The organism is Algivirga pacifica, from assembly GCF_039543525.1.
GTDB classification, from domain to species: domain Bacteria; phylum Bacteroidota; class Bacteroidia; order Cytophagales; family Flammeovirgaceae; genus Algivirga; species Algivirga pacifica.
Genome location: NZ_BAABJX010000065.1, coordinates 1 through 57,671, shown reverse-complemented (window position 1 = coordinate 57,671; position 57,671 = coordinate 1). Strand labels below are relative to the sequence as shown.

At 41.0% G+C, this 57,671-nt stretch carries 47 protein-coding genes (1 of these 47 running past the window's edge); 28 read left to right on the top strand and 19 right to left on the bottom strand.

The window, feature by feature from the left end; genetic code table 11:
* The 6 genes from thiM to ABD985_RS20145 form a co-directional block, all read left to right on the top strand.
* Positions 1–251: the 3' portion of a hydroxyethylthiazole kinase gene (gene thiM / locus ABD985_RS20170; protein WP_345374968.1), read on the top strand. Its footprint begins 511 nt before the window's first position; 251 of the gene's 762 nt are visible here — the last part of the coding sequence; its start codon lies beyond the left edge, outside the window; it ends in the stop codon at positions 249–251.
* Positions 248–877 (top strand): thiamine phosphate synthase, encoded by a 630-nt coding sequence (gene thiE, locus ABD985_RS20165; RefSeq protein WP_345374966.1) that lies wholly within the window; start codon positions 248–250, stop codon positions 875–877. The genes thiM and thiE overlap by 4 nt, the downstream gene beginning before the upstream one ends.
* Before the next feature lie 180 nt (positions 878–1,057).
* Positions 1,058–1,633, top strand: coding sequence for a Crp/Fnr family transcriptional regulator (locus ABD985_RS20160; RefSeq protein WP_345374964.1), 576 nt, complete (start codon positions 1,058–1,060; stop codon positions 1,631–1,633).
* A 67-nt stretch (positions 1,634–1,700) separates the two neighbouring features.
* Complete coding sequence (locus ABD985_RS20155; RefSeq protein WP_345374962.1) at positions 1,701–2,273, top strand: NAD(P)H-dependent oxidoreductase; 573 nt, start codon at positions 1,701–1,703, stop codon at positions 2,271–2,273.
* Positions 2,274–2,518: 245 nt separating this feature from the next.
* Positions 2,519–4,510 (top strand): TonB-dependent receptor, encoded by a 1,992-nt coding sequence (locus ABD985_RS20150; protein ID WP_345374960.1) that lies wholly within the window; start codon positions 2,519–2,521, stop codon positions 4,508–4,510.
* 304 nt (positions 4,511–4,814) lie between these two features.
* Complete coding sequence (locus tag ABD985_RS20145; protein ID WP_345374958.1) at positions 4,815–6,047, top strand: type 2 periplasmic-binding domain-containing protein; 1,233 nt, start codon at positions 4,815–4,817, stop codon at positions 6,045–6,047.
* 86 nt (positions 6,048–6,133) lie between these two features.
* On the opposite strand, the gene ABD985_RS20140 is transcribed toward ABD985_RS20145, so the two are convergent.
* The gene (locus tag ABD985_RS20140) at positions 6,134–7,396 is read right to left on the bottom strand and encodes a uracil-xanthine permease family protein (RefSeq protein ID WP_345374956.1); all 1,263 of its coding nucleotides are present in this window, start codon (positions 7,394–7,396) and stop codon (positions 6,134–6,136) included.
* A gap of 239 nt (positions 7,397–7,635) precedes the next feature.
* Between ABD985_RS20140 and trhA the strand changes: the two genes are divergently transcribed.
* From trhA to ABD985_RS20120, 4 genes are all read left to right on the top strand, one after another.
* Positions 7,636–8,286, top strand: a complete 651-nt coding sequence (gene trhA, locus ABD985_RS20135) for a PAQR family membrane homeostasis protein TrhA (protein ID WP_345374954.1) — start codon at positions 7,636–7,638, stop codon at positions 8,284–8,286.
* A gap of 249 nt (positions 8,287–8,535) precedes the next feature.
* Positions 8,536–9,528 (top strand): S41 family peptidase, encoded by a 993-nt coding sequence (locus ABD985_RS20130; RefSeq protein WP_345374952.1) that lies wholly within the window; start codon positions 8,536–8,538, stop codon positions 9,526–9,528.
* A 246-nt stretch (positions 9,529–9,774) separates the two neighbouring features.
* Positions 9,775–10,533, top strand: coding sequence for an alpha/beta hydrolase (locus ABD985_RS20125; protein WP_345374950.1), 759 nt, complete (start codon positions 9,775–9,777; stop codon positions 10,531–10,533).
* On the top strand, positions 10,520–11,029 hold the full coding sequence (locus ABD985_RS20120) for a hypothetical protein (RefSeq protein ID WP_345374948.1): 510 nt from the start codon (positions 10,520–10,522) through the stop codon (positions 11,027–11,029). Before ABD985_RS20125 ends, ABD985_RS20120 begins: the two co-directional genes overlap by 14 nt.
* A 228-nt stretch (positions 11,030–11,257) precedes the next feature.
* Here ABD985_RS20120 and ABD985_RS20115 read toward each other — a convergent pair whose 3' ends face one another.
* Together ABD985_RS20115 and ABD985_RS20110 are read right to left on the bottom strand one after the other, a co-directional pair.
* Positions 11,258–11,959, bottom strand: a complete 702-nt coding sequence (locus ABD985_RS20115) for a hypothetical protein (protein ID WP_345374946.1) — start codon at positions 11,957–11,959, stop codon at positions 11,258–11,260.
* A 51-nt stretch (positions 11,960–12,010) separates the two neighbouring features.
* Positions 12,011–13,279, bottom strand: coding sequence for a thioredoxin family protein (locus tag ABD985_RS20110; RefSeq protein ID WP_345374944.1), 1,269 nt, complete (start codon positions 13,277–13,279; stop codon positions 12,011–12,013).
* Positions 13,280–13,493: 214 nt separating this feature from the next.
* Here ABD985_RS20110 and ABD985_RS20105 point away from each other — a divergent pair, with 214 nt between their 5' ends.
* From ABD985_RS20105 to ABD985_RS20085, 5 genes are read left to right on the top strand one after another with little or no spacing between them, the layout of a single operon-like run.
* Positions 13,494–14,504 carry an NAD-dependent epimerase/dehydratase family protein gene (locus ABD985_RS20105; protein WP_345374942.1) on the top strand — a complete coding sequence of 337 codons (1,011 nt, stop codon included), beginning with the start codon at positions 13,494–13,496 and terminating at the stop codon, positions 14,502–14,504.
* Complete coding sequence (locus tag ABD985_RS20100; protein WP_345374939.1) at positions 14,485–15,330, top strand: MBL fold metallo-hydrolase; 846 nt, start codon at positions 14,485–14,487, stop codon at positions 15,328–15,330. Before ABD985_RS20105 ends, ABD985_RS20100 begins: the two co-directional genes overlap by 20 nt.
* 4 nt (positions 15,331–15,334) lie before the next feature.
* Complete coding sequence (locus ABD985_RS20095; protein WP_345374937.1) at positions 15,335–16,618, top strand: F390 synthetase-related protein; 1,284 nt, start codon at positions 15,335–15,337, stop codon at positions 16,616–16,618.
* Positions 16,602–17,597: a 3-oxoacyl-[acyl-carrier-protein] synthase III C-terminal domain-containing protein gene (locus ABD985_RS20090; protein ID WP_345374935.1), complete on the top strand. Its 996-nt coding sequence runs from the start codon at positions 16,602–16,604 to the stop codon at positions 17,595–17,597. Before ABD985_RS20095 ends, ABD985_RS20090 begins: the two co-directional genes overlap by 17 nt.
* The gene (locus ABD985_RS20085; RefSeq protein ID WP_345374933.1) at positions 17,594–18,700 is read left to right on the top strand and encodes a sterol desaturase family protein; all 1,107 of its coding nucleotides are present in this window, start codon (positions 17,594–17,596) and stop codon (positions 18,698–18,700) included. Before ABD985_RS20090 ends, ABD985_RS20085 begins: the two co-directional genes overlap by 4 nt.
* Before the next feature lie 100 nt (positions 18,701–18,800).
* Here the strand turns inward: ABD985_RS20085 and ABD985_RS20080 are convergent, their stop codons facing one another.
* The 4 genes from ABD985_RS20080 to ABD985_RS20065 all read right to left on the bottom strand — a co-directional run bounded on the left by ABD985_RS20080 (position 18,801) and on the right by ABD985_RS20065 (position 24,755).
* Positions 18,801–19,997 carry a glutamate-5-semialdehyde dehydrogenase gene (locus ABD985_RS20080; RefSeq protein WP_345374931.1) on the bottom strand — a complete coding sequence of 399 codons (1,197 nt, stop codon included), beginning with the start codon at positions 19,995–19,997 and terminating at the stop codon, positions 18,801–18,803.
* Positions 19,998–20,357: 360 nt separating this feature from the next.
* Positions 20,358–21,170: a glutamate 5-kinase gene (gene proB, locus ABD985_RS20075; RefSeq protein ID WP_345374928.1), complete on the bottom strand. Its 813-nt coding sequence runs from the start codon at positions 21,168–21,170 to the stop codon at positions 20,358–20,360.
* Entirely contained in the window at positions 21,154–21,960 is an 807-nt protein-coding gene (gene proC, locus ABD985_RS20070) for a pyrroline-5-carboxylate reductase (RefSeq protein ID WP_345374926.1), read from the bottom strand. The genes proB and proC overlap by 17 nt, the downstream gene beginning before the upstream one ends.
* A gap of 1,196 nt (positions 21,961–23,156) precedes the next feature.
* Complete coding sequence (locus ABD985_RS20065) at positions 23,157–24,755, bottom strand: YecA family protein (RefSeq protein WP_345374924.1); 1,599 nt, start codon at positions 24,753–24,755, stop codon at positions 23,157–23,159.
* 115 nt (positions 24,756–24,870) lie between these two features.
* Here ABD985_RS20065 and ABD985_RS20060 point away from each other — a divergent pair, with 115 nt between their 5' ends.
* From ABD985_RS20060 to ABD985_RS20040, 5 genes are all read left to right on the top strand, one after another.
* Positions 24,871–25,254: a tellurite resistance TerB family protein gene (locus tag ABD985_RS20060; RefSeq protein ID WP_345374922.1), complete on the top strand. Its 384-nt coding sequence runs from the start codon at positions 24,871–24,873 to the stop codon at positions 25,252–25,254.
* 81 nt (positions 25,255–25,335) lie between these two features.
* The gene (locus ABD985_RS20055) at positions 25,336–27,657 is read left to right on the top strand and encodes a glycoside hydrolase family 20 protein (protein ID WP_345374920.1); all 2,322 of its coding nucleotides are present in this window, start codon (positions 25,336–25,338) and stop codon (positions 27,655–27,657) included.
* Positions 27,658–27,933: 276 nt separating this feature from the next.
* Positions 27,934–28,617 carry a sulfotransferase family protein gene (locus ABD985_RS20050; RefSeq protein ID WP_345374918.1) on the top strand — a complete coding sequence of 228 codons (684 nt, stop codon included), beginning with the start codon at positions 27,934–27,936 and terminating at the stop codon, positions 28,615–28,617.
* Positions 28,618–28,859: 242 nt separating this feature from the next.
* Positions 28,860–29,264 (top strand): ribosomal maturation YjgA family protein, encoded by a 405-nt coding sequence (locus tag ABD985_RS20045; protein ID WP_345374916.1) that lies wholly within the window; start codon positions 28,860–28,862, stop codon positions 29,262–29,264.
* 111 nt (positions 29,265–29,375) lie between these two features.
* Entirely contained in the window at positions 29,376–31,238 is a 1,863-nt protein-coding gene (locus ABD985_RS20040; protein WP_345374914.1) for a hypothetical protein, read from the top strand.
* A gap of 476 nt (positions 31,239–31,714) precedes the next feature.
* Here ABD985_RS20040 and ABD985_RS20035 read toward each other — a convergent pair whose 3' ends face one another.
* From ABD985_RS20035 to ABD985_RS20025, 3 genes are all read right to left on the bottom strand, one after another.
* Positions 31,715–33,889, bottom strand: coding sequence for a TonB-dependent receptor (locus tag ABD985_RS20035; protein WP_345374912.1), 2,175 nt, complete (start codon positions 33,887–33,889; stop codon positions 31,715–31,717).
* Between the two features lie 932 nt (positions 33,890–34,821).
* A complete protein-coding gene (locus ABD985_RS20030) occupies positions 34,822–36,996 on the bottom strand; it encodes a TonB-dependent receptor (protein ID WP_345374910.1) in 2,175 nt (724 codons plus the stop codon).
* Positions 36,997–37,230: 234 nt separating this feature from the next.
* Entirely contained in the window at positions 37,231–37,584 is a 354-nt protein-coding gene (locus ABD985_RS20025) for a hypothetical protein (RefSeq protein ID WP_345374909.1), read from the bottom strand.
* A 217-nt stretch (positions 37,585–37,801) separates the two neighbouring features.
* Between ABD985_RS20025 and ABD985_RS20020 the strand changes: the two genes are divergently transcribed.
* The 7 genes from ABD985_RS20020 (at position 37,802) to ABD985_RS19990 (ending at position 46,520) form a co-directional block, all read left to right on the top strand.
* Entirely contained in the window at positions 37,802–39,055 is a 1,254-nt protein-coding gene (locus tag ABD985_RS20020; RefSeq protein ID WP_345374907.1) for an efflux RND transporter periplasmic adaptor subunit, read from the top strand.
* A 177-nt stretch (positions 39,056–39,232) separates the two neighbouring features.
* The gene (locus ABD985_RS20015; RefSeq protein ID WP_345374905.1) at positions 39,233–40,687 is read left to right on the top strand and encodes a TolC family protein; all 1,455 of its coding nucleotides are present in this window, start codon (positions 39,233–39,235) and stop codon (positions 40,685–40,687) included.
* Between the two features lie 8 nt (positions 40,688–40,695).
* A complete protein-coding gene (locus ABD985_RS20010; RefSeq protein ID WP_345374904.1) occupies positions 40,696–41,382 on the top strand; it encodes an ABC transporter ATP-binding protein in 687 nt (228 codons plus the stop codon).
* Positions 41,383–41,386: 4 nt separating this feature from the next.
* On the top strand, positions 41,387–42,625 hold the full coding sequence (locus tag ABD985_RS20005; RefSeq protein WP_345374902.1) for an ABC transporter permease: 1,239 nt from the start codon (positions 41,387–41,389) through the stop codon (positions 42,623–42,625).
* Entirely contained in the window at positions 42,622–43,806 is a 1,185-nt protein-coding gene (locus ABD985_RS20000) for an ABC transporter permease (RefSeq protein ID WP_345374900.1), read from the top strand. Before ABD985_RS20005 ends, ABD985_RS20000 begins: the two co-directional genes overlap by 4 nt.
* Before the next feature lie 10 nt (positions 43,807–43,816).
* A complete protein-coding gene (locus ABD985_RS19995) occupies positions 43,817–45,220 on the top strand; it encodes a sigma-54-dependent transcriptional regulator (RefSeq protein ID WP_345374898.1) in 1,404 nt (467 codons plus the stop codon).
* Positions 45,221–45,248: 28 nt separating this feature from the next.
* Positions 45,249–46,520: a sensor histidine kinase gene (locus tag ABD985_RS19990; RefSeq protein ID WP_345374897.1), complete on the top strand. Its 1,272-nt coding sequence runs from the start codon at positions 45,249–45,251 to the stop codon at positions 46,518–46,520.
* 195 nt (positions 46,521–46,715) lie between these two features.
* On the opposite strand, the gene leuB is transcribed toward ABD985_RS19990, so the two are convergent.
* From leuB to leuC, 4 genes are all read right to left on the bottom strand, one after another.
* Complete coding sequence (gene leuB / locus ABD985_RS19985) at positions 46,716–47,771, bottom strand: 3-isopropylmalate dehydrogenase (RefSeq protein ID WP_345374895.1); 1,056 nt, start codon at positions 47,769–47,771, stop codon at positions 46,716–46,718.
* Positions 47,772–47,776: 5 nt separating this feature from the next.
* Positions 47,777–49,297: an alpha-isopropylmalate synthase regulatory domain-containing protein gene (locus ABD985_RS19980; protein ID WP_345374893.1), complete on the bottom strand. Its 1,521-nt coding sequence runs from the start codon at positions 49,295–49,297 to the stop codon at positions 47,777–47,779.
* Between the two features lie 70 nt (positions 49,298–49,367).
* Complete coding sequence (leuD, locus tag ABD985_RS19975) at positions 49,368–49,964, bottom strand: 3-isopropylmalate dehydratase small subunit (RefSeq protein WP_345374892.1); 597 nt, start codon at positions 49,962–49,964, stop codon at positions 49,368–49,370.
* 106 nt (positions 49,965–50,070) lie between these two features.
* Positions 50,071–51,468, bottom strand: a complete 1,398-nt coding sequence (gene leuC, locus ABD985_RS19970) for a 3-isopropylmalate dehydratase large subunit (RefSeq protein WP_345374890.1) — start codon at positions 51,466–51,468, stop codon at positions 50,071–50,073.
* A 153-nt stretch (positions 51,469–51,621) separates the two neighbouring features.
* Between leuC and ABD985_RS19965 the strand changes: the two genes are divergently transcribed.
* Positions 51,622–52,518: a LysR family transcriptional regulator gene (locus tag ABD985_RS19965; protein ID WP_345374888.1), complete on the top strand. Its 897-nt coding sequence runs from the start codon at positions 51,622–51,624 to the stop codon at positions 52,516–52,518.
* A 93-nt stretch (positions 52,519–52,611) separates the two neighbouring features.
* Here ABD985_RS19965 and chrA read toward each other — a convergent pair whose 3' ends face one another.
* The 5 genes from chrA to ABD985_RS19940 form a co-directional block, all read right to left on the bottom strand.
* Entirely contained in the window at positions 52,612–53,751 is a 1,140-nt protein-coding gene (chrA, locus tag ABD985_RS19960) for a chromate efflux transporter (RefSeq protein WP_345374886.1), read from the bottom strand.
* A gap of 321 nt (positions 53,752–54,072) precedes the next feature.
* Entirely contained in the window at positions 54,073–54,900 is an 828-nt protein-coding gene (locus ABD985_RS19955; protein ID WP_345374885.1) for an AraC family transcriptional regulator, read from the bottom strand.
* A gap of 202 nt (positions 54,901–55,102) precedes the next feature.
* Complete coding sequence (locus ABD985_RS19950; RefSeq protein ID WP_345374884.1) at positions 55,103–55,552, bottom strand: DoxX family protein; 450 nt, start codon at positions 55,550–55,552, stop codon at positions 55,103–55,105.
* Positions 55,553–55,594: 42 nt separating this feature from the next.
* Positions 55,595–56,008, bottom strand: coding sequence for an organic hydroperoxide resistance protein (locus ABD985_RS19945; protein WP_345374882.1), 414 nt, complete (start codon positions 56,006–56,008; stop codon positions 55,595–55,597).
* A gap of 172 nt (positions 56,009–56,180) precedes the next feature.
* Positions 56,181–57,551: an HTTM domain-containing protein gene (locus ABD985_RS19940; protein ID WP_345374880.1), complete on the bottom strand. Its 1,371-nt coding sequence runs from the start codon at positions 57,549–57,551 to the stop codon at positions 56,181–56,183.
* Between the last annotated feature and the right edge of the window lie 120 nt (positions 57,552–57,671).

The window sequence follows — 57,671 nt, the reverse complement described above, 5'->3', positions numbered from 1 at the left end:
TCACACAAGATAAGGTGAGTGAGGTAGAAGGAGGAAGTCCAATGATGACGAGAGTGACCGGTATGGGGTGTACCTCTACGAGTATTGTGGGGGCTTGCATTGCCGTGGAAGAGGATAGGCATCAAGCAGCCGTCGCGGCCATGGAACTGATGAGTGAGGCAGGAAGCAGAACAGCAGCAATTGCGAAAGGTCCTGGAAGTTTCCAAATGAACTTTTTAGATAGTTTATACCAAATCCTTCAGGAAGCATGAGTATAATAGACTACTCTTTAATGTATGTCACGGATGATAGAATCACGGATGATAATGCGTTTTTTGAGATTTTGGAAGCAACCTTAAAAGGAGGTACGACGATTGTTCAGCTCAGGGAAAAGCAGTTGCATACCAGGGCTTTTTACCATCGAGCAGTAGAGTCGAAAAGGCTATGTGATTTGTACGGTATTCCATTAATTGTCAACGATAGAATAGATATTGCGCTGGCAGTGGATGCCCATGGGGTGCATATTGGTCAAAAGGATTTGCCCGTTGCCATGGCCAGAGAGTTACTGCAGGCGAACAAGATTATAGGCCTGTCAGTGAGTAATGTACAGCAAGCGCATGAAGCCAATGCTTTAGCAGTAGACTATATAGGGCTATCTCCTATTTTTGGGACGTTTACCAAAACGGCAGACTTGGACCCTCCTTTAGGAATCGAAGGGTTGAAAGTGATCCGGGAAGTATCTTCAAAACCTATTGTAAGCATAGGTGGTGTCGATAAAGGGAATGCTGCAGAAGTGATGACCAATGGCTCTGACGGTATTGCGGTTGTATCGGCCATTTCTAAAGCGGATAATCCGGAAAATGCTACCCGGGAATTAAGGAAAGTGCTATCCATTTAGGTTGAAAGGCTGATTATATACCAGAAAACTAGTCGTAGGATTTTCCTACGATCCATCAGCCCAACAACTGGTCGTAGGATTTTCCTACGACCAACCAGCGTTTTTATCGAGGCTCCTGCTTACGACTAGTGAAGAGTGGAGGGAAAAACACCCATTCAAATTCTACCTGAATATATACCCATGAATAAACAACTGGAAGCATATCTAAGAGGTGTCAATATTTTTTCAGAAGAGGAAATTAAAGCGATGCCTAATTACTTTAAACCTCTTAAACTTCAGAAAGGTGATTACTTTATTCGTGAAGGACAGGTGTGTAAGAAGGTAGGGTTTATTGTATCCGGTATATTAAGACATTATTATGTCTCCAGTAAGGAGGAAGAGGTCACCTATTGCTTGGCTTTTCCGGGAACTCTATCAGCAGCTTACTCTTCCTGGCTTACCCAACAGAAAACCTTTGAGAGTATTCAGGCCATTACAGAGGTAACATTATGGGTGATCAATAAGGATGATTTTATCCGTTTGGAGGAATCCAGCGAAAATTGGTTGCGTTTTTCTAAAGTATTGGCAGAGGGTTCTTATCTGGAGATGGAGAAGCGTATGTTGCTGTTGCAGAAAGAAACGGCAGAGAAAAGGTATGAGGATCTGATCAATAATTATCCGGACTATTTACAGCATATCCCCTTGAAGTACCTGGCGTCTTATTTAGGTATAACCCAACGTCATCTTAGTAGACTGAGATCAAAAAAATCCTTTTAGACATTTGTCCTATAAGCTCTTAGGGGAATACTATAATTTTGCTTCATAATAATGAAATAAAATAGTTATGAAAACGACGATAGTATTTGCACACCCTTGGCATGGTAGTTTTAACAAAGCGATTCTAGATACGATTACGAATAAATTGGAAGCTAACTCCAAAGAATACCAAGTAATTGATTTGAATAAGGATAACTTTGACCCTGTGTTAAGAGAGAAAGATCTTGCGTTATACGCTAAAGGGCAAACGACGGATGAATTGGTGATCAAGTATCAGGAGATGTTGAAAAATACGGAAGAGTTGATTTTTGTCTTTCCAATCTGGTGGTATGATATTCCAGCTATTCTTAAGGGTTTTATTGATAAAGTAATGTTGAAGGATTTCTCTTATGTGGAAACAAAGACAGGACTTAAAGGACTTTTGACACATATCAAGAAAACCAAAGTGATTACGACCTCAGAGGTGCCAACATGGTACTTAACACTATTAGGAGGAAATACCATTAAGAAAACGTTTATAAAAGCTTCCCTAAAAGGGATTGGATTAAAAAAAGTACAGTGGTTGAACCACGGGCAAACCTCTTCAGGAAAGGATGAAAAGAGATCAGGATTTTTGAAAAAGGTGGAAAAGCTTTTCTAGTATACATATTAATTCTATAACTGGTCGTAGGATTTTCCTATGACCCATCAGCGTTTTTATTGAGGCTCTAGCCTCGAGTACTATACGTGATACGAGGCTGGAGCCTTGATAAAAGCGCTTTTAAGTCGTAAGCAGGAGCTTACGACTAGTGGAGGAATCAAGAGGTGTTTAGTGTTTTTTATAAAATTCTGATATTTTTGCGGCAAACAAACACTTTCAATCCGTAATTGTCAGAACTAACAGTAATGAAAAACTTTATAGCTGTACTGTTTACAGTACTTATGAGTACCCAAATGTTTGCACAAGAGATCGCTCTTGATACCGCGAAACAATTGGAGGAAGTAATCATCAATTATCAGGCAGATCAAAAAACGCCGGTCACTTACCAGAATATAAAATCAGCAGAACTGAAGCTAAAATCGGTAGGGCAGGAACCATCCTTTTTACTGGCCGAAACACCTTCTGTTACCAACTATTCTGATGGAGGTGGCTCTCAGGGATATTCGTACTTTAGATTAAGGGGAATTGATCAGGTAAGAATCAATATGACGTTTGACGGTGTTCCGTTGAATGATCCCCAAGATCAAGGAACTTATCTATCCAATTACCCTGATTTACTTAATTCAGTCAGTAAGATTCAAATCCAAAGAGGCGTTGGACTATCCCAAAATGGCGTGGCAAGTTATGGAGGTAGTGTACAGCTGTACTCGCCTAATCTACGCGACCCCAAAAAAGCTACAGTAGGATTAGGCTATGGTTCTTTCAATAGCTTAAGAGCTTTTGGAGAGTACAACAGTGGAGTGAAAAATAACAAAGCCTTTTATGTGAGAGCGTCTCAAGTTTATTCGGATGGGTATAAATATCACGCTTCCAACAATTCGAGCTCCATTTTTATGAAGGGAGGGATTTTTAAGGAAAAGTCGACCTGGAAAATGAGTGTGTTGGCAGGACAGCAACGAAACGGTATGGCTTGGTTAGGAGTGAGCGACTCCCTGATCAATATCGATAGAAGAACCAATGCGAATGCAGAGCAGGAAACAGACCGAGTTTTCCAAGGCCTTGCGCAAGTGCAAAACACTTGGCAAATCAGCCCTTCTTCTTTTCTGGAGTCCAGTGTATACTATACTTATCTGAAAGGGGATTATGACTTTGATTTTAATAATTTCCTAGGATTTCCATCTACAGAGGAGCTGTACAATTATGCCTTTGAGTCAGATCTTGTAGGGGCTTTTAGTAATTATACGTACACAAGAGATCGCCTTTCCTGGACAACAGGATTTCACGGAAACCTATATAATAAAAGACATATAGGAAGTGAAAAAGAACTAGGTCAGCTGTACAAGAATACCGGCTTCAAAAATGAAGTGAGCGTCTTCACCAAAGCAGAATATAAGGTCAATTGGTTGACATTTTTTGCCGATATCCAATACCGTTATGTAACCTTTGATTACGAAGGAGCGATTCCTTTTGAAAAATTGGATTGGGATTTTATCAGTCCAAAAGCGGGTATTAGTGCTACTTTGAACAGCAATTCAACCTTGTACTACAGTGTCGGAGGCACAGGAAGAGAGCCTACACGAAATGATATGTTCGGAGGAAATGACGATTTACTGGCTGACGAGTCAGGAAATCCACTGCTATTTAATACGGAGGCAGAGTATGTGATTGATCAGGAACTAGGATTCAGGTATCAGGCTCAAAAGTTGAATGTTAACTTCAATCTTTACTACATGGATTTCCAAAATGAAATCGTGTTGGATGGTAAATTTGGCCCTAACGGATTGGCGTTGACCAATAATGTGGAGAAAAGTATTCGAACAGGAGCAGAACTAACGGCTGCCTATAAGATCAATGAAAACTTTTCATTAATCAATAACTCTTCGTTCAACTATAGTAGAATAAAAGAACAATCGGAGACCTTCAGTCCAATATTGACACCAGCAGTGATTGTCAATCAGGAAGTCGTATACCATAACAACAACTTCACCTTAGGGGTATCGGCCAGATATCAGGATGCTTCTTATATTGATTTTGCCAATAGCGAAAAGGTAGAGGGATATGTTTTGGTGAATAGTAGAGCAAGTTACAACTTCAATAAATTACAGGTTTCCCTATTCTTGAATAATATCACCAATACGGAATATTTCAATCAGGGATATGTAGACTATGATGGCAGTACAAAATACTTTGTACAGGCACCAATGAACTTTTATACGTCCGTGCAGTATAGTTTTTAATTTGTGTAGAAACTGGTCGTAGCTATTAAGTTTGAATAAATAATCGTCATACTACTAAATAGCTTTGTTGAGGGCACTGCGTGCCGTTGAGTGGAGCTTCGCTCCGTTGAGTAGTGCTTTGCACTGTTGAGTTTTTAACGTGTGCTATATCTCAACGTGCGGAGCACATCTCAACGGCACGCAGTGCTACTCAACCAGCGACGCAAGTCGCCTCAACTGTCGGTTATTTATTCAAACTTAATTAATCACTAAAGATTGGTGTATTAAATACAGGTCTATGTAGCTTCTAAAGACGATAAATACGATGAAAAATTTGATCAAAGGCACCTTCCTTATTGTCACCTTCCTTAGTTTTTTTATTGGAGAAGCTGTCGCTCAGGACACACTAATGCAGCGAAGAAGGGACTTAGTAGTTTCCTTATATCCTTATTTGCCGAATGCCAGTGATCTGTATTGGAAGATAGAAAGAGCTTTTGAAGAAAAGCATCCGGAAATCAACCTGCAGATTCAACTGAATACGGTCGATTATTACTCACAGGATAGTGTCAACAGAAAGGGGATCAGCTTTGACGAAGCGGATGTGTATGAGCTGGACTGTGTTTTTCTGGAAGAGTTTATCCAAAGTGGCAAAATCCAAAAGATTCCTGCTACGTATCAGCAACGTATGGAAGACTATCTTCCGATGGCTAGTATCGCCGTAAAGGACAGTAGCTGGTATGGGGTCCCTCATTGGGTTTGTGGAAACTTTATGTATTACAAAAAGGGCGACCAGGAAGTTGATAACGTTTCTAACTTGGATGAGTTAGAAAAAGTATTGGAAAATAGCTCATCCAAAGACGGTTTATTGATCGACCTAAAGGGGAGTTCTACCATTGGAGAACTCTACCTGGATGCGCTTTTTGACGAACTGGAGGATTATGAATCGGCAAAGTCTTACTTATCGTCTGATCATATCAATACCACAGCCGTAAACAACTTGAATAGATTGCTTGCATTAACAGCAGATAGCTTGGGTAGAATAGATAATTACCACAATCGCTTGGGATATTATGCAAGGGAGTTTACAAAGAAGGAAGGGCGTGTGTATGTGGGGTATGCGGAAGCAAGTTATTATATGGTGACAGAGCAGTTGCAATCTTGCTCTCTGGAAGATAGCTGTCTGCAAACCGAGGAGGTTAAAGTAGGGGAGTGGTCAATTTCTAATAATGGCTCAACACCTATCGGATGGGTAGACCTGTTGGTGATTGATGCTAAGGTAAAGGACCAAAAGCTGGAGGATGCCCAAACCTTTATACAGTTTATGATGGAAGATGAGACCTATAAGTCCATCTTGATGCCCGGGTGGAATGAGGCACCCCGTTATATTCTACCTGCTAAAGAGCACCTCTATTCAGACCATGAGTTACTGGAGAGTGCCCCGCTTTACAAACAGTTTTATCCGATTATTAAGAAGGCGATTCCTGTTTCTGATATGGGATTAAATCATGCTTTGAGGACAATAGGAGAAAAGCTGGATAAGGAGTTGTTGACGCAGTAAAGAGGGGAAGCGATCTGAACGACATCCATAAAAAAAAGGCTAGCCGATCAACGGCTAGCCTTTTTTTAAAAGATTATTCTGCTTTATTATTGCTCAATCCCTTCTTCTTCCAAAGCATCGATTTTCTCTAGCTCCTCTTTTTCTGGTAGAGGCTCAGAGTGTTTCGGTAGGATTAAGTTAAGAACAATACCTACCAGTGAAGCCAAACCAATACCGGAAAGTGAGAAGTTGCCGAATGAGATGGCAGCCCCTCCAATACCTATGGTAAGGATTACTGAGATAATTACCTGATTTCTGGTCTTGTTAAAGTCTGTATGTGACTCTACCAATGTTTTGATCCCTACACTCGTAATCATACCGAAAAGGAGGATCATAATACCGCCCAATACTGAGGTTGGAATGGTTTTTAGCAAACCACTCACTTTTCCGATCAGGGAGAACAGGACGGCCACAATCGCCGAGATTCTTAGAATACGTGGATTGGTGATTTTCGTAAGAGAGATCGCTCCGGTAACTTCTGAGTAAGTTGTGTTCGGAGGTCCACCAAGGAATCCGGCAACAGCAGTGGCTACCCCATCCCCAAGCATGGTGCGGTGTAGTCCTGGCTCTTTAACAAAGTCTTTCTTGGCTACAGCACTGATCGCATACATGTCACCGATATGCTCAATTAGGGGAGCAAAGGCTACCGGAATCATATACAAGATGGCATGGTAATTAAACTCAGGAGCAGTCAGGGCAGGGAAGGAGAACCATGCGGCCTCTTTAAGAGGAGTGAAGTCTACGATGCCAAGGCCAAAAGCCGTGAAGTACCCGACAATGATCCCGACGAAAATAGGAATCAGTTTTAGGATGCCTTTGCCGTAAACGACTGCAAAGATCGCAGTGGCTAATGAGGCAATTGCTACAATCCAGTTGGATTTGGCCATGTCGATAGCAACAGGTGCCAGAGAAAGACCGATAACCATAATTACTGGTCCCACAACGACAGCAGGGAAGAAGCGCTCGATGATCTTTTGTCCATATCCTTTGACAAGGGCAGAAGCGATCCCATAAACGAGTCCGACCGCTATCAACCCTGACAATGTACCGGCATAGCCGTATAACTTAGTGCTTTCTACAATTGGCGCAATAAAAGCAAAGCTACTGCCAATAAATACAGGGACTTTGCCTTTGGTAATCAAGTGAAATATGAGTGTTCCGACCCCTGCGGTAAAAAGTGCGACGGCAGGGTCTATGCCAATGAGTAAGGGAACAAGTACGGTTGCCCCAAAGGCAACAAACAAGAACTGCGTACCCAACAGGGTATCTTTCAGTAGATTGCTATTTGTATTGGTGAAGTTGTTTTGCATACGCTCCATAGTTATTTGGATCACAAAATTAAGGGTATGGTGAAAGATTAGGAAGCGCCGTTAGTATGCACTAACATATATTAGATTATATTGAGAGTAGGTAGGATTTTTTTGATGAAGGATGAAGTGCAGAAAAAAATTGAGCAGTGAAGACCGAGGTCACCATATCCGTTTTGGTTTATGCATAACTTGTCATTATGAATATTTTTTAGAGGGTATAGCCTATAAATAACATTAGTATGACACAGACAACCATTACATCACAAACCAAAACAGAGGAGATTTTTAATGCAATTTCCCATGGGATTACAGCTGTGGCTTCCATCTCAGCCTTGACGATACTCATTATTTTTGGGGCCATGAGTGACAAGGACTGGAGCTTATTCAGTGCTTTGTTCTATGGCATCAGCTTGGTGTTGCTGTATACTTTTTCAACACTCTATCACGGGATACAGCATAGCAAAACGAAAAGGGTTTTTAATATCTTGGACCATTGTGGAATATTCCTTCTTATTGCTGGAACGTATACACCTGTATTACTGGTAAGTATAGGCGGCGCTACAGGGTGGACATTCTTTGGGATACAATGGGGACTGGCAGTCATTGGGATTATCCTGAAAACCTTCTATACCGGAAAGTACAACCTCATTTCAACATTGATGTATGCGGTGATGGGATGGTTGATTGTTCTCAAGATAGATTTGCTAAAAGAGCTACTGCCGATACCTGCCTTTTGGCTATTGACAGCGGGGGGATTAGCTTATACAGTGGGCATTGTTTTTTACTTGTTGGATAAAAAAATTAAGCTAGGACATTTTATTTGGCACCTATTTGTGATGGCCGGAAGTATTCTTCACTTTTTGATGATTGCATTGTATGTGATTAATTAGCAAATACTATTTTTAGGAGTGACTTCCCCTTTTCTATGAGAGTTGTTTTACTACTAAAAGCTTGCATGAAATCATATCTTTTGGAATAAAATTAGAGAAGTTTTATTCTTAAAATCTAGACTTCAAACAAGCTTTTACTGATTTTGATCGTAAATGTTTATTTTGTGAAAATCATATTCAAATTTAATATGAACTGAATGTAGCTATTTATCAAATCCAAACGAACTCTTAATGAAAACCAAAACTATAATGAAAACACTTTTTAGCACGCTACTTATTTTCACTTCACTGACGTTATTAGCCAAAGACCCTGTAAATGATCGTCAATTATTTTTGGACAAGGTTTTTAAAACACTAGAAGAGAATGTTGCTAATCCGATATGGTTAGAGGGGGAAGACTATCAAACCTTCAAAGCAAAAATGTATGCAGAAGAGACTCTATCATTGGAAGAAGGTGATTTCTATAAGGCATTCAATAAAGGCTGTAACAACCTTTCTTTTACGCATTTCTATTTAATATCTAAAAATTCGTCAGCTGCGGAAAATTCCGAAGCGATAAAAGAAGAACCAAAATTATTATCATGGAAGCCTTTAGGTGAAAGTATAGCCTATTTGGATGTTCGATCATTTGCGGGAGGTGCCCAGCAGATGATGACGGCATTGCAAGAGATTGGAACCGACACTTACAAAAACTTGATTATTGACCTGAGGTATAATGGAGGAGGCTCTTTGGATGCCCCCGTTATTCTGGGACAGTTTCTGACCAATAAGCCGATAGATGCAGGCGTATATCTTACCCGTAAGTGGTTTACCAAAAACAATGCATCAGCTACTGTAGAGGACATTGGGACATTTCCGTACTTAACGGATTTTACCTATCAAGGGATTATGAAGATGTTTGCAGAGGAAGCGGCTTTTCGTATGGTGGTACCAGGGCATGAACGTCCTGTTTTTAAAGGAAAAGTATTTGTCTTGGTAAATCAGTATACGGCCAGTGCTTGCGAACCGCTGATCTATCTTTTAAAGAAGGAAAAGATCGCAACGTTGGTGGGGAGTGCATCTGCTGGTGCGATGCTGAGTGCTAACGCATTTACCATTAATGAGGATTACGATGTTTTTGTCCCCGTATCAGATTACCAAACCTATGATGGAATTCGCTTGGATAAGGTAGGGGTACAACCCAATATCGCAATCGAAGCGGATAAAGCATTGGAACTTGTTTTAGAACAGTTACAGCAATAAGCTGTGTATAATATATTAGCTATGATAAGGCATTCCATTTTCTTTTAGAAGAAAACGGAATGCCTTATTAATTTGGGTAGTATTGTCCTTTATTTTTAAAAAAACACACATTTAAAGCGACTGTATAGTTAGCAATCAATACATTTATTACGTAATTGTAATAAGTTAGTACAATAGTGAAACAATATTTTCATTAACCGAGTTAATAGTTGAATTCTTTATGTTTTAACGATTCAACAGCAGTTCATGAAAAAACTTTTTCCTATCCTATTTTTATTAGTATTCACGGCGAGTTCCTGTTCTTATTTGCCGGAAAAGGTGAATTATTCTCCTACGGGAATTTCTATCTCTGAAAATACAGAGTATATCCAAATGACTTCTGAGGATATAGTCTCAGATCGTGCCTTGATCTATGTCCCAGGCTCTGGGGTAGATCCCCACGCTTATATGTCTTTGATGGAGAATGTGGTAAGGGCTGGTAATACGGTATTGATTCTGAAAATGCCTGCCAACCTGGCCATCTTGGAGTGGAAAAAGCCTTTGGAGATCGTAGAGGAGATGAAGGAGTTTAAGACCTGGTATATTGCAGGACATTCTTTGGGAGGAGTGACGTCTCAAATCTTAATTCATTCCTATCCGGATGTTTTCAATGGATTAATCGTACTAGGGGTATACCCTTCAGATGGACATTCCTTGGCAGATTGGGATCGCAATGTACTTTCCATTTATGCAGATAACGATGAGTTGGCTTCCGTAGAAGAGGTAGAGGAAAATAAACCTTACTTACCTACCCCTATAACGCTTGAAAGTATTGAGGACATGGATGCTCTTGAGGTAAGTCAGCCCTCTACGATTTACTATATGATTGAGGGAGGAAACCACGCTTTATTCGGAAACTATGGAGCACAAACCGGAGATGGAGTCGCAACCATTTCATTGGAAGAACAGCAGCGTCAGACAAGTACATTGATCAACAAATTTATCGATTGGAATGAGAACCGTTAAGCAATTTGGATTTATCCTGGGAGTATTGATGACAATATTTGCAGGTGCAGGGCAATTGCATGCCCAACATATAGAAGTAAAGGCAAGTTATATGCAAGGAGTAGCTTACAATGATGCCGCAGGCTTTTTTGGTGGGGGTAGTGAACTGTCCATAGATTATCTATTGAAAAGAAACGGCTATCAGTTCAATGCCGGAGTCGATGGTCGTATCGTGCAATGGGGACGACAAGTCAATCTCGCTTTTGGAGCGATCAAGGAAGTAGGAAAGAATATTGAAGTAGGGGCAGAGCTGCAAAGTGGTCTGGCGCTATTCCGCCCTTCAAGCCTTGGCGTATACGGAGGAAGTATCAAGGCGAATTACCTTTTCTTAAATAAAGAAAGCTGGAAGGCAGGAGTGGGCGTAGAAGCTCGATTGACCTCTAGTCCGGGGTATAAAGAATACAGTCAGGTACATACGTTAGTAGAGGTGCCAATAGGGTTGTTTATTCGTTTGTAGAGGAAATGATTAGCTGTGAATAATTAACCGACAGTTGAGGCGGCTTACGCCGCTGGTTGAGTGACACTGCGTGTCGTTGAGAAGTCCTTCGGACTGTTGAGAAAGATCAGTACTACAAAATCTCAACGGAGCGGAGCTCCACTCAACGGCACGCAGTGCCACTCAACCAGCGGCGTAAGCCGCCTCAACTGTCGGTGATTTATTAAACCGTAATTACCATCTTATTTTCTATAACCTATAATTCACCCCCAGTCCAAGGTTAAAAGGAGTATAAGGTAAGGCCTTATCCTTATTCGTAAATTGGTGCATCCAAGTGGCTCCTACTTTCAAGCTGAACTTTAGTTTATCTCCACCGGTTCTGATAAATCCAACAGGTTCCAGGACAAAACTATTGTCTTCATAGGTATCAAAAGTGGATTTAGGAGTCTCTGACTCATAATAGTATTCATCTGTCATAGAGGAGTGCATGAGCCCTGTTTTTAAACCAAATCCCGTTTCAAAATTAGATTTGGGACTGGAGATTTTTCCAAAATTCACTTGAGTAAAATACAGTTGGTAATCACCCTTTAAGTGGCCTCCGGTAGCACTGTTGAAAGCACTGGAGTACCCATATCCCAAGCCTCCATACAGCTCCATCACAGAGTGATTTTTTAAATTTTTGTAATAACCAGTGGCAGCCTGAAAATAATAGCCATCAGAGACGGCACTTCCATAGCCTTGTACCGCTATTTTGTCGGTAACCCCATAGGAAACAGTTGCATGGGCACTAGGAACCAAGGATACACCGGCATCTATTCTCATGTCACCCTTTTTGCTGATTAAGGGAATGTCAGTGGTCATCGGATGATAGACACAGCTACTGACTATAAATGGAACAGCAAAAGCAAAAGTCAGTAGATTTCGGTAAATAGTTGTTGGGATAGTCATCATTGAAATAAAATATAATTGAATAGAAATGTTTATTAAGAAATAGAGTATATACTATTGAGGTGGCAATGTAAAGTATACCCCCAAATGAATACCATTCTGATCAGGAAGAGAGGTGTTTAAATAATGTTGATAGGAGAGGGTGATTCCGAGCGTAGCGTCTCCTCCAAACTGATAGTCGATACCATAACGCATCCCATAATTGTGAGACGCTATACCGGCTAGGTTACCCGAAAAGTTGTATTGATAGAAGGGCGTAAGCAGTACATTAAATTCTGAAGGAATAACAAATGTGCTATTTTTATAAAAGGCATAGCCGAGACCTACAGGGAGGATAAGGGAAGAAAGCGTTTCTTCATTGATACCAGTACTAAAGTAACTCACCCCCGGACGGAACATAAATCGCTTTTTATTAAAGTGTGCGAAGCCTCCCACTTCAAACCCTGTTCCGCGTTGTACTTGCTCCTCACGAGAGGCATTAAAATGAGAAGCTAGCTTTACGCCAAACCTTACGCTTTCATAATCCTCTTTCGCTAGTTGGATATGGATTAACTCTTCTTCCGAGACTTGAATACTTTCCCCTTGGTAGGCGTATCCCTCATCGATAAACTGAAAAAGTCCTGCGGGGTCATCACGGTCTTTTCGATAGAAAATAATACCTACATTTCGGTTACTTACGTTCCTATCCGGCCTGATCATCAAAAAGGTAGGATAGCCAGCGATATTAAATTTTTTATTGAGTTTAGCTCCTTTATAGCTATCTACATCTACTTTTACAGGGATCACATCATTTCGAAGTCGGTGGATTACGGTATCCTGTTGAAAAAGTGTTTTATCCAGCAAACGACACATCCCACACCAACTGGCGTTCACATAGAGTAGGACTTGCTTTTCTTCTTTCTCGGCCAAGGCCAATGCACTATCCAGAGAAATATGTAAAAAAGGATCAATCAGCTTTTTTCTATGACCTTTGATTAAAACCGTTTCCAGCTCTTTGGCTTCTTCGTTCATATCACTGACACTTCGGTCCATATACACCATATATTGGTTTCTCTTCTTAAGCGGTAGGATATAAGTTTGATTTCCCTGATGTTGGATGATCAGCGTATCCCTTCCTTGTCCTTCTTGCAGGGTGATAGAGAAAAATCCCTTTTCGTTGGAGGTAACACTGGAGGTGGCATGATTGGAAGAGATTTGGGCTCCTACGATTATCTGCCTGTTTTTTTCATCAATTACGTACCCCGATATCGTACGGGTATTTTGGGCAAAAAGATGAAGTGAGGTAAATATGAAAAATAAAATTGTACTGAAAAAATGTTTCATTGTCATTTTGGGGTTATTGATTGTCTGATAATGTAGACAACTAGATTAAAGGTGATGGCAAATATTATTTTGAAATAATTCTATTAATCGATAGTTGTGTGACGATAATATGAATAAGTTGGAATTAACTTGAGGTGGAGTTCTAATTTGCTTACCTTTTCCTTCCTGTTTATTTTTTCAGTGTATTTTGCTGCTTTTTTGAACCCTATAACAAATGAATATTTTAATTACTGGAGCCACTGGTTTTTTAGGGAGTCGGTTAGTGGAAGATTTTTTTCAAAGAGATACCATTCATCATATTGTCGCTACCGGAAGAAAACCTGTAGCGGAAAGAATGATCGATTCGCCTAAGGTCAGTTATGTTTTTGGGGATCTGACCGATGAGTATTTTTTCTCAACACTGTTTGATCAAAATAGTATTGATATGGTGATCAACTGTGCTTCCCTTTCTTCTCCTTGGGGACGATATGAGCAGTTCTATCAGGCCAATTGCGTTACTCAAAAGCATATGATTCAGTATAGTAAGCAGTATGGCATCCTTCGATTTATATATATATCCAGTCCTACTATTTACTTCAACTATCAGCATGCCATTGACCTCAAGGAGGAAGCACCCTTGCCTAAAAAGTTTGTCAATCATTATGCGACAACGAAGAAAAGGGCAGAGGACATGCTGTGTGCCTCAGGATTGGAATATATAATTATCCGACCTCGAGCGATCATAGGAAGAGGAGATTCGGTGATTATGCCCAGGTTACTAAGGTCTTATCAGGAAGGTAGGTTGAAAATACTGGGAGATGGGAAAAATGTGGTGGATATGACTCCTGTCTCAAACCTGACGGAGGCTATACATTGTGCGGTGATGGCCGATAAGACAGCCTGCAATACTGATTACAATATCTCCAATGGAGAAGGAGTCGTATTATGGGATATGATTAATCTGGTTCTGAGATTGATGGGGTTAAAAGCTATCTCGAAAAAAGTCCCACTGGGCATTCTGATGATAGTAGCCTCCATGATGGAATGGAAAAGTCGATGGTTTTCACCAGATCAAGAGCCCACACTTACCCGATATACTGTAGGCGTATTGGCCATGCATTGTACTTTTTCTATCGATAAAGCCAAAAAGCTATTGGGCTATCAGCCTAAACAAAGTATTCCCGAGGCCATTCACGAATTTGCAGAATGGTATAAACAAAAAGAGCATGATGTTACTAAGGTATGAGATTATGGCAGCAGGGCACTGTACTGCTTATCATGGATTAGCGGTCGCTGGAGCACCTTTCAAACCCATTAAGTTTAGAGCAACCTTTGTCCATATAGAACATCCGGTACATGGACATATGCTATTTGATACGGGCTATACGCTGGATTTTTATAAGGTAACCAAACAGTTTCCGAATAAGATTTATGCCCAAATCACTAAAGTATTTATACAGAAGGAGGAGGAAGCAGTGGCCCAGCTCAGGGAAAAAGGGATTACTCCAGAGGAAATCAAGTACATCATCATCTCGCATTTTCATGCAGATCATATAGGCGGTTTACGGGATTTTCCGAATGCAACCCTTATTGCCAGTGCCAAAGCGGATGCTGCTATTCAAGGAAAAAAGGGATTCAAGGCCGTAAAGCACGGCTATATTCCAGCTTTGATGCCCGAGGATTATGAGGAGAGAAAGCAGTTGATTCAGGTGGAAGAAGGCAGTAAGTCAGATCCTGACCTGGGGGTACTTTACGACTTATTTAATGATGGGAGTATCTTAATCTGTCAATTGGAAGGGCATGCAAGGGGACAAATAGGTGCTTTACTACAAACAGAGGAAGGGCAAGTATTCATAGCCGCTGATGGTGCATGGCACAAGGAAAACTTTGAACAGTTACACTATCCCTCACGAATGGCTAGTATACTATTTGATTCTTGGAAAGAAGCGAAGAATACCCTGAGAAAAATACATCGTTTCCAACAGAACAACCCAGATACATTCATTTTTCCATGTCATTGTGAGACTTCTTACACGACTTATTTACAGAATAAATCGAAAACGATTCTTTAGGCTTATGAAACCATCGAAACGGGCCATTATATACCATTTTCTTCTCTTGCGATTCAGAAGAGTTTTTTTTGATCATCAGATCAGTCCTTTTTTAAAAAGACAATGGAAGAAAAACTTAAGAAAATCAACATTCTATCGACAGTACCTCGACCGTGACACACCTTTTCCGGTGATCAACAAAACAGTATTTATGGAATCATTTGATGAGATAAATACGGTAGGTATACGGAAAGAGGAAGCGATGCATTTGGCGCTTCAAAGTGAGGTGAGTCGTGATTTTAGCCCCATGATCAATGGTATTAGTATAGGCTTGTCTTCAGGAACCAGTGGGAGCAGGGGGATGTTTCTCACTTCTAAAAAAGAGCAGGAAAGATGGGTGGCGGCTATTTTAGATCGGGTGATTGGTTTTTCATTCAAAAAACGGAGTGTTGCTTTTTTTCTGAGGGCAAATAATAATTTGTATGAGGCAGTAGGCTCCAGGTTATTGCAATTTCATTTTTATGATATAAAAACCAGTGTAGACACTTATATACCCTTACTACTCGAGCGTCAACATGACCTTTTGGTTGCCCAGCCTTCTGTCTTGCAAGTGATTGCGGCACATTACGAACAGCATGGTCTTGTCTCTTCTTTTACAAAGGTGATTTCTGTAGCTGAGGTATTGGAAGAAGATATGAAAGCTCGTTTTGAAGCTGTTTTTAATTGCCCCGTGCATCAGGTATACCAATGTACAGAAGGCTTTTTGGCTTATACGTGTTCCAAGGGAAACTTACACTTCAATGAGGATTTCCTCAAAATAGAAAAGAAATACCTGGATGATGAGAAAGTACGCTTCCATCCGATTATCACAGACTATCAAAGAACTTCACAACCGGTAGTGCGCTATGAGCTAAACGATATCCTCCATGAAGGAGGCCCTTGTACTTGTGGGAGCAAGACCACGGTTATTAAAAAAATTGAGGGTAGGGCTGATGACGTTTTTACGTTCCATCGGGAAGGAGAAACCATACGGATATATCCTGATTTTATTCGACGGGCAATTATTCAGGTTACGGATGATCTGGAGAATTATCAGGTCAGTCGTGTAGGAGCCTATGCACTTGAGCTTGTGCTATATCCAAAATCTGAAAAAGATCTAGTGTCCTTATTTGAAAAGGTCAAAGGGAGCTTACAACAACTATTTCAGTCATACGGTATAGCGGAAATATCCATCACATTACATTCCAGGGACCATAACCCTATTAACAAGTTCAAAAGAATCAATAATGAATATGCCAAAAAACTTTAGCATCAAGGGAGTCGGTAAGTACTTGCCAAAAAACTGTCTTGAAAGCCATGAAATTGAAGCAGAACTTGGTTTGCCTTCCCAATGGTATGCGCAAAGGGTAGGCGTAGAAACCCGTTATAGGGTAACGGATGAGACCTGCACACAAATGGGAGTGGAAGCACTGAGGGAGGCCTTGAGCGATGCCCAGATGGAGATCTCGGATTTGGATGGTATTATTGCTGCCTCAGCCACTTTTGACTATGTGATCCCTAACCGCTCTACCCTCATAAAAGAAGCGTTTTTTGAGGCTGAAACGCTAGATTTTCCTTGTTTTGATATCAATACCGTATGTACGAGTTTTATCACTGCTCTGGACTATGCCTCTACACTCTTGCAGGGAGAGGAATATCAGAATATTGCTATCGTCAGCTCAGAAATAGCTTCTCACGGACTTTCTTCCAATCGCCCAGAAACATATGGACTTTTTGGAGATGCCGCCGCCGCTGTGATCGTTTCTAAATCCAGTACGGGAGAAAATTTACGCTATATGCAGAAAACCTATTCGGAAGGAGTGAGAAGTACCATAATTCGAGGGGGAGGAAATGCTTACCACCCTAAAAACAACCCCTACGAGATGGACCTCTACTCTTTTGATATGGCGGGAACCCATTTGCTCCGCATTGTCAATAAGTATATTTACGATTATATGGATCGTTTTTTTGAAAAAACCTCCACCCACCTTTCGGAAGTGGATTGGATTGTCCCTCATCAGACAAGTCTGTTTGGTATGAACTTACTTACCAAGATTAATCGGGGGAAATCTGATAATATTATCAACCAACTGTCAGTTTATGGTAATTGTGTAGCGGCTTCTATTCCATTAACCTTAGTGAACAGTATTAAAGAAGGAGTCATCAAAGAGGGTGATCGCTGCTTATTGTTGGGGACCGCTGCTGGCGTTTCTATTTGTGGACTATTATTAAACTATTCAAAATCATGAGTTTTGTTTTAGCAAATGGGATGTTGCTATTGCTGGTATTACTAGAGGCGTGTTTTGTACAATGGGTGAAAAAAGAGCAAATTCCATGGAAAGAAGTCATCTTCAACCTTAACTCCGGACACATCCTGATGTGGGTATTGAGAGGTGTTGAAATTAGTGTTTACCATATGGTGACGGATTACGCTTCGCTGCAAATGACCGCAGATTGGCCTTATTGGGCGACCTTCCTTCTTTGTTTTGTCGCTTGGGATTTTGGATTTTATTGGCTCCATCGTTTTCATCATAAGATTAAACTGCTTTGGGCAATACATGTAGTACACCATGAGGGAGAACACTTTAGCTTGTCATTGGGGATAAGAAACTCATGGTACTCTTCTCTATCCTCCATCCCTTTTTTTCTGCTGCTTGCTGTGATCGGTATACCTACTGAGGTCTTTCTATTGGTTTCCAGTATCCATTACTCGGTTCAATTCTATAATCATAATAGTATTGTTAGAAACAGTGGGGTATTGGATACGTTTTTGGTGACCCCAAAACACCATAAGGTTCATCATGGGAAAAATCCTCAGTATATCGACAAGAACTTTGGAGGTACACTGCTATTATGGGATAAGCTTTTTGGTACTTTTCAGAAGGAAGACGAAGAAGTACAGTGTGGAGTAAAGGATTATAAACCTTCCTATGATGTACTCTGGGCCAATAATCTTCCCTTCTTAAGGTTACTTTCATTATCCTGGAAAAAAGTGATGCCCCCTAGAGGAAGGGATCATTTTCCAGATAGCCTTATTGCCTTGGGAGGCGTCCTGCTCTTCTTATTGCTGTTGGCTTATATCCATATAGAAAATGTATGGATGCCTTTACCTAAATTTATTTTCTTCCTGATTATATTCTTGAGCACCTTGAGTTGTGGATTTTTATCGGAGGGGCGTAGGGTAGGTGTTGGGATATGGAGTTTATGTATGTTTGTGCTATGGCCTATTACGTTATTCTATTTTGATATACACGATTGGTGGATGTGGGTACTTTTGTTGCTATCTATGACTTACGGGGTGTTTTTATTCATTTTTAAATCAAAGGTATCTAAGCAAAATGTCAACGTCTAGCACTATTTGTATAGATTGTATGACTTTTATAAAAAAGAAGACCAAAGCATACGCTCTAGTCTTCTCCTAACATGTGTCATTAAAGCTGAACCATCTTTAATTAATCTCTAATATGTCCATCGCCGAAGACATAATATTTATTGGTTACAAGCTGTTTAAGTCCCAAAGGACCTCTGTGGTGTAGTTTATCGGTACTGATGGCCAGTTCGGCACCTACGCCCATCTGTCCACCGTCAGTAAATCGGGTAGAAGCGTTATGGTAAACGGCCGCACTATCTACTTGCTCCATAAACAGGTTGGCTTGTTCTTTATTCTCGGTAAGAATAGCGGCAGAGTGCCCTCCAGAGTACTTATTGATCCATTGGATCGCTTCTGTGGTAGAATCTACTTCTGCCAAAGCAATTTTCATTGCCAAAAACTCTTCATACCAAGTGGCTTCATCCTCAATTACTTCTTCTTGGATGATGTTGGCTAGTTTAGTATCGGTCAGGATACTCACCTTGGAAGCGGTCAGCACTTGCTGCAAGTCTTTGACCTTACTTTCGTAATTCGGAATATTCTTGTTAATCAAGACCTTATCCAAGGCGTTACATCCTGAAATCTTATTGGTTTTAGCATTGATAATGACCTTGATAGTTTTCTCCCAATCGGCATCTTCCGATACGTATAGGAAGTTATTCCCACGACCACTGATCAATACAGCACATGATGCGTTGTCTTTTACAAACTTGATCAATCGCTCTCCACCTCTAGGAACGATTAAATCTAGTTTTTCGGTTGGGTTTTTCAGGAACTCCTGAGTTTCTTCTCTTTGTAGGTGTAGTAGACGAATCCACTCCTTGTCCAATCCGTTTTCAGCCAGGGCTTCATGCCAGCATTTTTCAAGGATCAGGTTACTGTGAATGGCCTCTTTACCTCCTTTCAGTAAGATTTTGTTGTTAGCTTTAAAAGCGAGTACTGCCGCTTCGATCGTTACGTCGGGTCTTGATTCATAGATGATTAGAATCGTCCCGAAGGGTGCTGTTTTATTGGTGACTTGTAGCCCGCTGTCAAGCGTAAGGTTAGAGATCATTTGACCTACCGGATCTTCCTGTTCCATGACTTCTTTAACGGCTTGAATCATGCCGTCCACTTTGGCGTCATTGACAACCAGACGATCATAAAGAGCTTGGTCATTTTGACTAAACGCATCTAGGTCTTTTTGATTTTCATTGATAATATTTTGGCGTTCCCTATCCAGGATATTGATCATAGATTGAAGAACGTTATTTTTATTTTCAGTACTTAAGAGTTTCATAATGGTTTGTTTGTTATTAAAAGGGTAGTGGTTTAAACACTAAGTTTTCTGATAGAAATAAAGGAGCTACTTCCATATGGATAAAGGATAAAGGATAAAGGATGAAGGAATAGAAACCCCTGAATAGCAATCCTTCATCTTTCATCCTTAAACCCCTTGACAGTAGCACTTAACTATAAGTTTACTTGTCGTTTAGTCCAGTAGTGGTTTATTGGTTAAGGTGTAACTAATTCACTTTGTATAATTGAATCGATCAATACACAGTGTTTGATTGTTGCTAGAATGCAATAAACAATTCAACTCGAATCAACTTACCGAAGGTAAAATTCAACGAGCGAAGCTCAATTCAACGATTCAACCTTACTGATGGATAAACTTGGTACCCACTTCCTTGTCATCAATAATATCCACAATCACGTTTTCTCGCTTCCCGTTGGCGATATAGGTTGGGATATCTTTTTTGGCAGTATGTTTGGCAATTCTCAGTTTAGAAGCCATTCCTCCACGACCTTCTCCTTCTTTTTTGTCAGAAGCCTGGATGTATTGTTCTACTCTTTGGTCGGTGGTTACCTCCGTTAGTTTCTCAGAGTCTTCGTCATCGGGGTGACCAGTATACAAACCGTCTGTATCGGAAAGAATAATCAAGCGATCTGCATCCAGTAACTCTGCCACCAAGCTGGCTAGCTCATCATTATCCGTAAACATGGACATGGTTAAAGAAACAGCGTCGTCCTCATTAGCGATTGGAATGACTCCTTCTGAAAGTAATCCTTCGTAACAGTTGATCATATTTTCCCGGTGCACGCCAGGGTCAAAGTCACGTTTGGTCGCCAATACCTGTGCACAACGCATTCCATAATCGTGGAAAAGGTTGTAATAATAACGCATCATACGGGGCTGTCCTATAGAGGAATACACCTGACGACGGATGGATTTATCATTGATGTTTGTTTCTCCCAGAATCTCCTTTCCAGCGATGGCTGAGCCAGAAGAAACCAGTACCACCATAATATCTCTCTCGTACAGTACGGAGATTTGTCGAACCAGTTCTCTTAAGACTGGCCCGAGGATTCTATTATCTTTATTGGTGAGCACATTGGTACCCACTTTCACTACTACTCGTTTTATATCACTACTACTACTACTACACATATTCTTAATTTTCTTTTCCAAGTTCTACCGCACGATCGAAGGCTGCATAGGCTGCATCCTGAATTAACTGTCTAACGTTATTATCTTCCAGGGAGTCAATCGCTGCCTGAGTGGTTCCTCCTTTAGAGGCTACACGGTTAATCCATGATTCTGGAGAAATATCCGATTGATTAAACAGCTCAATGGCGCCTTCAAACGTATTGCTCACCAAAATACGAGAGTCGTGAGCCGAGAATCCCATTTTCTGAGCTGCCTCCAACATGGACTGCATAAAGTAAAATACATAAGCAGGACCACTTCCAGAGATACCCGTAGAGGCATCAATATATTCCTCCGTTGCTACGTGAATGGAAGTACCTGTCGTATCCAGTAGATGTTTTACCATGATGAGCTCTACGTTGGAAATTTCCTGAGCTTCAGTATACGAAGTCACACCTTTTCCAACTTTGGCAGGAAGGTTTGGCATCGAACGGATTACCTTTTTGACCTGTAGACACTCTTGGATAAATTCAATCGTCACACCAGCCATTAGGGATACAAATAATTGCTCCTTGTTGACCATGGGCTTCATCTGCTCGAATAACTCCTCACAGTGATAAGGTTTTACAGCGATAAAAACGATATCGGCAGAAGGCAAGCAATCTTTTAGTTTATCGTAAACTTCGAAGGTCCCCTCTTTTCTTAACTCTGCTTTTTTAGCGGTATCTGTATCGTAAATTTTTAATTTATGGTTCCCTAACAAGGAAGAAGAGGCCATTCCTTCTGAATAGGTTAATCCCATATTTCCGGCTCCGATGACTAAGACTTTCATGGTATTTTTTAAGATTTTTTGGTTGAATTGTTATAATGCTTTTGGACATTGTAGGTATAGCTGTTAGGCAGCATACGTAGAATGCCGATATATATGATACTATGATGCCTTATTCTTTACTGTTCACTGTTTAAATGATACGTAAAGGATTTTTATAGCATATAGTTGAATATCAATCAAATAGGAAGTTTGAGGCAGTGATCTGTTATAACTTTTTGATCATAAGGAGGTATAGCAAATACCATTAAGGTATTAGCGAAATCAGTTGACGTCCTTAAGAGTTGTATATAATAAACAGATTGTACGATTCGAACGATCACAAATGATACACCTATCGTGAGGTACGTTTGACAGTATACTTCTAGCGGTGATATGTTATGAAGATTGGTCCTATACCAAAAAAAGGATATGATTATTCAATAGATAACTTTATTATAAAAGCTATTTCCTTCTGTATAGTCTTATTTGTGAGATCTTACCAAAGAATTATATTCATCATGATCGATGACATAAACACAAAAAATAGCGTGTTCTACCTGGTAAATGAATCGTTCAGGAATGCCTGAGGAGGATAGATATTTTAATAAAAAATATCTGTAAAATAATCTCAGTAAACCCCTTTTCTAAGGATTAAAAAGAGAGGTTTGAACTCAATATCTTGTGCTAAAGGGAGACGTTTTGAATGTCTTTCTTGCTTTTCCATTGTATGTTTTGATTGCCTTGATTGCGATGCAAAGATAAAGAACTATTCTGGTGTTTGTCAAATTTCTATACAGCGAAAGAGCTCTTTAACCCTATTTTTGAATGAATTTTGTATAAAAATTTGACATAATTTAGATGGATTTTTACTGGTGCTATCTTTTTGTTTTTCAGTATTTTACCTGTCTCCCTATCGCGAAACCCCTTGGTTGGTTTATATTTCGTCTAAAAAAAATTCTAATTAAATGTAAATGCTTATTTGTTTGGTTTATAAACAAATACCTTTTGCTCTTTTATTCAGGTGGAGTGAATAACAGTCATACTACTCTCCTTTGTTGAATCGTTGATTCGTTGAATTTCACCTTTGGTGAGTTGATTCGAGTTGAGTTGTTGGTTGAGGTGTGTACTGATACTCATACAACATATCAACTCGAATCAACGATTCAACGAGCGAAGCTCAATTCAACGATTCAACAAAGAAGGACAGTATACTATTCTTACGCCATACAACACTTCTTAAACTTCTTGCCACTTCCACATGGACAAGGATCATTCCTCCCAATCTTCTTGATCTTAGGTTGACGGGTATTGCCCACTTTGTTTAGAGGAACGGTAATTAGTCGTTCCTGACCTTTTTCAGAGGAAGTCTTCTCTATTTCCAAATCATCTACGTCCATATAAAGCGTTCTTTCTTCTTCGTAGATCTGGTAGATACTCAGGTCTTCCTGAAGCTCCGTTTCGATTTCCTGATTCAAAAAAGATTGCTTAAAGGCTTCATAATCTCCACAGATGATCTCATCCACATACCCTGTATTGTAAACCTCTTCGGTGAGTGGCAATAGGTGCTCAAATCCTCCGTCGATCACATGACTCATGATCGTACCTAACAAGGCACTGTCAATGACATTGTCTTCTGGTTGAGCATTTTTGAAGAATTCTAAGATTTCCTCAAACCATTCTTCCACTTCTTGCTTTCTCTCCGGGTCATGTAAAGCCACTTGTAAAGTGGCTTCCACAACGGCCAACTTGGCAAATAAATTGATCCCTTTTTCCTTCATAAACTGCTTGAGCATACCCAGTTCATTCTTTCCGATACGTAAGATCACATGGGACATGTACTCATGTAGGAAGTGTTCCAGGTAGAGGTTAAGGACCTTGCCATTTTGACGCAATACTTCCAAGGTTTCAGGAAGAGCTTCTGAGGCTTTTAACTCTGCTAAAATTAGGAAGGCATGCTGTAGGAATGCTACCTGTGACTCCTCTTCTCCATTTTCCTTGATGGATTTATTGAAGTGATTGAAACGGTTGATACTATCTTCCAGTATGATTTTTAGATCTTCGATCAGGGATGCTTTTGGTAATGCCATGACCTGTTCGATGTCCTTGTCGGAAGTTTCCTCTAAGGTCTTTTCGTAAACAAAGTTGAGTGCTTCATTTTGCAATTGAGGTTGTTTCTTTTTCTTGCTTTTAGGATTGTTACGCTCCTTGACGTGCATAAGGTGGTCATCCTCACGACCGATCAGGTGTCCCATGGTTTCCATCGCCAATAGTTCGGTCGCTTTTTGTACTTGCGGGCTATTGGGATCGAGTTGATTCATGAGGTCGAATTTCTCTAATGCCAAATCTATTTTACCGGCTGCTATAGCATAGTTGACAACCGTTAGGTAATAAGCGAGAAACTCATCGATATGAAAGGCTTTTCGCTCAGGATAAAGGGCCGGAAGCTCAAATTCATTCCCCAATAGTTTCTCTACCTCAACAAAGTCTTTCTTATCCACGTATACCCCAACTGTATTGATACGGGCATATAGATAATCAGGGTGCTCCTCAAACGTTTGTTGATTAACTTCCAGGGCCTTTTCCATGTTGCCAACGGTCTTGTAGTACCCTGTGAGCATGTTTTTGAGTACAGGAATATCCGGGTAGGTTTTGATCAACGCTTGAAGTTTCTTTTCTACCGCTGCCGTTCCGCTTTTAGCTTCTTTCATCAGCGCTGGCATTTGACTTTTCAATTCCTCTGGAATAGGAGTTTTCTTGTTATCTGCCTTTGCGGGATCTTTGGTAATAATATACTTGGAGTGGGATGATTTTTTCATAGTACTGGTCGATGACTCAAATTATTTTAGAGGCAAATATCCAGAATTTTTTAATAACTTGACGGTAACGAAAGCTGCATTCAAATTGTTTTTTAATATTTTTTTATAATAACCAATGATGAGAGATCAAGAAAAACTATACGAAACACTAGGGGAATTACTTTATGTGGTTGCCAAGGTGGATGGCGTGATTCAGGACGAGGAAGTAGCCTCTCTAAATAAATTATTGGAGAAACATCCTTGGGGAAAGGAAGTGCAATGGTCCTTCAATTATGAGGTAGCAAAGAACTCCTCCATGGAAGAAATTTACCATAAGGTGGTTAGCTATTGCCATAGCCATGGACCTTCTCCTATTTATCAGGAGTTTATTGATGCCATGAATACGATTGCAGAAGCGGCCAATGGCGTAGAAGACAGCGAAACCGAGATCATTGAGTCCTTTTCAGCAGATTTGATGGAGCGCTTTAGAAAGGATATCGAAAAAAGGTATGAGGTATAAGGTAAAGGGTAAAAGGTGGTTCAAAATTACCTTTTACCTTTTTATTTATTAGAAGACCTCTAGACAATGACATAATAAACGATGATTAACCAACTGATGAAAAACAATCTATTTTTCCTACTCTTAGGGATAACCGTATCCATGATAGGGTGTAATACCCTTTCAACATCCTCACCGGAATCTTCCATATCAATCGTACCCAAACCAAAAGAAATACGTTTAGAGGAAGGAAACTTTTCCATTACTTCCCAAACGCCGATTATAGTGCCTGAAAACGATTTGACCTTGCAACAAACAGCAACCTTGCTGCAAGGGTATATTAAAATCATTACAGGAAAAGAGTTGCCTGTAAAACATGACACTTCCTCTAAAGGGATTATGCTTGTTGTACAAGAAGATACGACGGCATTGGCAGAGGCATACCATTTGAATGTTTCTCCTACAGGAATACAGATTCAAGGAAGTGATGCTAAAGGAGTATTTTATGGTATTCAAACCCTTCGTCAGTTATTGGTTCAGAATACAACGACTTTACCGGCACTCTCGATTCAAGATGCCCCAAGGTTTTCCTACAGAGGCATGCATCTGGATGTAGGCAGACATATGTACCCGGTTGAATTTATCAAACGCTATATTGATCTGATTGCGCTGCATAAGATGAACACTTTTCATTGGCATTTGACGGAAGATCAAGGATGGCGTATAGAGATCAAGAAGTACCCTAAGTTGACCACAGTGGGCGCTTATAGAAAAGAAACCGTTGTGGGGCATGCGGGTAGCAGTAAGGAGTATGACGGACAGGAGTATGGCGGTTTTTATACCCAAGAAGAGGTGAAAGAGATCGTACAGTATGCTAAGGATCGTCATATTACTGTGATTCCGGAAATAGAGTTGCCCGGGCATTCTAGAGCTGCTTTGGCAGCCTACCCGGAGTTGGGTTGTACTGGGGGACCCTATACCGTAGCGACTACTTTTGGGATTTTTGAGGACGTATATTGTGCCGGAAATGAGCAGACGTTTCAGTTTATGACGGATGTGCTGGATGAGGTGATGGCATTATTCCCTTCTACGTATATCCATATTGGTGGAGATGAATGCCCTAAGGAATCCTGGGAGAAATGTCCAAAGTGTCAAAAAAGAATTAAAGCTGAAGGATTGGAGGACGAGCATGCCTTACAAAGCTATTTTATCACGAGAATAGAACAATACCTGAATAGTAAAGGACGAAATATCATTGGTTGGGATGAGATCCTGGAAGGAGGGTTGGCGCCTAATGCGACGGTAATGTCCTGGAGAGGGATAAAAGGAGGGATTGCCGCAGCACAGCAAGGACATGATGTAGTCATGACTCCTGGAGGGTACCTTTACTTTGATCATTATCAAACACAAGATCGCGCTTCAGAACCTATTAGAATAGGAGGGTATACTTCTGTAGAGAGGGTATATAATTATGAGCCTATTCCAGAAGTATTATCCAAAGAAGAAAGTCGTCATATTCTCGGAGCACAGGCCAATGTATGGACGGAGTATCTAAAAACCTCCAAGGAGGTAGAGTATATGGTACTGCCTCGTATGGCAGCACTTTCTGAGGTACTTTGGACTGCTGTGGAGGGTCGTCAATACGAATCTTTTAAGCAGCGTTTAGGAAACCTGCTTCAGCTTTATAAATTACATGATTATCATTTTGCAAAGCATATCTTTGAGGTAGACATTAAAACGATTCCGATTGTTGAAAAAGGACACTATAAGGTGGTACTCTCTACCATGAAAGGTGGAAATATCTACTATACCACCGATGGAAGTGTTCCTAATGAGCAAAGTATAAAGTACCAAGGAGATACCTTAATCTTTGAGGAGGCGACACAGTTAAAGGTAGTGGCCTATTACGAGGATACTCCTACAAAAGTAAAAACAGTGGCTTTGGAGAAATCATTGACCACGTTTAAGCCCCTAAAAATTAAAAGCACCCTATCTCCAGGCTACCAGAAGGACCTAAGTTGCCTAAATGATGGTCTAAGAGGGACCTCCAATTTCAAGTCAGATGCCTGGATAGGTACACAACAAGAAGATTTACAAGTGGTGATTGATTTGAAAGAAGTAAAAGACATTCAAGAAGTTCAGGTAGGAAACTACGTAGGCGTAAACAACTGGATTTTTGGTGCAAGGGGTGTGAAAGTAGAGACTTCAGAGGATAGTCTTCAATGGGCACAAGTAGCTCGTCAATCATACCCTATATCAGAGGAAAAAGAAACAAATACGCTAAAAACCCTTCAGGTAACATGGCCTGCCGTCAAGGCACGTTTTGTGAAAGTGACTGTAGAGAAGCAAGAGCATTTACCGGAATGGCACAAAGGTAAAGGAGCAAAAGCCTTCTTGTTTGTGGATGAGATCAGAGTACTATAATCTTATGTTCATGTTGTTTAATTGAGCTTCGCTCGTTGATGATGTTTAGTTGTTGAATCGTTGAGGCAGCTTTCGCTGCTTGTTGAATTGTTTATTAACCTCAATAAACGATTCAACTCGAATCAACTTCCCGAAGGAAAAATTCGAGACGCCGTGTAACGGATTCAACGATTCAACAACTAAGAACATGTTTGGAACCGTATCTTTTGGTATTACACATATGTTCTTAAACAATAAGCGATAACCAATAAACGATCTATAACCCAATAATAAACTATGAGTACCTTAAAAGTAATAGGCGCAGGCTACGGCAGAACAGGAACCAAGTCCTTAAAAACAGCTTTGGAAAAGTTAGGCTATGGCAAGTGCTACCACATGGAAGAATTGCTGTCCACTCCTGAACATGTCAAATATTGGAAAGCAGCCATGGAGGGAAAGCCTGTAAATTGGGAAGAGCTGTTTGGGCAATATGGCTATCAGTCTGCAGTGGATTTTCCTACCTCTCTTTACTATAAAGAATTGGCAGCCTATTACCCCGAGGCTAAAGTGATCTTGTCAATTCGAGATGCTGAGAAATGGTATAAAAGTGTTTATCAGACCATCTATACTTTTGAACCAGAGACAAAAGTGAAATTAAAGATGTTGTTGAAAATGCCATTTTCCGCTACCGCCAGAAACTTTTTTCAGGTAATTATGATGAATAAAAAATCTATTTGGAAAAAGCATTTTGAAGGAAAATTTGAAGACAAGGAGTACGTCATTCAGCGTTTCCATCAGCATATAGAAGAGGTCAAACAAGCGATCCCCGCAGATAGATTATTAATCTTTGAAGCAAAAGAAGGATGGGAGCCATTATGCGACTTTTTAGGAAAAGAAATTCCCAATGAACCTTACCCTTATTCCAATAAGAAAGAGGACTTCAAGACGTATGCCCGAAATATCATCAAGGATGTGATTTGATACGTGGTAGGGGCAATGTTTATCGGTTATTGCTTATCGCTTATCGTTTAAAAAAGATTGAAAAAATGTCCATAGGATATTGTATGTCGTTGAGGGTTAAAATAATTTTCTTAACCGATAACCGATAACCGATAACCGATAACCGATAACCGATAACCGATAACCGATAACCGATAACCGATAACCGATAACCGATAACCGATAACCGATAACCGATAACCGATAACCGATAACTGATACCTATGAGAAGAACCTATACCACACAAGCCACCGCTATAATGATCACCATAGCCTTAGGGCTACCGAGTCGCTTATTTCAAGAGACGTTGCCGCATTGGTATGTAACCTATGCAGGTGATTTTTGCTGGGCCATGTTAGTCTTCTTTTTAATAGGGAGCCTATTTCCTAAGGCATCAACTCTAAGGGGCATGGGGTATGCTTTAGTTTTTGCGTATAGTATCGAGTTTTCTCAACTATGGAAGCCGGAATGGTTACAAACACTAAGAAGCTATAAGTTGATTGCCTTGGTGATTGGTAGAGGCTTTTTGTGGTCGGATTTGATTGCTTATACCTTGGGGATTTTATTGGCAGGCCTGATTGATTGGGGGTGGTATCGAAAGCGAAAAAGAATATTGTTACCTTCATAGGGTAGTCAAGCAGTAGGGATGGTTAATGTAGAACTGTATGAAGTTATCGTATTGCGTTATTATTCGTAATGTTTATATTGCTTGTTTTTAATAACTATCAAACTTTTTATCATGATCAATTGGAGAAAAATAGCCATTATACTATTTCTATTTTTTCACACCCTTCCCTCATTTTCACAGAAAAATATAGCTGCTTTTTACGACGAAAATTGGCTGTTAACCGATAGGGAACATGCCGTGTATTTCCGAAGCGGTATTATTGATACTTTGGCCTTCGGTTTTCAGGGAAAAGTTAGAGACTATTCGGCAAAAGGACAGCTACTGATGGAAGGAAGCTATGTCGAAGGAAAAAAAGAGGGGCTTTTCCGCTTCTTTTCTGAAGAAGGAAAGCTGTGGAAAGAGGGAAACTATGTCGATAATAAGCGTTCAGGTAGATGGCTTTACTATCACCCTAATGGGCAGATAAAAGAAGAAATCTATTTTGAAGATGTATTTGTCATTGCTTTGAATGCAAGTACGGAGGAAGGAGAGTCGACTTTAGAAAATGGAACTGGAGATTGGGTTACACAATTTGTGGGAACAGATCAGCAGTTATATGAACTACACGCAAAGTATAAGGATAGAGTACGGGTAGGGCGTTGGAAATATTTTCTGATAGATACCGTAAATCAAGAAGTCCGAAAGACAAAAGTGGTAGTCGATGATTGGGGAAAAAAGAATGACTTAAACCCTTTTATGAGAGCCTCTATGGTGATACATCCTGATCAGGAAGAAAGTCGCTTTCAAAAGATGGAAGCTTGGGAGCATAGCTATGCCGTAGAAAAGGATACATATCCTATGTTACCATTTTTTTCACAAATAAATAGCGAAAATAAGGGAAGAGTAAGTCTGCCCTCCTACACGGGAGGGATAGAAGCATTGAATACATTCTTTCAGGAACGGGTTAATCTAAAAGGACAAAAGTGTCTCAAGGATAAGGTTTATAGTACCTCGGTAGAGGTGCAAGTAGATTACATGGGAAGGATTCAAGCATTGGAAGCGATTAAGCAGGTGGATACTTATGATTATGAAGGCTTTCTTAAAAATGAGTTGATACGAATCATTTCTCAAATGCCGAACTGGGTGCCGGCCATGGAACGAGGCGCATTGCGAACGAAAGTTTTCCCAATGACGATAAATGCCGTAAACCATAGGATCTCCTTGGATTACCCTATCGCAGAACAGGTGGTTAATAATAGTTTGGACACCTTGTTGGACAAGCATTACCTTGGAGGAAAGAATCGTTTTTATAAGACCATAGCACAATCCATTAAGTACCCTGCTACAGCGAGAAGGTATGGTGTAGAAGGGCTTGCGCAGGTGTCCTTTAAATTATCTTGCACACAAGGCGTTGATCAAATAGTCTTTTTAAAGAGTTTAAAGGGAGGGATTGAAGAAGAGTTAAAAAGAGTACTGGAAAGTCTAAAGGGGAGTTGGGTAAATTGTGAATCATTGGACACTTCGCAGGAACATCACTTGAGCGTCGCTTTCATTTTGGGACAAAGTAATAAAAAGATGATATCAGAGGCTGATGTTGCCGTACGTGCATACGGTATCCGTAGGACTTCTGATATCCAAAGGAATACAGAGAGTACTGTAGATTATACGCGTGTTTATTTGGATAGCGAAGGCGTTGAACTGGTAGAAGTAGAAGCTCATCCAAAGAGAGGGATTACAGATTTTTATGAAACGATATCCCGCCGATTGAGATGCCCTGAGGGAATGGAAAATTTTCGAGGAAAAGTATACATTTCTTTTGAAGTGGCAGAGGATGGAAGCCTTGACAATCTAAAAATGGTTAATGCAACAGACCCTAGGCTGGAGCAGGAGATCAGAAGGGTAATGAGCAAGGTAAAACCATGGATTCCTGGTATGGTTAATGGGACAGTTGTTCGTTCAAGTAAAGTAATGCCTGTAGCATTTGGAAGAAGATAGCCTTGAAGGACGGGGTATGTTTAAAATGTTTAATTGAGCTTCGCTCGTTCATATTGTTTAGTTGTTGAATCGCTGAGCTAGCTTATTAAGGTTGAAAAAACAACCGTCATGTTCCGTATAGTGACGGATTAAAATCCGCCCCTATGTGATGTCACCCCTTCGGGGTTTTGATAAATAACCCCGAAGGGGTGACATCACATAGGGGTGGGATTTATCCCATCTCTTCACGTAAGAAGTGTGTCGATTATTTATTCAACCTTAATTAACCCTAGGCGAGGGTGGAGATAACTACTGTGTCGGTTAATTATTCAAACCTAATGAGCTACCTATTGAGTTGATTTTTTTATTAACCTCAATAAACGATTTAACTCGAATCAACTCACCAAAGGTGAAATTCGAGACGCCGTGTAACGGATTCAACGGTTCAACAACTAAACATCATGAACGAGCGAAGCTCAACTAAACAATATGAACAGTTACAGTGCCCACTTCAGCCCTCCATTCATCACAAAACCATCTACAGGAGCGTAAATGTCCCTAAACTGTGGATCGCTCAAGGAACCCGTATAAATCGTATCAAAGGCCGTTTGACGGGTATCCAGGAAGTTTTCAAAGTTTAGGAATACAGAGAAGTGTTCGCCTATTTTCTTTTCAGTCATCAGTCCCACAATCCAATACGACTGTCCTATGGTTCCGTCACTCAGTTCCTGAGGACTATAGTAATACCCTTCTAGTCCTACCCAAAAATTTCCATGTCGTTCATACATCAAAACGTTGTTCAATCGGTGTTTGGCAACCAAAGGCATGGTGGTTGTCGTCCCCTCATAGTGTTGATGTACATCGGCAAAAGTATACCCCATAAACAACTTGAAATGATGGTAGCTCCACTTCATGTTCATTTCCATTCCCTGGGTGTCTATATACCCTTGGGGTTGTTGAAACGTATAGGCATTGCCTACAGATCGCAGCAGTAATGGATTGTTGATTTGTGTATAGAAGAATAAAGCATTGGTGGACAGGGTCAACTCATCTGTAATGCTTACCTTATAATTGATATCCAAATTTGATCCTGCAGATCGCTCAGCTTCCATTTGGGTGGGATCGATAGGCAGGATATTACGGAAGTGTAATCGCTCGGCATCTTCGGAAAAGACCGTTGGTATTTTGTATCCTAAGCCACCTCCTACGCGAAGGGTTACTGCTTCTGTAGGTTCGAATAATAGGGACATCCTAGGCAAGGGAAATACACCATATTCGTTTTGATAATCCAATCGGAAGCCTGTTTCCACGGTCCATTTGGGAGCGACATTCCAAGTATTTTGTATAAAAGTACTCAAGGTATGTTGCTCAAAATCCAAAGGGTCACCATCGCTTCCCAGTGTTTGTTCAAACTGATCCGTCCAAAGGTTGGCCCCCAAGACCCATTCTGAAGAAGAGGACAAATGTAGATAGCTTAATTCACTAAAAGAGGAAGTTTGTTGTCCTCCAAAAGAGAAGTCAGGAATATTAATACGACGCTCGAAGAAATTAAAGCTGTTCTTGATCAAAAGCTTTCCATGTTCCATGTTATGGGTTAACTGGAACTGCGTTGACATTCTATCCGTTAGGTTCTGTTCAAAATAAGGGTCAGTTACTTCATTCCCTTTGATATATTCCAGATTACCTCCCAATCGATCTTCAGCAACAATATTGACTCCAGCATTCACAGTGGTTTGCTCGTTTAAATAAAAGAACAAACGAGGATTTAAGGTGAATCGATTGAATTTTGGAATAGCCGTAAGTCCTGTATCAGAGGGGTCGTAAGGGCTTCCAATATTATAGGAAGAAAATAGGGTGACTCCTATTTTTCCAAACTTTTCTGCGTAGAACCCACTAGCATCTAACCCCAAAGCAGAAGTCCCATTCAACATAAAGTTTAAGGTACGTTCCTCTTCAGGTATTTTGGTAATTAGATTGACCAGTCCGGCAATGGCTCCACCTCCATACAAGGTAGAGGAAGCGCCCTTGATTACTTCCACTTGTTTTAAGTCTAGGGGAGCAACTTGCATTAAGCTTAAGCCTCCTGAATACCCAGCATATAGCGGAAGACCGTCCCGTAGCAATTGAGTATACTTTCCATCCAACCCTTGGATACGGATACTGGAGTTATAGCTAGTGGCAGAGGTTTGTTGGGCCTGTATACCGGTACTTTCATTGAGGAGCGTACGGATATCCCCTGGCTTCATGTTCTCTTTTTCGGTGAGCTCTTCTCCCGCAATAAACTCAACCCGTGTGGGGATGTCCTCTATGGTACGGCTACTTCTTGTGGAAGAGATCACGATTTCTTCCATATGTTCGTGCTCGTGTTCATGCTCCAGATGATAAACAGGAGGTTCTATTCCTTCTGGAGAAGGGAACTGAACCTTCACAACCAATTCTTCATAGCCTATAAATCGTAGGACTATTTTATAGTTTCCTTCTGGAATGTTAGCAATAGAGAGCTGGCCATTTTCATCACTCACAGCTCCCTTGTTCAGGGATTTGATATAGGCCGTAGCACCTATCAAAGGAGTATTGGCATCGTGATCTTGTATGGTGGCTTGAAAAGTGTGTTGCGCAAACAATAGTGGTGCCCAGCATAGCAATAGGGCACTTAATAGATGTTTTTTCATAGTATATAATCAGAAAAAAAAGTCTACTGAAATAGTTTATGGGAGGGTGATGGTGACTAACTGGAGGCAGGAGCCTCCAAATTGCTTTTGGGTCGTAAGCTGGAGCTTACGACCAGTGGTTTAGGGGTTAGTAATTGTAGACCCTTATCCTACAGACCGTGCTAAGGCAAGGGTTCACGAACCAACAGTTCAACTAAACACCATGAACGAGCAAAGCTCAACTAAACAATATAAACAATAGATCACCCTGTAAATTATAGAAGATTATTCTGAATAGGAGGCCTGAATATGTGGGAGAAGTAGCCCCAAGAGAAGCTGAATAAATAGTGAAAATTCTCCAAAGACGAGGGAGATTTAAAAAATAAAGGCACCCACTGAAAGGAAGGTGTAATAAAACCAACACAGCAAGTGCAGCAAGAAAAAAATGGAGAACAAACACCTTCCATGCAATGGGGGATTGATGTTTCCTCCTCCTCATGGGAAGTGGAATGGGCAAACGTATCCTTTGCCTTATGACATAGGCTTTCTCTTGCGAAAGCAGGAGAAATAGAGAGCCATAGACAGATTATGGACAAAAGGATAAGAGGTGTTTTCATGAATCAAATATACAATGTTTTTGATTAATTCTATTAAATAGTTGTATTATTTTGTTTTTGATGGTTTTTAAAGAATTTTAAATCGCAAGAATATCTTCTAGATAACCTTACTATTTTTTCATTTGAAGCATCACTTCATGAATAACACTACCTCAAATGCCGAATGGGTGCCGGCTATGAAGCGAGGTGCATTGCGGATTATAAAATAAAGGGATATGTTCAAAATGTTTAATTGAGCTTCGCTCGTTGATGGTGTTTAGTTGAGTATTTTATTTGTAGATAAAAAAACAACTAAACATCATGAACGAGCGAAGCTCAACTAAACAATATGAACAGTCACAGTGCCCACTTCAGCCCTCCATTGATCACAAAGCCATCCACGGGAGCGTAAATGTCCCTAAACTGTGGATCGCTTAAGGAACCCGTATAAATCGTATCAAAGGCCGTTTGACGGGTATCCAGGAAGTTTTCAAAGTTTAGGAACACCGAGAAGTGTTTGCCTAGTTTCTTTTCAGTCATTAATCCTAGTATCCAATAAGACTGTCCTATTGTTCCGTCATTTAATTCTTGTGGGCTATAGTAATAGGCTTCTAATCCTACCCAAAAGTCTCCATGTTTTTCATACATCAATACGTTATTCAAGCGATGCTTGGCGACCAAAGGCATTTCTGTTTTGTTTCCTTCATAATGCTGATGAACATCGGCAAAAGTATAGCCTACAAACAACTTGAAATGATGGTAACTCCACTTCATATTCATTTCCATTCCCTTGGTGTCTACATATCCTTCAGGTTGCTGAAACTCATAGTTATTACCTGCAGCTTGCAATAGCAATGGATTGTTGATTTGGGTATAGAAGAATAACGCATTGGTGGATAAGGTCAACTCATCCGTAATGCTTACCTTATAATTGATATCCAAATTCGATCCTGCAGATCGCTCAGCTTCCATTTGGGTAGGATCGATAGGCAGGATATTACGGAAGTGTAATCGCTCGGCATCTTCGGAAAAGACCGTTGGTATTTTGTATCCTAAGCCACCTCCTACGCGAAGGGTCAGCGCCTCTGTTGGCTCGAATAACATAGATATCCTAGGCAAAGGAAATAAGCCGTATTCGTTTTGATAATCCAATCGGAAGCCTGTTTCCAAGGTCCATTGAGGAGCCATATTCCAGGTATTTTGTACAAAAGCACCCAAAGTATGTTGGTCAAAATTGAGGGGTTGACTGTCTGCCCCTAGTGTTTGCCTAAACTGATCCGTCCAAAGGTTGGCTCCCAAGATCCACTCCGATGAAGAGGAGGAGTGTAGGTAACTCACTTCACTGAAAGAGGAAGTCTGTTCCCCAGCAAAAGTGAAGTCAGGAATAGCAATGCGACGATCAAAGAAGTTCAAGCTGTTCTTCACCAGAAGCTTTCCTTGTTCAGTGGTATGGGTTAATTGGAACTGCGTAGAGACTCTATCCGTTAGGTTCTGTTCAAAATAAGGGTCAGTGACCTCATTTCCTTTGACATATTCCAGATTCCCTCCCAGTCGATCTTCCGAAACAATATTGACACCGGCATTGATGCTGGTTTGATCGTTTAAGTAGAAGAATAAACGAGGATTTAACGTAAATCGGTCAAACTTTGGAATAGCTGTAAGTCCTGTATCAGAAGGATCGTAAGGGCTTCCAAGGTTATAGGATGAGAAGACCGTTACGCCTACCTTGCCAAACTTTTCGGCATAGAAACCACTAGCATCTAATCCTAGTGCCGAGGTACCATTCAACATAAAGTTCAAGGTACGTTCTTCTTCAGGTACCCTGGTAATCAGGTTAACCAATCCGGCAATCGCTCCACCCCCATATAAAGTGGAGGAAGCTCCTTTGATCACTTCTACTTGTTGTAGGTCTAATGGAGCAATTTGCATTAAACTCAACCCACCTGAGTATCCGGAATACAATGGAAGACCATCGCGTAGCAATTGGGTATACTTCCCGTCCAACCCTTGGATACGAATGCTGGAGTTATAGCTGGTGGCAGAGGTCTGTTGTGTGCGTATACCAGTACTTTCATTAAGGAGCATACGGATATCCCCCGGCTTCATATTTCCCTTTTCGGCGAGTTCTTCTCCAGCAATAAATTCAACTCGTGTAGGAATGTCTTCTATGGTACGACTACTTCTGGTGGAAGAGATCACGATCTCGTCCATATGTTCGTGCTCATGTTCATGTTCCAAATGATAAGTAGGAACGTTCATTTCTTTTGGAAAAGGTAAATCGATCTTAACGACCAACTCCTCATAGCCTACAAAGCGGAGGATTACTTTATAACTCCCTTCCGGGATGTCAGTGATGGAAATAGTACCGTTTTCATCACTTACGCCTCCTATGTTTAGGGATTTGATATAGGCTGTTGTCCCTGCCAGAGGAGTATTGGTATCATGGTCTTGCACAATGGCTTGAAAAGTGTGTTGCGCAAACAATAGTGGTCCCCAGCATAGCAATAGGGCACTTAATAGATATTTTTTCATTTGATCTAATCAGAAATAATAAGGTTTACTGAAATAATTTATGGTAGGGTGATGGTGACTAACTGGAGGCTGGAGCCTCCAAATTGCTTTTGGGTCGTAAGCTGGAGCTTACGACCAGTGGTGTAATTGTAGGTCCTTGTCCTACAGACCGTGCTAAGGCAAGGGCTCACGAACCAACAGTTCAACTAAACAGCATGAACGAGCGAAGCTCAACTAAACAATATGAACAATAAATCACCCTGTAAATGACAGTAGCTTACTTTGATTAGGGGGCTTGAATACCCCAGAGAGGTAGCCCAAAGAGGTGCTGGATAAATAGTGGAAGTTCTCTAAAGATAAAGAGGCCTCAAAAAATGAAAGGGCTAGCTGAAAGGATGGCAAGATAAAGCCAACACAACAGCTGCCGCAAGAAGAGAACGCAGAACAGGTTCCTTCCATGCAATGAGGAATAGTGTCCTCTTCTTCCTCATGGGGAAGAGTATCGATACACGTATCCTTTACCTCCTGACATAGGCTTATTCCCATGCAGGCAGGACCAATGGATAGCCATAGGCATATCATGGATAAGAGGATAGTGGTCAATTTCATGGCGCAAAGGTAGTATCTTTTTGGGGAATAATAGGATTGGGTTGTTTTTTTTACGCTTAGTTAGAGTGTTTCATAACGGAACACTTTGTGATGGTATGGAGCAATTTAATGGGTTTTAATATTGTTTGATGTGGGGTTTAATCACTTGTTATTCAGTGATTTGATTTTTTGGGAATGCTGTTTTCTATAGGGTTTGGAAAATGGAAAGACTAAACCAATGGATAGAGTAATATCAAAACAAGAACAAGCGAAAGCTAAGCGTAAGACCTACCTGAAAGTATTTGGGGGACTGTTTGTGATTTCAGTTTTGTTGTATGGGATCAATGAGATGCTGACAAAGACGATTTCCCGCAAAGATATTTTGATTGGGGTGGTGGAAAGGGGAGAGGTCTCCTTGGAAATATCAGCCCAGGGGAGAATAGAGCCTGTTCATCAGATTGCCTTAACAGCCCCTTTCAGTACGATTTTGGAGTCGGTGTATCATGCGATGGGAGATCAGGTAGCAGTAACCACAGCGCTTCTATCGGTAGATCGGACGGTAGAGGAAGGAAAGCTGAGACAGATGGAAGATGAAGCTGAATTGAAAAGAAGTGCACTGCGAAAAGAAAAACTTCGATTGGAAAAAGAGTTGTTTGATCTTGAAAATGAGGCTTCCGTTACGGCACTGGATATTCAAAACTTGAAGGCGGCCGTAAGCAGTGAGGAAAAGCTTTTGGCAATCGGAGGAACGACAGAGGAGGCCTTGCAAAAAGCAAGAACCGCTTTGGAAAAGGCAAGGTTGAGGAATCAGAAGATTCAAAATGAATTAGCCTATAAGAAGCTTTCTATACAAGAGGAGTTAAAGCGTTTGTCTCTTAATCTCAATATAGCGCAAGAGCATATCGAAGCCCAAAAGAGAAAACTTGAAAAGGCGGAGATGAGAGCAACAATGAAAGGCGTGATCACTTTCATTCACGATAAAGTAGGCAGTGCTGTACAGGCAGGGGAGGTATTGGCTCGAATTGCGAACTTGGACAACTACCGGATTCGCGGGCAAGTGGCAGAGGAGTTTAGTAATCAGGTAGCGATTGGGATGAAAGCCCGTATTGAGTCTACCCAACATACTTTTGAGGGAGTAGTCAGTAGTGTGGCGCCTTCCTCTAATAAGGGAATGGTGAGTATTTATCTAAGTATTCAGGCAGAACAAGAGGTATTACAAACACTTCGTCCGGATATGGTGGTGGATATCGCCTTGAAAAAGGAGCAACACACTAATACACTCAGAATCCCTAATAAGGGAGCGTTTCAGAGTAAAAAAGTAGAAGAGGTATTCCTGTTGGAAGGTAATAAGGCTGAGCGAGTAACCGTTCGCACAGGCTATCGCAATGTGGATTGGGTAGAAATTATCTCTGGATTACAGGAAGGCGATACCATTATTGTCTCCAATACCAGTCGTTTTATCAATTCTCCTATCATTAACCTGGAAGACTAAGAGCTTGTTTGGAATACTGATTCAGAAAGAAAATTCCTCTAATCACTATTCAAATCAACTCATATTCTACTACGTACGTCATCAAATAGAACCATTATTATCTTCAAATCTGACTCGATTTGAACAGGTTATAGAAATTTTCTCTATCTAAATCAGTATTCCAAACAAGCTCTAAACATGCAAAAGATACTATTTTTTTCGTTCATGTTATTAGGACTACAGGAGGTTGTCGGACAACAAAAAATGTCCTTGTCAATGGCGATTGAGCAGGCACAACAAGAGGCTTTCGAAACAGCATCCTACCAGGCAGATGTTGCCATAGCAAAATGGAACTATAAGGTATTCCGTGCCAATTTATTGCCACAAGTTAATTTGGAAGGAAGTCCTTTAAGTTATAGTAAACAGGTCAATCCTATTACGCAACCTGATGGAGGCATAACCTATCAGTCTATTGAGCAAAATAATGCCTCTTTACGATTAAATGTGAATCAAGCTATTCCGTTGACGGGAGGGAAGTTGTATGTGGGTAGTCAGTTGTACCGCTTTGATAACTTTTTGGTGGATCAGCAGCAATACAGTACACAACCATTTTTCATAGGCTACAGTCAACCTATACTGAAATTTAACCCTCAAAAATGGGAGCGTCAATTACAGCCGCTTTATTGGGAGGAAGCACAAAAGCAGTATACAGAAGATATGGCATGGTTAGCAGTACAAACGACTGATCGATATTTTGAGGTGCTCAAAACGCAAGAGCGTGCTGCTATGGCTAAAAGTAACTTCGAGGATAGTCAAAAGATACTGGACATCACCCGTCAAAAGTTGGAACTGGGAAGAGCGAGCCAAAATGATTTATTACAAGTAGAATTGAATGTGATTAATGCTAAAAGTCAATTGGCACAGGCACGGTTCAATAATCAGAAAGCGTTGAGGGCACTGCGTGATTTTCTTCGCTTAGATCTTGAAGAAGAAGGTTGGGTATTGTCCTTACCCACTACACTTTTTAAAAAGTCGATTGATAGGACTTTTGCATGGCAAAAGGCGAAACAAAATCGAAAGGATTTTGTCGCCTACCATCGGAAGCTATTGGAAGCAAAAAGAAATACAGCAAGGGCGAAAGGACAAAATCGTTTTCAAGCGGATGTGGATGTATCCATAGGATTTAACAATCAGGCAGGAAGCTTAGCCGATAGTTATAGCAATGCTGTTCCTGCACAAACGGTTGGGTTTACGTTTACTGTCCCGATGTTGGATTGGGGAAAAGGGAAAAATGCCATTCGCTCGGCCCAGGCACAGGTACAAAAGATTCAGGCGGAACAGCAAAAAGATCAAGTGGATTTTCAACGAAATGTCCTGAACCTGGTAGAAGGATTGGAAATAGCAGCCTTACAGGTAGAACGAGCTGCTCAGGCACGGGCGATTGCCTTGAAAAAATATGAGATCACCTTGCAGCGCTTTCGCTTGGGGGCACTCTCCTTGCGGGAGTTGATTTGGAATACGACAGAAAAGGATAATACACACAATGCGTATATCCTAGCCCTTGAGGGATACTGGACAGGGTATTATCAGCTGATGACCTTGACGTTATATGATTTTGAGAAAGAAATAGACATTGAAACCAATTTTAAATAGCAAATAACATGATTAAAGTTCAAAACCTATCGAAAGTATTCAAGACCAAAACTATAGAAACCTGGGCCTTGAATGATGTATCCCTTGAAGTAAACAAAGGAGAATTTATTTCTATCATGGGACCTTCCGGTTGTGGAAAAAGTACCTTGTTGAGCATGATGGGGTTATTAGATCGTCCAACGGAAGGACGTATTATGATTAATGGGATAGATCCTACACAATACGCTGATAAGGAGCTGGCTAAATTTAGAAATCAACATCTGGGCTTTGTATTCCAGAGTTTCCATTTGATCAATGATCTTAATGTCAAAGAGAATGTGGCATTGCCATTGATGTACCGTAAAATCGGGAGTAAAGAAGCAAAGTATAGGGTAGAGGAAGCCCTTGAAAAAGTAGAGTTATCCCATCGTATGAGTCACCTTCCTTCTCAGCTCTCAGGGGGACAGCGTCAACGTGTGGCTATTGCCAGAGCAATAGTCGGGCAGCCCTCTATCTTATTTGCGGATGAGCCTACGGGGAACCTGGATTCTGTGATGGGCGAAGAGGTAATGCACTTGTTGATGAACCTCAACAAAGAAGGAACGACGATCGTGATGGTAACACACGACGAGCAACAGGCAAAAATGACGGATCGTATTGTTCGTATTTTCGATGGAAAACAAGTATCGGTACAAGCCCCAAAACTAGACTATTAAAACCATGATCACTTATATTAAACTCGCTTTACACTCCTTAAAAGCGAAACCTTTTTTCACATTTATCACGCTGTTTGGTATCAGCTTAACGATAACCGTTCTTTTAGTGGTTGGTTCATTATTGGATACTACCTATGGGAATTATGGTATGGAGAAAAAGATGGACCATGTCCTAATTTTGGAACAGTTGAGAGTCACGAGAGAAGGGGATGGACGTTCCTCCTCTAGGATATCTTACCAGGCTTATGAACGCTATTTCAGTAAGTTGAAAACACCCGATAAAATGGCCCTGATGAATATCTTTATAGGGCAAGAAAAATTGTATTCAGGTCATCATACAGAAACGATCCAACGAAAAGAAGTAAATGCCAGTTTCTTTGAAATATTTGAGCCTGAGTTGCTTAAAGGGAGATTGTTTACAGCAGAAGAAGTAATTCAGGAAAGTAAGGTCGTTGTGATTACGGATGCCTTGGCGACGATCCTTTTTGGAACGGAAGATCCTTTGGGGAAGCAAGTGAAGATCAAATCTCAAAACTTTACAGTATGTGGAGTAGTGAAAAAAGGGAATAGTCTTCGGTCTAACTCTTTTGCAGATGTATATTCTCCCCTGACGAAACTCCCTTCTTGGGGTGGGAATATGAGTCCACATCTCGGGGGTTATACGCTATTACTCTATTTTGAGGATAAGGCCAAATTGGAAGAAGGTAGAGCAGAAGTGCATCAGATGATTGCATCCTTACCGCTTACAAAAGAGAATAAGGAAGAAAGTATTTCGGGTACGTGCTTAACGAATATAGAGGTGCCTTTGAATAACCTTTTCAGAATACAATCCTCTACGGCTTTTTACAGTATTATTATAGGCGTTGTTCTACTATTTATGGCATTACCTGCTTTTAACTTGGTCAATATCAATATCACTCGAATGATGGAACGCTCAGGAGAGATTGGTATTCGAAAGGCTTTTGGAGCCTCTACCTGGTCATTGGTAAAGCAATTGTTGATGGAAAATACGGTTATCTCTTTGCTTGGGGGGATGATAGGGTTTGTATTGGCTGCCTTAGGTATTTTAATGATCAACTACTATCAATTGCTGAGTGTCAATGAATACCTTGAAATGAACCTTAATCTTTTCCTATACGGGCTATTAATCACTTTACTATTTAGTGTACTTTCCGGGACCTATCCGGCTCTTAAGATGGCTCGTTTTGAAATTATCGCTTCCCTAAACTCTGACAAACAATGATAAAACATAGCTTTAAGTTGATATGGGCTAAGAAAGGTAAAAATACCATGATGCTGTTACAGTTAGCATTTTCTTTCTTTATGCTGTTTTTACTGTTTACGTTACTGTATGATCAAATAGAAAACTATCAAAGAGAAAGAGGGTATACAGTAGATAATATTATGGTGCTTAATGTAGATGGCTCCAAGTTGGCAGGAATAGAAAATTACCATCAGGAAATCCAAAAAAACTACGAGAGTATTGATCACTATCTTTCATCTCTTTCCGAGGTAGAAAGTTTCAGTGATATGGATGACTCTTTTCCTTTCGGCTCTTCTTATAACTCTGAATCATTCGAGTTAGAAAATGGACAAAGAGTGCAATATATCCGACAAATCCTTAACCCAACAGTGATCCAGTTGATGGAAGTTAAGTTTATTTCTGGACGAAATTTTAATGCGAGTGATTTTGATAATGACAAAAAAGCCAGAATTGTCAATGATATCCTATACGAGAAAATTAAACCTTTTCTGAATGATAAAAAGGAACTGTTGAATACGGATGGAACCGTACGTATGCGTATTGTAGGAGTTATTGAAGGCTATAAAAAACAGCATGAGTTTGAAGAGGCAGGGGATGTGTGTTTCTGGCCTCATAATAAAGAAGTATATAGACAAGGGTACCTCTTTATCAAAACCAAAAATGATCCTAGAATCCTAGAAGCTCAACTCGTACAGGAACTAGAAAAAAGGTGTCCAGACCTTAGTTTTAATATACAGTATTGGGATGATCTGATGGATGGTGCTAACCAAAGTATTATTTTGCCTTTGGTGCTAATGTCAGTAGTATGTCTTTTTCTGGTGATTAATATTGCCTTGGGGCTCTATGGTATATTGTGGTATAACATCAGTTTACGTACAAGTGAGATTGGGTTAAGGAGAGCGTTAGGGGCAAGTCGGGGAGATATCAGCAAGCAGATATTGATAGAAGTAGGGGCGCTTTGTGTTCTTTCTATCTTACTGGGAGGGATATTTGCGATACAGTTTCCGCTACTAGGCGTATTTAATTTTACCAACGAAGAATATTTGATTGGAGCTTTATTATCTTGTGGTTTTGTAGGAATGATCGCCTTCCTTTGTGGATGGTACCCAAGTAAATTGGCTTCTGCGATCACACCAACGGAAGCATTGCAAGAACTGTAACATGGAGACTATGCTAAAACCTAAACCTTTCTTATTGATTGTTGATGATGATGTAGCGGTATGCAAATCGCTAGGTTTCTTCTTTAAGCAAAAAGGGTTTCACCCTATCCTTGCCTCCCATCCAACGGAGGCTATGGGTGTTTTAGAGGAGTTCTCTTTTGCTTGTGTTATTTTGGATATGAACTTCAAAATAGAAACTACTGGAGAAGAAGGCTTAATGGCATTAGAGGCGATCAAGAAAAAGAAACCAGAACTACCGGTAGTGTTATTAACAGGTTGGGGAACGATGGAACTCGCCATTGAAGGGATGAAGAGAGGAGCCGCTGATTTTATCAGTAAACCTTGGGATAATACGCATTTGTTGGAAGCCGTAAATACAGCCATTACGCTAAAGCAAAAAGTGTCTCCCAAAACGAAGTATACTCCTAGTCAGGAGCGTAAAAAGTTGGAGGAGCAATGTGACTTCAAGGCGATTATAGGGCAAGATCCCAAGTTGTTGGAGGTGTTGCAAACCATAGGGCGTGTAGCACAAACCGATGCGCCGGTATTGATCATGGGGGAGAGCGGAACAGGAAAAGAGTTGATTGCTGAAGCGATTCATCAGAACAGCCGACGAAGGGACGAAAACTTTGTGAAGGTGAACCTTGGGGGAATCTCTCAAAGTCTTTTTGAAAGCGAAATGTTTGGTCATAAAAAAGGAGCATTTACGGGAGCTCATGCCGATCGAGAGGGGCGCTTTGCGCTGGCACACAAAGGCAGTATATTTCTAGATGAAATGGGGGAGTTAGACTTGTCGAGTCAGGTGAAACTCTTAAGGGTATTGCAGGAACGAAAGTTTGAAGTGCTAGGGAGTAGTACTCCTCAGTCAGCCGACTTTCGGGTGATCTCTGCGACCAACAAGGTATTACCGGAGTTAGTGCAAGAAGGAAAGTTTCGGGAAGATTTATTTTTCCGAATTAACCTGATCACTATTTACCTTCCTTCATTAAGGGAGCGTAAAAAAGACATTCCGTTACTGGCGCAGCATTTCCTGGATGAACTGACGAAAAGTTATGGGTTAGGTAACCGACAAATCGCTAAAGAGGCCATGCAATGGTTGCAGGAGCAACCGCTGAAAGGAAATATCCGTGAACTGAAAAACTGGGTGGAAAGTACTGTGCTGATGACGACAGCAGAAGAGCTACAGATAGCAGATTTTCAGCAAAACCCTACTTACATCAATGCCTTTCAAGGGGAAGTAGAAGCTCCTGTTCAGGTACAAGAGGGCCATACGTTAGAGCAAATGGAAGAGAGGATGGTTCGTCAAGCGTTGGAGGCCAATCATTACAAAATAGCCCCTGCCGCTAAGTCTTTAGGTATATCAAGAAATGCCCTTTATCGTAAAATAGAAAAGTATAATATTTCAGATGCTTAGAGTTGAGTATTTTTTACTGTCCTTGCTAATGGTAGCCTCGCTTTTAGGAATTACTTTCCCGATTAGGGAGACTTATCCCTATTCTTTTTTATTGGCAGAGGTAGTATCTGTGATCGTAGTGATCTGGCAATGGCGTTTGTGGCATTTTTTCCATCGTCCATTAAAGGAATTAAACAATGCACTTAAGCTATTACAGCATAGTGATTTTCAGTCTCGCTTATTGCCTAGTCCACATCCAGTGGTCAATCGACTGACGGTAATTTATAATAAGATCATTGAGCGACTACAGAAAGAACGTATACAGCAGCAAGAACAAGGATATTTTCTGGAGCACTTGATCAAAGCGTCTCCTAATGGAATTATTATCCTGGACTATGATCAGCAGATGTTACAGGTGAACCCTGCAGCTTTACAAATGGTAGAGTTGCCCTTGGAAAAGCTTGTAGGACAGTCGTTGGGGGCTATTGAAAATGATTTCTTCCAACGTTTGAGCCATATGCCTAAAGATAAGGAAGTGGAAATTCTTCGTTCCGGGGGACGTCGCTATCGTTGTCAAAAAAGCAGTTTTATCTTTAGAGGGTTTCCACAGCAGTTTATCCTAATCCAAGACAGTTCATTTTTGGATGCACAAAAGGAAAAGCAAGCCTACAGCAAAGTAATTCGGATGATGAGCCATGAAGTGAACAATACGGTAGGAGCGGTCAACTCTTACCTGGATACGCTCAAAGAGTTTGTGTTGAAGGATACTGAAATGCAAGAAGATTATCAGGAGGCATTGGAAGTCGTACAGGGACGTAATCAATCCATGGCTACTTTTATGGCTAATTTTGCTCAGGTCGTAAAGCTACCAGAAGCTACTTTGGAAACCATAGATTTAAAAGAACTACTAAAGGAGTTAGTGACCATCTATCAACCCAAATTGGATAGTTTAGGGATAGTGTTGTCTTTCAATATTCCATCGGATCAAATTCTTGTTCAAGGAGATCATTTGCTACTGGAACAAATGTTTATGAACATCTTCAAAAATGCGATGGAAGCCATAGAACAAAGTGCTGTTCAGGAACAAAGAGCCTTAAAAGTGATATGGAACCCTCAAAGCCGAAAACTAAGTATATGGAATAGCGGAAAGCGTATTTCTAAAGAAGAAGAGCAACAATTGTTTACTCCTTTTTATAGCTCAAAACCTACGGGGCAAGGGATTGGACTGACGCTTTGTCGAGATATCTTGTTGAAGCATCAGTGGGATTTTCGTTTGTATTCTCCTGAGGAAGGTGCTGTTTTTGAGATTCTTTTGAAATAGCCCGTATGGCCGTGCCATTGGCGTAGCCTATGGAAAAAGACTGGTCGTAGGATTTTCCTACGACCTACCAGCGCTTTTATCGAGGCTCCAGCCTCGAGTACTATAACGATACGAGGCTGGAGCCTCGATAAAAGCGCTTTTAAGTCGTAAGCAGGAGCTTACGACTAGTTCTCTTCCATTTAGAGGAGATGGAAATTAAAGGTTAGCTGCCAACCAATCTCCAACTTCAGACGTCTTGTAGGCTTTCTTATCGCCAGCAATATCTTCTGTTACCACATCTTGGTCCAATGATCTGTTGACTACGTCACGTACTGCTTTCGCTTCTTCCAATAGGTCCAAAGACTCTAGCAACATAGCCGCAGACAATACCGTAGCCACTGGGTTAGCGATGTCTTTACCTGCAGCTTGTGGGTATGAACCGTGAATTGGCTCGAATACCGAAGTCTCCTTTCCAACAGATGCCGATGGAAGTAGACCTAATGATCCAGTGATCACAGAAGCCTCATCCGATAGGATATCACCGAACATATTCTCCGTCACCATCACGTCGAATTTCTTAGGCCATTGGATCAACTGCATAGCTGCGTTATCTACGAACATATAGTCCGTTTCGATATTTTCGTAGTCTTTTTCCATACGCTGTGCAACCTCTCTCCATAGACGGGAAGTAGCTAGTACGTTCGCTTTGTCTACTACCGTTAGACGTTTGTTACGCTTGCCTGCGTAGTCATACGCTAGCTTCAGGATTCTTTCTACTTCTTCGGTAGAATACTCACAGTTATCGAAGGCTGATTTAAGGTCTTCTGATCTACCTTTTCCACCAAAGTAGATACCACCCGTTAGCTCACGTACTACAACGAAATCAGCACCTTCAACGATGTCCTTTCTCAAAGGGCTCTTGTGCAATAGAGAAGGGAAAGTCGTTACTGGACGGATGTTAGCGTATAGTCCTAGTTGCTTACGCATTTTCAACAACCCTTGCTCTGGTCTTACTTTCGCAGAAGGATCATTGTCATATTTTGGATCACCGATAGCACCGAACAATACCGCATCAGACTCCAAACAGATTTTGTGGGTAGCTTCCGGGTAAGGCTCGCCTACCTCGTCGATGGCTGCAGCACCCGTTACGGCAAAGTTGAATTCGAACTCATGATCAAATTTCTTTCCTACAGCTTTCATTACCTTGATCGCCTGATCTACAATCTCTGGTCCGATACCGTCGCCTGGAAGTGTTGCTATTTTGAATTTCATATTGTCTATATATTATTTTCGATGATGTTTAACATTTTAATAGTGGCCTTAATCGCTGCCACGGTTTGGTCGGAGTCCAGTCCTCTGGTTTTGAACTGTCTTCCATTCTCCCAAGTGATCGTCGTAATTACGAGGGCATCAGTTTCTCCTCCGGGAGGAATTTGCACCTCATAATCGACCAGTCTTGGAAGCTTTTTCCCTAGCTCTTCATAAATCAGATTAAGGGAGTTCATAAAGGCATCGTACTGTCCGTCTCCGGCAGCCGTTTTTTCATAATCCTTACCGTTGACTTCTATACATAGCGTCGCCATGGATTTCAAGCCTTGCGCTACGGATAGGGAGTAGTTTTTGATCTGAATCGTTGGATTCTCTATTTGTGAACCGAGTACATCCTTGATGATAAACGGAAGGTCTTCTTTAGAAATACTTTCCTTTTTATCACCCAATTCAATAATCTTGGCCGTTACCTTTTTGATTTCTTCGGGACTAAGTTGAATCCCTAGCTCATCCAGATTTTTCTTGATGCTGGCTTTGCCACTCATCTTACCTAAGGCATAAGAATAAGTTCTGCCAAAGCGTTCTGGATTGATGCTATTTTGATAGAGGTTATCCTTGTTGTCCCCATCGGCATGGATGCCACTGGTTTGGGTAAAGACAAACTCTCCAATCAACGGCTTATTGGCAGGGATACGCAATCCTGAAAAAGACTCGACCAATTTACAGGTCTTGTAAAGCTTGGTTTCGTCCACCTGCATTTCATAGGCCAAATGGTCCTTGACAATACCGATCACACTGGACAATGGCACGTTACCAGCACGCTCTCCCAACCCGTTGAGGGTGGTATGCACTCCTGTAAAACCACACTCCAAGGCAGAGTATACGTTGGCTACCGAAAGGTCGTAGTCGTTGTGGGCATGGAAGTCAAACTTCACGTTCGGGAAGTTATCCGTCATGATGCTACAGTACTTAGTGGTTTGCTTGTGATTAAGCATTCCCAAGGTATCGGGTAACATGATGCGGTTGACCTTCATCTGCTCCAAGGCACGGACCATTCCAAGGACATACTCTGGAGAGTCTTTCATTCCATTGGACCAATCTTCCAGATAAACATTCACGGTAATGCCCATTTCCTGTGCGATACTTACCGTATTTTGAATGTCAGCAAGGTGCTCCTCCAGACTCTTTTTCAGTTGTTTTTCACAATGCTTTTTAGAGCCTTTGCAAAGTAGGTTAATGACCTGTCCTCCTGCATTATCAATCCATTTCAGGGAGATATCTCCATCGACGAAGCCCAGTATTTCAACAGCATGTCCATAGCCATGTGCATTGGCCCAGTCCAAGATCTTCTTAGCGGAGCGATACTCCCCATCCGAGACACGGGCAGAGGCTACCTCAATACGGTCCACCTTCAACTCTCCAAGCAGCATTTGTGCAATTTGCAGCTTCTCGGTTTCTGTAAAGGATACCCCAGAAGTTTGTTCGCCGTCACGAAGGGTGGTATCTAATATTTCAACGTTTCGCAGCATAGCTTTCATAATGAAGAATGAAGAATGAAGAATTATTAATCATTGTTCATTAATAATTCTTCATTAAAAATTATAAAGGCATTGACTCTGCGAAAGAAGCGATCTCTTCTTTCATATTTTGCAAGTAGTCGATATCATCAAACCCGTTCAATAGGTTGCCTTTTTTGTATGAGTTGATATCGAATGACTCTGAAGCGCCTGTTGCTACGATCGTTACCGTTTGTGTCGGTAGATCTACTTTGATTTCTGCTTTTGGATCTGCTTCGATAGCCTTGAAAATCTGATCCAGGAAGTCTGCACTTACTTGTACGGGCAATACCCCTACGTTCAAGCAGTTGTTCTTGAAGATGTCAGCAAAAAAGCTAGAGATCACACATCTGAAACCATAGTCATAAACTGACCAGGCAGCATGCTCTCTGGAAGAGCCAGAACCAAAGTTTTTACCCCCTACCAGGATTTTACCACCATAAAGTGGATTGTTCAATACGAAGTCCTCTTTTGGAGAGTCATCTGAATTGTATCTCCAGTCACGGAAAAGGTTATCGCCAAAACCCTTTCTTTCGGTTGCTTTTAGGAAACGGGCAGGGATGATCTGGTCAGTATCTACATTTTCGATCGGCAATGGCACTGCACTGCTGGTTAAGATCTCGAATTTATCGTAAGCCATTTTTATATTCTTTATGGATGCATTAATGATTTTCTAGGGATTGGGGTTTAGGTGTTAGGGGTTAGTATAAGTTTGAACTAGTCCCTAATCCCCAGTCCCTAACTTCTTAGTTAAGGAATTCTCTAGGGTCAGAAACGGTTCCGTTGATTGCAGAAGCAGCCGCTACCAATGGACTCGCCAATAGTGTTCTGGAGCCTGGTCCTTGACGTCCTTCGAAGTTTCTGTTAGAAGTACTCACGGCTAGTTTACCTGCAGGAACTTTATCGTCGTTCATGGCCAAACAAGCAGAACAACCTGGCTCTCTTAGTTCAAAACCTGCTTCCTGAAGGACTTGTAAAATACCTTCTTCTCTGATCGCCTGCTCTACTTTGTGTGAACCTGGAACCAACCAAGCAGTCACGTGATCTGCCTTTTTCTTTCCTTTTACGATAGAAGCAAATGCTCTGAAATCCTCGATACGACCGTTCGTACAGCTCCCCAAGAATACATAGTCGATTTTCTTACCGATCATGTTGTCTTTTTCCTGGAACTGCATATACTTCAATGATTTCTCGTAAGTCGCAGCACCACCTTCCACTTCTGCAGCAGTAGGGATTTGCTGACTGATACCCATACCCATACCTGGGTTGGTACCGTAAGTAATCATAGGCTCGATATCAGCCGCATCAAACGTATATTCTTTGTCGAAGGTAGCACCTTCGTCTGTTTTCAATGTTTCCCAGTAAGCCATGGCCTTGTCCCAAGCTTCCCCTGTAGGCGTAAACTCACGGCCTTTGATGTACTCAAATGTTTTCTCATCTGGAGCAATCATACCTCCACGAGCACCCATCTCAATACTTAGGTTACAAACCGTCATTCTTCCTTCCATAGACATTTCCTTGAAAACGTCTCCAGCGTACTCTGCAAAATAACCAGTAGCACCAGAAGTAGTCAGCTTGCTAATAATGTAAAGGGCAACGTCTTTTGGCGATACTCCTGCGTTCAACTTACCGTTGATGTTGATGCGCATCTTTTTTGGCTTAGGCTGCATGATACACTGAGAAGACAATACCATCTCCACTTCTGATGTACCAATACCGAAAGCGATCGCTCCGAAAGCACCATGGGTAGAAGTGTGGGAGTCACCACAAACCATGGTTACCCCAGGTTGTGTGATTCCGTACTCAGGACCTACCACGTGTACAATACCATTTTTCTCATGGCCTAGTCCCCAGTGAGAAATACCGTGTTCTTTGGCATTTTCCTCCAAGGCTTTCAACTGTCCTGCCGATAACGGATCCTCTACCGGTAGGTGTTGGTTGATTGTAGGCGTGTTGTGGTCTGCTGTAGCGAAGGTACGCTCAGGGTACATCACCTTAAGTCCACGGGTTTTTAATCCTAGGAAAGCCACTGGACTGGTCACTTCGTGTACCATGTGACGGTCAATAAATACAACGTCTGGACCTCCTTCAATTTGTCTTACAACGTGTGCATCCCACACTTTGTCAAATAATGTTTTTCCCATCTTATTTTTGGAGTTATATGATTTATATCAAAAGATAATTTCAGATCGATAACTATTAGTAAAACTTGATATCGTTGTGTTTTTCAAAGATGGATATTTTATACTTAATGTAAAAAGACTTATTTTGTCATAAATCAATACCTTTTAAGTATAATGGAGCTAAGACACTTACATTATTTCATTACCGTAGCAGAGACGTTGAACTTTACCAAGGCGGCAGAGAAGCTACATATTTCACAGCCTCCTCTGAGTCGACAGATCAAAGAATTGGAGGTGCATTTGAATGCCCGTTTATTCGATCGAAATAATAAAAAAGTAGCCCTGACCCATGCCGGGAAGTATTTTTATAAAGAGATCAAGCGGTACCTGGAGCAGTTGGAAAGGATTAAGATACAGACCGAAAAGATTGCCAATAATGTAAGTGGGGAGTTTCGGATTTCCTATATCAGCTCAACATTCTCCTCTATTATTCCTGAGTTAATAGCGCACTTGCGGATGAAGTTTCCCTATGTCCATTTTAAGCTATTCGAGGCACCTACCTTGAAGCAAGTAGCTGATTTATCAAGTGGGAAATTGGATTTTGGGATTATACGTTCGCCTTTGTATTCCTCTGAGATTAAGGCGGAGCATTGGTACCGGGATGATTATGCGGTGGTATTTAATAAGAATATCTATTCTATCAGTCATGTGGATCACCTTCAGCAGTTAAAAGAGGCAACTTTCGTGTATTTTAATAAGGACTACTCTCCACAGAACTACGAAGCTTTATTGAAAATAGGGGCCTACTTTGGGTTTGTACCCCACGTTGTTCATGAAGCGAATAATATGCATTCCATCTTGCAACTCGTCAAGAATGGTTTGGGGGTGTCCATTGTTCCTGCAGGAGTCGGCAGAAATCATAAGGATGATCCCAATCTTGGCTTTTTTGAAATTAAGGTGCCGGGATTGTCTACGGATGTGTTGCTGGCCACACCAGAAGTGGAGAAGAATGAGATTACACAGGAGGCGATACGGTTTTTGAAGCAGTGGACGGTGGGCAGTGAACAATGAACAGTGGGCAGTGAACAATTATCAATTTTCAATGATTAATTATCAATAATTGAAAATTGATAATTAATCATTGAAAATTAACACAAGCTTGTTCTACAATAACATCAACAGATAGCCTAAAGCACTTCCTCCCAACACCACATACATGCTATTGACTTGCTTGTAAAATTGTGTCACGATAATACTAAGGGCAGCAATCGTAATCGTTCTCCAATCGACCAATACTTCCTCTACCATATGGATCATGACTACGGCAATGATAGCCACAGCCGCCGCATTAATGGCATCCAAAATCGCAGAGATAATGGCGATCTTACGGATTCTTGACATTAATGGATTCAGTAATGCAACCAGAATAAAGGAAGGTAGGAAGATACCGATTGAAGCAGCGATAGCGCCCCAAAGTCCTCCACCTACTTGCCATCCGACAAAGGCAGCAGTCGAAAGTACGGGACCTGGTGTAAACTGCCCTACGGCTACAGCATCCATCAGTTGCTGACGCGTCAACCATCCACTAGCCACCAATTCAGCATCTAAAAAGGCGAATAATACATATCCTCCACCATAGAGTAAACTACTGATTTTGAGGAATTGTAAAAATACTTTCAAGGTCACCTCATGTTGTCCTCCTACTAACGGTTGCAGTAGAAGAAAGATAGGAGAGATACTTTTTAGACTTCCTTTATTTTGGCGGAAATAATAGAGTAATCCGCCAATAATACCCGATAAGAACATGGCTAGGATTTCATGTAATCCTAATAAGCAGGCTACAACTGTAAGGCCTCCTAATACCCAAAGCTCCGTGGTCTTTAAGGCTTTTTTACCAAGTTTAATCAATGCAGATAGGATAATCGCAATAACTGCAGGCTTGATACCGTAAATAAAAGGCGTAGCCTCCGGTAACGTGCCGTATAGTTCGTAAAGCCAAGCCAAGCAAGTGGTCAGGAATACCGCGGGAAAGATAAAGGAAAAGCCGGCAACGACCATTCCCTTCCATCCGGCTCTTTCGTATCCACAATGCATCACCATTTCGGTAGAGTTGGGGCCAGGAATTAAATTGGTGGCACCCATCAAGTCCAGGAAGTGTTGGGAGTCAATCCACTTTCGTTTGCTGACGATCTCTTTTTCCATCATCGCAATATGCGCTGCAGGCCCTCCAAAGGCGATCCAGCCCATATGAAAAAAGAGTTTGCCTAGTTCGATTAGTTTATTTTTATCGTTTGTCATCTTCATATTGATTCAAAATTCGGATGCAAAGATAAAAATAGCGGATCGTTAAAAATGGTCTATATGAAAATATAATGGGCTTCTTTTGATGAAGGATGAAGGATGAAGGATGAAGGATGAAGGATGAAGGATGAAGGATGAAAGATGGGCGTCCCTTGTGGTCGCCCCGACGAAGAGTAAAGAAAGATAAAGAGTAGTAGGTCCTCGCGTTAGTACGGTATGTAGGACGAGGGTCAACGAAACAATAGTACTTCAAATAGCTGAAGGCTTAAATATAATGAACGAGTAAAGCTCAATTAATAAACGTTGAGCGGTATCAACACCCCCTCACCCTTTCTCAGAGCGGAAGTTTTTAGGTGTAACCTGAGTATATCGTTTAAAGTACTTGCTGAAGTGAGAGGGATCAGAAAAGTGCAGATGAAAGCCAATTTCTGCTACACTCATATCGGTATAGAGTAGTAATCGTTTAGCTTCTCGAATAAGTTCTTCGGCCAGGTAATCGGAGGCAGAGAGTTGTACAGCTTTCCGACAGGCATGATTGAGGTTTTGTGGAGAGGTGTGTAATAGGGCAGCGTAGTCTTTGATATTTTGTAGTCGATAATCTTCCTGTTCGATTAATTTTTTATAGGCTAGAAAAAGTGAATTAGAAATGTCTTTTTTTTCTGCTTGCTGTGAAGCATAGGATAGGCACCGACCAAAGAGTGCTTTTAATAAACCTTCCAGATTACTTTGTTGGTAGGGGGAGGAGGTATTCAGTTCCTCTTCTAGAAGTGTGAAGAGAGGATGTAGTTGTTGATGTTCTATATTTTCGAGTATTGTATATCCACTCAGTTTAAAAAGTAGTTCTTGTAGTACTGAGTCAAGGCTATCTTGGAAAAATGCTTTTTTGACAATGAGTACGTATCCTTTGGGTTCTGTGTGTATATCCCAATGGTGCATCTGTTCCTTTTGCATCATAAATAAAATGGGAGGCTGAATGGCATAGGTTACCCCATCAATGGTATGGGAACCACTTCCTTGGTTCAGGTAGATGATCTCAAAGTACCCATTATGTCGATGTGGAGCTGTTTTACGAATATAACTTCGAAAAGGAGCCACTTTAAGCAATTGACCGGAGTTGGAGAGCTTATCGTTGACTTTAAGCTTTTGTGCCATACGGTTATCGGTTATTGTTTATCGCTTATCGCTTATCGTTTAAAAATGATGTTGAAAAGTATTGACGAATTATTGTGTATCATTTAGTGGTAAAATAATTTTGCTCACTGCTCACTGCTCACTGCTCACTGCTCACTGCTCACTGCTCACTGCTCACTGCTCACTGCTCACTGCTCACTGCTCACTGCTCACTGCTCACTGCTCACTGCTCACTGCTCACTGTCTCATTATCTTCCTTATTCCGTTCCAGGATAGCCTTCAAGGCTCCTGTAGACCATAAAGCCCATAGTACGAGTACCGGCTGAAAGAACAAGCGAATCAGTCGGGCTTGATCAGTATCCAATCCAAATGCATCTGTACCATTGATATATTGGGCAATATTACCTGGGAAAATCAAAACATAGAAGGTTGCCAAAGAGATTCCTACGTTGGACTTTTGCTTGGTCCAGAAGATCATTCCCAATCCTAATAGAAGTTCAGCAACACCCGACAAAATTACTACAAGGTCTTTCCCCAGAGGGAGCCAATTGGGAACCTGTGCCTGGAACTCTTCCCTTTGAAAAGTGAAGTGTCCGATAGCTGCCAATACCATTAACGCACCTAGAATGATTCTTAAAATGTCTTGAAGAAGGCTTGTCTTCGTATTTTTCATGATAATTATTTTTAAAGAAAAACAGTTTTTGAGTAGGATTCATTACGCTAAGGAAACAGAAACCTCTACATTTCCGCTAATAGCTTTAGAGTAAGGACAAGTAGCGTGTGCCATGTTCAGTAATTTTTCAGCAGTATCTTTTGCCACTCCCTCAATTTTAGCAGTAAGTTCCGCAGCAATATTGAAGCCCTCTGTTTCACTCATTTGCAAGCTGACTTTTGCATTGATCTCCGAGGATATTTTTAGTCCTTCCTGTTGAGCGACCATATTGAGGGCACTATCAAAGCAAGCCGCATAGCCTGCCGCAAAAAGCTGCTCTGGGTTGGTTGCTCCTCCATTGCCCCCTAAGGAATTTGGCATACGAACATCCAGTTCCAATAGTCCATCTTCGCTGACAACCTTTCCATTTCTACCACCTGTTACTGATACGCTAGTTTGATAAACGGTCTTTTTCATTTGCTGTATATGTTTAGTTTGACTATTTATATCGTTCACGATACAAATGTAGGTGAAATTTATTTATATCGCAAGCGATATAATTAATTGGTTGATTTTTTTGTTAATGTGGGGACATAACTATCCGCTTCTTGTACGGCCGCGCCATTGGCGCGGCCGTACGGATTTAGCTTTATTCCTTCAACCCCCTCACCCAATCATAATGCCCCAATCCTCTTTCCTGTTCACTCAAAATAATATCCTTGTTAAGCATCACTTGCTTGGGGCGCCCATTGAGGCTAGCATGACAGTATACCATGACTTGTACCTCTTCCCATCCTTTTGATTCAAACTCACCCTTTAGGAAGTGGGCAAACTCTAGCAGCATATCGGGCTTGCCAATCATTTTTCGGTATTGGTTGTGGGTAAGGTATTCTAGGTTATTGATGCGTTGTTCTTTTCCGGTTTGTAGATCTTTGACGTAGAAGACGGCCCGCCCTCTTTTGGTTCGGAGCATCATGTGCCAGGAGAAGTTATGCCCTTCATCGTACCAGCTGCTGTTGCCTTCATACCAGAATTGTCTTAAGGGAACGGCCAGTTGCAGAAGTGTGTAAAGGATAATTACAGGGTAGAGAATTTTACTATTATTTTGGAATGTTGTAGCACTGTTAGAAAGGGGTAGATGTCGGTCCAGCCATTTCCATTTTCTAAACGTAGAAGCAGGAAAGAATAAGGTGGTGGCGACAATAGAAAACCAAGGGAATGTCCCTATACCAAACGTTAGGGCATTGGTAGCATGGAAGAAACAGGCAATAAAAAAGGTGACCTTTCGGGACTTTTTCCAAAGCATGAATGGAACGACTAATAGATCAAAAGCGAGCCCTCCATAAGCGACCAAATAGGGATACCAATCTTGCACTAATAGTCCTCCAAGAATGGGATGATCCCCTTTGTTGCCTAACCACATTTTAAGGGGTTGTGCCTGTAACCAGTCCACATTGATCTTGGCAATGCCAGCATATAAATAGACGATGCTAATTTGAAATACAAAGAGATAGATCATCCATGCTGGCACTTGTGAGAGTGGGGTTACTCTACCTTTTTTTAGATCGTAGGAAAAGGCCCGATGGGCAGGAAGAAAACTCAATAGAAAAATCATCAAACAGTATAGGTAGATATGGTTGATGTATAAGGATTTTTCCATCAGGAATATGGAGGTGGCGCTTAAGCAGAGCAATACTGTTGCCCAACGATAATAGGCCCCAACGACAACCATTACTCCCAGTATGATATTGATACTAAAGTGCAAGTACATCATCCAAGTCTCAGGCCATGGCTTGATCCAGGGAGTAAGCATAAAGGAAAAGTGAAACCCAGGATGGATTAATTCTTCGATATAGTCGGTAAACATACCGCCAGTAAGCTCAATGGTCATGAGTGTACCACCGATGATGCGGAAAAAAATAAGGGGAGCAATATCTGTAGGTTGTAATAACCATTGCTTTAGTTGAGTTAGCAAAGATGTTTTCTTTGAGAGGGCTGAAGGTTCAGGGATCTTATGCATGAGTAGTATAGTTTTTAGTGGTATTCACACGGTCAATTACAGCATCTTTTATATTTTAACTGAGCTTTCGCTCATTGAAAATTTTGATTTAAGATATTCGTTCTAAGGCGCTATCTTTAT

Excerpts from the sequence above, each read along its gene's own strand:
- ABD985_RS20050 (WP_345374918.1), top strand. The coding sequence starts at position 27,934 with ATGAGTACCTTAAAAGTAATAGGCGCAGGCTACGGCAGAACAGGAACC.
- ABD985_RS20110 (WP_345374944.1), bottom strand. The coding sequence starts at position 13,279 with ATGAAACATTTTTTCAGTACAATTTTATTTTTCATATTTACCTCACTT.
- leuC (WP_345374890.1), bottom strand. The coding sequence starts at position 51,468 with ATGGGAAAAACATTATTTGACAAAGTGTGGGATGCACACGTTGTAAGA.
- ABD985_RS20145 (WP_345374958.1), top strand. The coding sequence starts at position 4,815 with ATGAAAAATTTGATCAAAGGCACCTTCCTTATTGTCACCTTCCTTAGT.
- ABD985_RS20115 (WP_345374946.1), bottom strand. The coding sequence starts at position 11,959 with ATGATGACTATCCCAACAACTATTTACCGAAATCTACTGACTTTTGCT.
- ABD985_RS20045 (WP_345374916.1), top strand. The coding sequence starts at position 28,860 with ATGAGAAGAACCTATACCACACAAGCCACCGCTATAATGATCACCATA.
- ABD985_RS20155 (WP_345374962.1), top strand. The coding sequence starts at position 1,701 with ATGAAAACGACGATAGTATTTGCACACCCTTGGCATGGTAGTTTTAAC.
- ABD985_RS20030 (WP_345374910.1), bottom strand. The coding sequence starts at position 36,996 with ATGAAAAAATATCTATTAAGTGCCCTATTGCTATGCTGGGGACCACTA.
- ABD985_RS20000 (WP_345374900.1), top strand. The coding sequence starts at position 42,622 with ATGATAAAACATAGCTTTAAGTTGATATGGGCTAAGAAAGGTAAAAAT.
- ABD985_RS19955 (WP_345374885.1), bottom strand. The coding sequence starts at position 54,900 with ATGGCACAAAAGCTTAAAGTCAACGATAAGCTCTCCAACTCCGGTCAA.
- proC (WP_345374926.1), bottom strand. The coding sequence starts at position 21,960 with ATGAAAGTCTTAGTCATCGGAGCCGGAAATATGGGATTAACCTATTCA.
- thiE (WP_345374966.1), top strand. The coding sequence starts at position 248 with ATGAGTATAATAGACTACTCTTTAATGTATGTCACGGATGATAGAATC.
- ABD985_RS20150 (WP_345374960.1), top strand. The coding sequence starts at position 2,519 with ATGAAAAACTTTATAGCTGTACTGTTTACAGTACTTATGAGTACCCAA.
- ABD985_RS20025 (WP_345374909.1), bottom strand. The coding sequence starts at position 37,584 with ATGAAATTGACCACTATCCTCTTATCCATGATATGCCTATGGCTATCC.
- ABD985_RS20015 (WP_345374905.1), top strand. The coding sequence starts at position 39,233 with ATGCAAAAGATACTATTTTTTTCGTTCATGTTATTAGGACTACAGGAG.
- ABD985_RS19995 (WP_345374898.1), top strand. The coding sequence starts at position 43,817 with ATGCTAAAACCTAAACCTTTCTTATTGATTGTTGATGATGATGTAGCG.
- ABD985_RS20130 (WP_345374952.1), top strand. The coding sequence starts at position 8,536 with ATGAAAACACTTTTTAGCACGCTACTTATTTTCACTTCACTGACGTTA.
- ABD985_RS20140 (WP_345374956.1), bottom strand. The coding sequence starts at position 7,396 with ATGCAAAACAACTTCACCAATACAAATAGCAATCTACTGAAAGATACC.
- ABD985_RS20125 (WP_345374950.1), top strand. The coding sequence starts at position 9,775 with ATGAAAAAACTTTTTCCTATCCTATTTTTATTAGTATTCACGGCGAGT.
- ABD985_RS20005 (WP_345374902.1), top strand. The coding sequence starts at position 41,387 with ATGATCACTTATATTAAACTCGCTTTACACTCCTTAAAAGCGAAACCT.
- ABD985_RS20060 (WP_345374922.1), top strand. The coding sequence starts at position 24,871 with ATGATGAGAGATCAAGAAAAACTATACGAAACACTAGGGGAATTACTT.
- trhA (WP_345374954.1), top strand. The coding sequence starts at position 7,636 with ATGACACAGACAACCATTACATCACAAACCAAAACAGAGGAGATTTTT.
- ABD985_RS19940 (WP_345374880.1), bottom strand. The coding sequence starts at position 57,551 with ATGCATAAGATCCCTGAACCTTCAGCCCTCTCAAAGAAAACATCTTTG.
- ABD985_RS20120 (WP_345374948.1), top strand. The coding sequence starts at position 10,520 with ATGAGAACCGTTAAGCAATTTGGATTTATCCTGGGAGTATTGATGACA.
- chrA (WP_345374886.1), bottom strand. The coding sequence starts at position 53,751 with ATGAAGATGACAAACGATAAAAATAAACTAATCGAACTAGGCAAACTC.
- ABD985_RS19950 (WP_345374884.1), bottom strand. The coding sequence starts at position 55,552 with ATGAAAAATACGAAGACAAGCCTTCTTCAAGACATTTTAAGAATCATT.
- ABD985_RS19945 (WP_345374882.1), bottom strand. The coding sequence starts at position 56,008 with ATGAAAAAGACCGTTTATCAAACTAGCGTATCAGTAACAGGTGGTAGA.
- ABD985_RS20095 (WP_345374937.1), top strand. The coding sequence starts at position 15,335 with ATGAAACCATCGAAACGGGCCATTATATACCATTTTCTTCTCTTGCGA.
- ABD985_RS19990 (WP_345374897.1), top strand. The coding sequence starts at position 45,249 with ATGGTAGCCTCGCTTTTAGGAATTACTTTCCCGATTAGGGAGACTTAT.
- ABD985_RS19965 (WP_345374888.1), top strand. The coding sequence starts at position 51,622 with ATGGAGCTAAGACACTTACATTATTTCATTACCGTAGCAGAGACGTTG.
- ABD985_RS20040 (WP_345374914.1), top strand. The coding sequence starts at position 29,376 with ATGATCAATTGGAGAAAAATAGCCATTATACTATTTCTATTTTTTCAC.
- ABD985_RS20160 (WP_345374964.1), top strand. The coding sequence starts at position 1,058 with ATGAATAAACAACTGGAAGCATATCTAAGAGGTGTCAATATTTTTTCA.
- ABD985_RS19980 (WP_345374893.1), bottom strand. The coding sequence starts at position 49,297 with ATGCTGCGAAACGTTGAAATATTAGATACCACCCTTCGTGACGGCGAA.
- ABD985_RS20020 (WP_345374907.1), top strand. The coding sequence starts at position 37,802 with ATGGATAGAGTAATATCAAAACAAGAACAAGCGAAAGCTAAGCGTAAG.
- ABD985_RS20100 (WP_345374939.1), top strand. The coding sequence starts at position 14,485 with ATGATGTTACTAAGGTATGAGATTATGGCAGCAGGGCACTGTACTGCT.
- ABD985_RS20080 (WP_345374931.1), bottom strand. The coding sequence starts at position 19,997 with ATGAAACTCTTAAGTACTGAAAATAAAAATAACGTTCTTCAATCTATG.
- leuD (WP_345374892.1), bottom strand. The coding sequence starts at position 49,964 with ATGGCTTACGATAAATTCGAGATCTTAACCAGCAGTGCAGTGCCATTG.
- ABD985_RS20105 (WP_345374942.1), top strand. The coding sequence starts at position 13,494 with ATGAATATTTTAATTACTGGAGCCACTGGTTTTTTAGGGAGTCGGTTA.
- ABD985_RS20010 (WP_345374904.1), top strand. The coding sequence starts at position 40,696 with ATGATTAAAGTTCAAAACCTATCGAAAGTATTCAAGACCAAAACTATA.
- leuB (WP_345374895.1), bottom strand. The coding sequence starts at position 47,771 with ATGAAATTCAAAATAGCAACACTTCCAGGCGACGGTATCGGACCAGAG.
- ABD985_RS20055 (WP_345374920.1), top strand. The coding sequence starts at position 25,336 with ATGATTAACCAACTGATGAAAAACAATCTATTTTTCCTACTCTTAGGG.
- ABD985_RS20065 (WP_345374924.1), bottom strand. The coding sequence starts at position 24,755 with ATGAAAAAATCATCCCACTCCAAGTATATTATTACCAAAGATCCCGCA.
- ABD985_RS20085 (WP_345374933.1), top strand. The coding sequence starts at position 17,594 with ATGAGTTTTGTTTTAGCAAATGGGATGTTGCTATTGCTGGTATTACTA.
- ABD985_RS20090 (WP_345374935.1), top strand. The coding sequence starts at position 16,602 with ATGCCAAAAAACTTTAGCATCAAGGGAGTCGGTAAGTACTTGCCAAAA.
- ABD985_RS20035 (WP_345374912.1), bottom strand. The coding sequence starts at position 33,889 with ATGAAAAAACATCTATTAAGTGCCCTATTGCTATGCTGGGCACCACTA.